This is a genomic window from Billgrantia endophytica, from assembly GCF_002879615.1.
Classification (GTDB): Bacteria; Pseudomonadota; Gammaproteobacteria; order Pseudomonadales; family Halomonadaceae; genus Halomonas; species Halomonas endophytica.
This window is the reverse complement of record NZ_PNRF01000007.1, coordinates 1-56,514: the sequence shown is the minus strand read 5'-3', so window position 1 is coordinate 56,514 and position 56,514 is coordinate 1. Positions and strand designations below refer to the sequence as shown.

General features: G+C 64.2%; 53 protein-coding genes, 1 pseudogene and 1 CRISPR repeat array (1 of these 55 only partly in view). Of the genes and pseudogenes, 20 read left to right on the top strand and 34 right to left on the bottom strand.

The features are described from left to right. On the top strand, positions 1-806 hold the 3' portion of the coding sequence (locus C1H69_RS02190; protein WP_102651781.1) for an ABC transporter ATP-binding protein. The gene continues 244 nt to the left of window position 1, outside the view; 806 of the gene's 1,050 nt are visible here — the last part of the coding sequence; the start codon falls outside the window, past its left edge; it ends in the stop codon at positions 804-806. Between the two features lie 18 nt (positions 807-824). Here C1H69_RS02190 and C1H69_RS02185 read toward each other — a convergent pair. The 3 genes and pseudogenes from C1H69_RS02185 to C1H69_RS02175 all read right to left on the bottom strand — a co-directional run. Further along, positions 825-1,580 (bottom strand): annotated as a pseudogene (locus tag C1H69_RS02185) (ATP-binding cassette domain-containing protein); the annotation flags it as partial. 25 nt (positions 1,581-1,605) lie between these two features. Continuing rightward, positions 1,606-2,670 carry a FecCD family ABC transporter permease gene (locus C1H69_RS02180; protein WP_205738390.1) on the bottom strand — a complete coding sequence of 355 codons (1,065 nt, stop codon included), beginning with the start codon at positions 2,668-2,670 and terminating at the stop codon, positions 1,606-1,608. After that, the gene (locus C1H69_RS02175; RefSeq protein ID WP_102651779.1) at positions 2,667-3,596 is read right to left on the bottom strand and encodes a heme/hemin ABC transporter substrate-binding protein; all 930 of its coding nucleotides are present in this window, start codon (positions 3,594-3,596) and stop codon (positions 2,667-2,669) included. The genes C1H69_RS02180 and C1H69_RS02175 overlap by 4 nt, the downstream gene beginning before the upstream one ends. 20 nt (positions 3,597-3,616) lie before the next feature. Here C1H69_RS02175 and C1H69_RS23235 point away from each other — a divergent pair, with 20 nt between their 5' ends. Beyond that, positions 3,617-3,844: a hypothetical protein gene (locus C1H69_RS23235; protein WP_133154949.1), complete on the top strand. Its 228-nt coding sequence runs from the start codon at positions 3,617-3,619 to the stop codon at positions 3,842-3,844. A 66-nt stretch (positions 3,845-3,910) separates the two neighbouring features. Here the strand turns inward: C1H69_RS23235 and C1H69_RS02170 are convergent, their stop codons facing one another. Together C1H69_RS02170 and C1H69_RS02165 are read right to left on the bottom strand one after the other, a co-directional pair. After that, on the bottom strand, positions 3,911-6,124 hold the full coding sequence (locus C1H69_RS02170) for a TonB-dependent receptor domain-containing protein (RefSeq protein WP_102651778.1): 2,214 nt from the start codon (positions 6,122-6,124) through the stop codon (positions 3,911-3,913). Between the two features lie 139 nt (positions 6,125-6,263). Further along, positions 6,264-7,217: a LysR family transcriptional regulator gene (locus C1H69_RS02165; RefSeq protein ID WP_102651777.1), complete on the bottom strand. Its 954-nt coding sequence runs from the start codon at positions 7,215-7,217 to the stop codon at positions 6,264-6,266. A gap of 199 nt (positions 7,218-7,416) precedes the next feature. On the opposite strand from C1H69_RS02165, the gene C1H69_RS02160 reads away from it, so the two are divergent. From C1H69_RS02160 to C1H69_RS02135, 6 genes are all read left to right on the top strand, one after another. Beyond that, positions 7,417-8,364, top strand: a complete 948-nt coding sequence (locus C1H69_RS02160) for an ABC transporter substrate-binding protein (protein WP_422666873.1) — start codon at positions 7,417-7,419, stop codon at positions 8,362-8,364. Next, positions 8,364-9,410: a FecCD family ABC transporter permease gene (locus C1H69_RS02155; RefSeq protein WP_240609780.1), complete on the top strand. Its 1,047-nt coding sequence runs from the start codon at positions 8,364-8,366 to the stop codon at positions 9,408-9,410. Before C1H69_RS02160 ends, C1H69_RS02155 begins: the two co-directional genes overlap by 1 nt. 43 nt (positions 9,411-9,453) lie before the next feature. Then, positions 9,454-10,563 (top strand): FecCD family ABC transporter permease, encoded by a 1,110-nt coding sequence (locus C1H69_RS02150; RefSeq protein WP_422666872.1) that lies wholly within the window; start codon positions 9,454-9,456, stop codon positions 10,561-10,563. Next, positions 10,560-11,372, top strand: coding sequence for an ABC transporter ATP-binding protein (locus C1H69_RS02145; RefSeq protein WP_205738389.1), 813 nt, complete (start codon positions 10,560-10,562; stop codon positions 11,370-11,372). Before C1H69_RS02150 ends, C1H69_RS02145 begins: the two co-directional genes overlap by 4 nt. Before the next feature lie 204 nt (positions 11,373-11,576). Further along, positions 11,577-12,902: a D-alanyl-D-alanine carboxypeptidase gene (locus C1H69_RS02140; protein WP_102651775.1), complete on the top strand. Its 1,326-nt coding sequence runs from the start codon at positions 11,577-11,579 to the stop codon at positions 12,900-12,902. Between the two features lie 135 nt (positions 12,903-13,037). Continuing rightward, positions 13,038-13,913 (top strand): DMT family transporter, encoded by an 876-nt coding sequence (locus tag C1H69_RS02135; RefSeq protein WP_102651774.1) that lies wholly within the window; start codon positions 13,038-13,040, stop codon positions 13,911-13,913. Here C1H69_RS02135 and thiE read toward each other — a convergent pair. The 5 genes from thiE to C1H69_RS02110 form a co-directional block, all read right to left on the bottom strand. Further along, positions 13,903-14,517 carry a thiamine phosphate synthase gene (thiE, locus tag C1H69_RS02130; RefSeq protein WP_102651773.1) on the bottom strand — a complete coding sequence of 205 codons (615 nt, stop codon included), beginning with the start codon at positions 14,515-14,517 and terminating at the stop codon, positions 13,903-13,905. The genes C1H69_RS02135 and thiE overlap by 11 nt on opposite strands. Before the next feature lie 88 nt (positions 14,518-14,605). Beyond that, positions 14,606-15,460 carry a glycosyltransferase family 32 protein gene (locus tag C1H69_RS02125; RefSeq protein ID WP_240609779.1) on the bottom strand — a complete coding sequence of 285 codons (855 nt, stop codon included), beginning with the start codon at positions 15,458-15,460 and terminating at the stop codon, positions 14,606-14,608. 88 nt (positions 15,461-15,548) lie between these two features. Then, the gene (locus C1H69_RS02120; protein WP_102651772.1) at positions 15,549-16,949 is read right to left on the bottom strand and encodes an ATP-binding protein; all 1,401 of its coding nucleotides are present in this window, start codon (positions 16,947-16,949) and stop codon (positions 15,549-15,551) included. Next, positions 16,946-17,614 carry a response regulator gene (locus C1H69_RS02115; RefSeq protein WP_102651771.1) on the bottom strand — a complete coding sequence of 223 codons (669 nt, stop codon included), beginning with the start codon at positions 17,612-17,614 and terminating at the stop codon, positions 16,946-16,948. The genes C1H69_RS02120 and C1H69_RS02115 overlap by 4 nt, the downstream gene beginning before the upstream one ends. Before the next feature lie 101 nt (positions 17,615-17,715). Further along, on the bottom strand, positions 17,716-18,216 hold the full coding sequence (locus tag C1H69_RS02110; protein ID WP_102651770.1) for a C40 family peptidase: 501 nt from the start codon (positions 18,214-18,216) through the stop codon (positions 17,716-17,718). A gap of 261 nt (positions 18,217-18,477) precedes the next feature. Here C1H69_RS02110 and gloA point away from each other — a divergent pair, with 261 nt between their 5' ends. Continuing rightward, a complete protein-coding gene (gloA, locus tag C1H69_RS02105; protein WP_102651769.1) occupies positions 18,478-19,026 on the top strand; it encodes a lactoylglutathione lyase in 549 nt (182 codons plus the stop codon). Positions 19,027-19,063: 37 nt separating this feature from the next. Here the strand turns inward: gloA and C1H69_RS02100 are convergent, their stop codons facing one another. The 7 genes from C1H69_RS02100 to C1H69_RS02070 form a co-directional block, all read right to left on the bottom strand. Beyond that, a complete protein-coding gene (locus tag C1H69_RS02100; RefSeq protein ID WP_102651768.1) occupies positions 19,064-19,801 on the bottom strand; it encodes a dioxygenase family protein in 738 nt (245 codons plus the stop codon). A 72-nt stretch (positions 19,802-19,873) separates the two neighbouring features. Then, positions 19,874-20,257, bottom strand: coding sequence for a DoxX family protein (locus tag C1H69_RS02095; protein WP_102651767.1), 384 nt, complete (start codon positions 20,255-20,257; stop codon positions 19,874-19,876). A 99-nt stretch (positions 20,258-20,356) separates the two neighbouring features. Then, positions 20,357-21,259 carry a LysR family transcriptional regulator gene (locus C1H69_RS02090; RefSeq protein WP_102651766.1) on the bottom strand — a complete coding sequence of 301 codons (903 nt, stop codon included), beginning with the start codon at positions 21,257-21,259 and terminating at the stop codon, positions 20,357-20,359. Positions 21,260-21,365: 106 nt separating this feature from the next. Continuing rightward, positions 21,366-22,529, bottom strand: coding sequence for a lipocalin-like domain-containing protein (locus tag C1H69_RS02085; protein WP_102651765.1), 1,164 nt, complete (start codon positions 22,527-22,529; stop codon positions 21,366-21,368). Further along, entirely contained in the window at positions 22,526-25,024 is a 2,499-nt protein-coding gene (locus C1H69_RS02080; RefSeq protein WP_240609778.1) for an ABC transporter permease, read from the bottom strand. The genes C1H69_RS02085 and C1H69_RS02080 overlap by 4 nt, the downstream gene beginning before the upstream one ends. A 52-nt stretch (positions 25,025-25,076) precedes the next feature. Next, a complete protein-coding gene (locus C1H69_RS02075; protein WP_102651763.1) occupies positions 25,077-25,754 on the bottom strand; it encodes an ABC transporter ATP-binding protein in 678 nt (225 codons plus the stop codon). Positions 25,755-25,972: 218 nt separating this feature from the next. After that, on the bottom strand, positions 25,973-26,275 hold the full coding sequence (locus C1H69_RS02070) for a nucleotidyltransferase domain-containing protein (protein WP_102651762.1): 303 nt from the start codon (positions 26,273-26,275) through the stop codon (positions 25,973-25,975). Positions 26,276-26,348: 73 nt separating this feature from the next. On the opposite strand from C1H69_RS02070, the gene C1H69_RS02065 reads away from it, so the two are divergent. Then, complete coding sequence (locus C1H69_RS02065) at positions 26,349-27,392, top strand: AraC family transcriptional regulator (RefSeq protein ID WP_102651761.1); 1,044 nt, start codon at positions 26,349-26,351, stop codon at positions 27,390-27,392. 53 nt (positions 27,393-27,445) lie between these two features. Here C1H69_RS02065 and bktB read toward each other — a convergent pair whose 3' ends face one another. The 14 genes from bktB to C1H69_RS01995 form a co-directional block, all read right to left on the bottom strand. Beyond that, complete coding sequence (gene bktB / locus C1H69_RS02060) at positions 27,446-28,633, bottom strand: beta-ketothiolase BktB (RefSeq protein WP_102651760.1); 1,188 nt, start codon at positions 28,631-28,633, stop codon at positions 27,446-27,448. Positions 28,634-28,717: 84 nt separating this feature from the next. Then, a complete protein-coding gene (locus C1H69_RS02055) occupies positions 28,718-29,878 on the bottom strand; it encodes an acyl-CoA dehydrogenase family protein (RefSeq protein WP_102651759.1) in 1,161 nt (386 codons plus the stop codon). Between the two features lie 2 nt (positions 29,879-29,880). After that, the gene (locus C1H69_RS02050) at positions 29,881-31,428 is read right to left on the bottom strand and encodes a fatty acyl-CoA synthetase (RefSeq protein ID WP_102651758.1); all 1,548 of its coding nucleotides are present in this window, start codon (positions 31,426-31,428) and stop codon (positions 29,881-29,883) included. 30 nt (positions 31,429-31,458) lie between these two features. Continuing rightward, a complete protein-coding gene (locus tag C1H69_RS02045; RefSeq protein WP_102651757.1) occupies positions 31,459-32,682 on the bottom strand; it encodes an ABC transporter substrate-binding protein in 1,224 nt (407 codons plus the stop codon). A gap of 585 nt (positions 32,683-33,267) precedes the next feature. Beyond that, on the bottom strand, positions 33,268-34,245 hold the full coding sequence (locus C1H69_RS02040; protein WP_102651756.1) for a metal ABC transporter solute-binding protein, Zn/Mn family: 978 nt from the start codon (positions 34,243-34,245) through the stop codon (positions 33,268-33,270). 38 nt (positions 34,246-34,283) lie between these two features. Beyond that, complete coding sequence (locus C1H69_RS02035; RefSeq protein ID WP_102651755.1) at positions 34,284-35,174, bottom strand: metal ABC transporter permease; 891 nt, start codon at positions 35,172-35,174, stop codon at positions 34,284-34,286. Then, positions 35,171-35,905 carry a metal ABC transporter ATP-binding protein gene (locus C1H69_RS02030; protein ID WP_102651754.1) on the bottom strand — a complete coding sequence of 245 codons (735 nt, stop codon included), beginning with the start codon at positions 35,903-35,905 and terminating at the stop codon, positions 35,171-35,173. The genes C1H69_RS02035 and C1H69_RS02030 overlap by 4 nt, the downstream gene beginning before the upstream one ends. A gap of 254 nt (positions 35,906-36,159) precedes the next feature. Next, entirely contained in the window at positions 36,160-36,828 is a 669-nt protein-coding gene (locus C1H69_RS02025) for a hypothetical protein (RefSeq protein WP_102651753.1), read from the bottom strand. A gap of 88 nt (positions 36,829-36,916) precedes the next feature. Further along, a complete protein-coding gene (locus tag C1H69_RS02020) occupies positions 36,917-38,134 on the bottom strand; it encodes a four-carbon acid sugar kinase family protein (protein WP_102651752.1) in 1,218 nt (405 codons plus the stop codon). 3 nt (positions 38,135-38,137) lie between these two features. Then, on the bottom strand, positions 38,138-39,385 hold the full coding sequence (locus C1H69_RS02015; RefSeq protein ID WP_102651751.1) for a RuBisCO large subunit C-terminal-like domain-containing protein: 1,248 nt from the start codon (positions 39,383-39,385) through the stop codon (positions 38,138-38,140). After that, complete coding sequence (locus C1H69_RS02010) at positions 39,382-39,927, bottom strand: VOC family protein (RefSeq protein WP_102651750.1); 546 nt, start codon at positions 39,925-39,927, stop codon at positions 39,382-39,384. The genes C1H69_RS02015 and C1H69_RS02010 overlap by 4 nt, the downstream gene beginning before the upstream one ends. 6 nt (positions 39,928-39,933) lie before the next feature. Next, a complete protein-coding gene (locus C1H69_RS02005) occupies positions 39,934-41,211 on the bottom strand; it encodes a TRAP transporter large permease (RefSeq protein ID WP_102651749.1) in 1,278 nt (425 codons plus the stop codon). Continuing rightward, positions 41,208-41,705, bottom strand: coding sequence for a TRAP transporter small permease (locus C1H69_RS02000; protein WP_102651748.1), 498 nt, complete (start codon positions 41,703-41,705; stop codon positions 41,208-41,210). The genes C1H69_RS02005 and C1H69_RS02000 overlap by 4 nt, the downstream gene beginning before the upstream one ends. A gap of 3 nt (positions 41,706-41,708) precedes the next feature. Beyond that, complete coding sequence (locus C1H69_RS01995; protein ID WP_102651747.1) at positions 41,709-42,713, bottom strand: TRAP transporter substrate-binding protein; 1,005 nt, start codon at positions 42,711-42,713, stop codon at positions 41,709-41,711. Between the two features lie 109 nt (positions 42,714-42,822). On the opposite strand from C1H69_RS01995, the gene C1H69_RS01990 reads away from it, so the two are divergent. From C1H69_RS01990 to C1H69_RS01980, 3 genes are all read left to right on the top strand, one after another. Beyond that, on the top strand, positions 42,823-43,857 hold the full coding sequence (locus C1H69_RS01990) for a LacI family DNA-binding transcriptional regulator (protein WP_165789400.1): 1,035 nt from the start codon (positions 42,823-42,825) through the stop codon (positions 43,855-43,857). 42 nt (positions 43,858-43,899) lie between these two features. Then, positions 43,900-44,493 carry a malonic semialdehyde reductase gene (locus C1H69_RS01985; protein ID WP_102651745.1) on the top strand — a complete coding sequence of 198 codons (594 nt, stop codon included), beginning with the start codon at positions 43,900-43,902 and terminating at the stop codon, positions 44,491-44,493. Positions 44,494-44,592: 99 nt separating this feature from the next. Then, complete coding sequence (locus tag C1H69_RS01980; RefSeq protein WP_338066158.1) at positions 44,593-45,138, top strand: cytochrome b; 546 nt, start codon at positions 44,593-44,595, stop codon at positions 45,136-45,138. Positions 45,139-45,145: 7 nt separating this feature from the next. Here C1H69_RS01980 and C1H69_RS01975 read toward each other — a convergent pair whose 3' ends face one another. The 3 genes from C1H69_RS01975 to C1H69_RS01965 all read right to left on the bottom strand — a co-directional run bounded on the left by C1H69_RS01975 (position 45,146) and on the right by C1H69_RS01965 (position 47,524). Next, positions 45,146-46,147, bottom strand: coding sequence for an aldo/keto reductase (locus C1H69_RS01975; protein WP_102651743.1), 1,002 nt, complete (start codon positions 46,145-46,147; stop codon positions 45,146-45,148). Between the two features lie 228 nt (positions 46,148-46,375). Further along, positions 46,376-47,032, bottom strand: coding sequence for an Abi family protein (locus C1H69_RS01970; RefSeq protein ID WP_205738388.1), 657 nt, complete (start codon positions 47,030-47,032; stop codon positions 46,376-46,378). A 60-nt stretch (positions 47,033-47,092) separates the two neighbouring features. Next, the gene (locus tag C1H69_RS01965; protein WP_102651742.1) at positions 47,093-47,524 is read right to left on the bottom strand and encodes a DUF29 domain-containing protein; all 432 of its coding nucleotides are present in this window, start codon (positions 47,522-47,524) and stop codon (positions 47,093-47,095) included. Between the two features lie 133 nt (positions 47,525-47,657). Here C1H69_RS01965 and C1H69_RS01960 point away from each other — a divergent pair, with 133 nt between their 5' ends. Genes C1H69_RS01960 through cas2 form a run of 7 tightly spaced genes read left to right on the top strand, consistent with a single transcriptional unit; the run spans position 47,658 to position 55,271 of the window. Beyond that, a complete protein-coding gene (locus C1H69_RS01960; protein WP_102651741.1) occupies positions 47,658-49,883 on the top strand; it encodes a CRISPR-associated helicase/endonuclease Cas3 in 2,226 nt (741 codons plus the stop codon). A 36-nt stretch (positions 49,884-49,919) separates the two neighbouring features. Beyond that, the gene (gene cas5c, locus C1H69_RS01955; RefSeq protein WP_102651740.1) at positions 49,920-50,594 is read left to right on the top strand and encodes a type I-C CRISPR-associated protein Cas5c; all 675 of its coding nucleotides are present in this window, start codon (positions 49,920-49,922) and stop codon (positions 50,592-50,594) included. Beyond that, positions 50,591-52,378, top strand: coding sequence for a type I-C CRISPR-associated protein Cas8c/Csd1 (cas8c, locus tag C1H69_RS01950; RefSeq protein WP_102651739.1), 1,788 nt, complete (start codon positions 50,591-50,593; stop codon positions 52,376-52,378). The genes cas5c and cas8c overlap by 4 nt, the downstream gene beginning before the upstream one ends. An 11-nt stretch (positions 52,379-52,389) precedes the next feature. Beyond that, on the top strand, positions 52,390-53,265 hold the full coding sequence (gene cas7c, locus C1H69_RS01945) for a type I-C CRISPR-associated protein Cas7/Csd2 (protein ID WP_102651738.1): 876 nt from the start codon (positions 52,390-52,392) through the stop codon (positions 53,263-53,265). 9 nt (positions 53,266-53,274) lie between these two features. Beyond that, positions 53,275-53,913 carry a CRISPR-associated protein Cas4 gene (gene cas4, locus C1H69_RS01940; RefSeq protein WP_205738387.1) on the top strand — a complete coding sequence of 213 codons (639 nt, stop codon included), beginning with the start codon at positions 53,275-53,277 and terminating at the stop codon, positions 53,911-53,913. A 5-nt stretch (positions 53,914-53,918) separates the two neighbouring features. Then, complete coding sequence (cas1c, locus tag C1H69_RS01935; protein ID WP_102651737.1) at positions 53,919-54,959, top strand: type I-C CRISPR-associated endonuclease Cas1c; 1,041 nt, start codon at positions 53,919-53,921, stop codon at positions 54,957-54,959. A gap of 21 nt (positions 54,960-54,980) precedes the next feature. After that, a complete protein-coding gene (cas2, locus tag C1H69_RS01930) occupies positions 54,981-55,271 on the top strand; it encodes a CRISPR-associated endonuclease Cas2 (protein WP_102651736.1) in 291 nt (96 codons plus the stop codon). 190 nt (positions 55,272-55,461) lie between these two features. Continuing rightward, a CRISPR array of direct repeats spans positions 55,462-56,513; the repeat unit is 33 nt; unit sequence GTCGCGGCCCGCACGGGTCGCGCGGATAGAAAC. Position 56,514 lies beyond the last annotated feature (1 nt).

Here is a 56,514-nt window from a genome sequence, read left to right as displayed (position 1 = left end):
TCGGTCTCTATGGCCTGACCCGTGGCACGTTGACCTTCGATGGCGAGGACATCAGCGACCTGGCTGGGCGTACCGGCCGCCAGGCCGCGGCGGTGCGCAAGCGCTTCCAGATGATCTTCCAGGACCCGTACGCCAGCCTCAATCCGCTGTGGCGAGTGGGTACCATCATCGGCGAGCCGCTGCGCTTCTTCCGCCCCGAGATGAGCGGTGCCGCCCGCCGTCAGCGGGTGGGCGAGCTGCTCGAGCAGGTGGGCATGTCGCCAATGGATGCCAACCGCTACCCCCATGAATTTTCCGGCGGGCAGCGTCAGCGCATCTCGATTGCCCGCGCGCTCGCCAATGAGCCGGAATTCATGATCTGCGACGAGCCCACCTCGGCGCTGGATGTCTCGGTCCAGGCCCAGATCCTCAATCTGATGCGCGACCTGCAGGATGAGTACGGCCTGACGTATCTGTTCATCAGCCATGACATGGCGGTGGTCAAGCACATGGCTGACCGTATCGCGGTGATGTACCTGGGGCGTATCGCCGAGATTGCTCCGGCCGATCAGCTCTTTGCCACACCGCATCATCCCTACTCGAAGATGCTGCTGGCCGCCGTGCCGTCGCTGGAAGGGGGCGGCAAGGAGCGCAGTGTGATCCAGGGGGAGGTGCCCAACCCGGTGCATCCGCCCCCGGGCTGCGCCTTCCATCCGCGCTGTCCTCATGCCAACGAGCGCTGCAAGGCCGAAGTGCCGGCCTTGATCGCCCGCGTTGACGGCAGTGAAGTGGCCTGCCATGGAGTGGAGGAAGGGCGCATCGAGTGAGAGGCGCCTGCCGAGATGTCAGGTGTCCGACCAGCAGGCGGCGTAGTGCGGGGTCACCGTCAGGGTGCCCTCCGACTCGTGCACCATCACCGGCAGGCCGTAGAGTTCGCTGAGCCTCTCGCGGGTCAATGTCTCGTGCGGCGTGCCGTCAGCCACCACGCGCCCCTGCTTGAGCAGCAGCAGCCTGTCGGCCACGCTCGCCGCCAGGCTGAGGTCGTGAAGGATGGCCAGCACGCCGACGCCCTCCAGGGCGGCCTGTCGGGCCGCCTTGAGCACCGTGATCTGATGGTGCAGATCGAGGCTTGCCGTCGGCTCATCGATCAGCAGATAGCGCCCGCCGCCCAGCAGTTGCCCGGCCCACAGCTGTGCCATGACGCGAGCCATCTGGGTGCGGTGCTGTTCACCGCCGGAAAGGCTTAGCACTGGCCGCCGGCGTAGTGTGCCGAGATCGAGCAGCTCGATGGCTCGTTCGCTGACCTCGTCGGTGGCCGAGGCGGTCAGTTCACGGGGCACTCCCAGTCGTACCAGGGCATCGACGCTGAATGGAGCGCTGACACGCGGCGCCTGCTCGAGTACCGCACGCTTGATGGCGAGCTCGGCGGCGCTGATCGTGGATGGACACCGATGATCCATCGTCACTTCACCGGTGCCTCTCTCGGCGCCGCTCAGGCAGTGCATCAGCGTGGATTTGCCGGCGCCGTTGGGGCCAAGCACGGCAATGAATTCCCCGCGACGTAGCGTCAGATTGACCTTGTCGAGCAGGCAACGGCCGCTTTTTATCAGCGTCAGGGCCTTGGCTTCAAGCACGGGCGATGCTCCCCATTCGGCGCGTCAGCAGCCAGAGGAAGAAGGGGCCGCCGATAAGGCTGGTGGCGATGCCGATGGGTGGTTCCTGTGGCGGAATGGCCAGGCGCACGGCGAGGTCGGCGGCCAGTACCAGGCTGACGCCCAGCAGCGCGGCGGCAGGGAGCATCCAGCGGTGCTCGTGTCCGATCAGCAGCCGCGCCAGGTGGGGAGCCACCAGTCCGATGAAGCCGATGGGGCCGGCGGCTGCCGTTACGGCTCCGACGCAGAGTGCCGCTGAAATCGCCAGACGGCGCTTGCTGTGTTCGACGTCCAGTCCGGCGTGAAAGGCCTGGCGCTCGCCGAGCTGAAACAGGTCGAGTCCGCGAGCCTGTGACCAGAAAACGGGAATCACCGCCAGTGTGACCCCCAGAGCAACCAGTACCACCGGCCAGCCGGCATGCCCCAGGCCGCCCATGCTCCAGAATGTGAGGTCGCGCAGCGCCTGGTCATCGGCGACATAGACCAGAACGCCGATCAGCGCACCGGCGATGGTGTTGATGGCGATGCCGATCAGGATCAGCATCGCCACCGAGGTTTCACCTCCCTGTCGGGCCAGGGTGAAGACGCATGCCATGGCAAGGGAACTGCCGAGGAAGGCTGCCAGTGGCAGCAGGAAGCTTTGCACCAGCGTCGGCAGTTCAGGCGTTATCAGGTCGCCAAGCACGATAGCGGTCACCGCGCCAATGGAGGCGCCTGCCGTGATGCCGATCAGCCCGGGGTCGGCCAGCGGGTTGCGCAGCACGCCCTGCAGAGCACTGCCCGACAGGGCAAGCGCCATGCCCACCGCCAGGCCCAGCACCAGCCGTGGCAGGCGAATCTGCCAGATGATGCTGGCATCCAGAGGCTCCCCTCGACCGCCCAGTACGGCCCACAGCTGAGCGCCGCCGATTGACACCGGCCCCAGCATCAGCCCCGATAGCATCAATATCGACGTCAGTACGGCTAGCGCCGCCAATGTCAGGTGTTGGCGTGAGAGCCCGCGCAGTGGAACGGTCTTCAACATCGCCGCCACTGTCATGGCCCCTCGTTCTCTGCCGTTGCCATGCTGGCGCGCAGCGCCTCATGCAGTTTGCCGATGGCGAAGGGGGTGCGCGGGCCATAGCCGAGCAGCAGCATGCCCTCCATGGCAACCAGGCGGCCCTGGCGTCCAGCGGGAGTCTCGCGGAGATCCGGCCTCTGCAGGACCGACTCTTTCGAACGGTTTTCCAGTTGCTCCGCCATCATCAGCACGATATCCGGCTGAAGGGCCATCACGGCCTCCAGGGACAGCGGCCGATAGCCGGTGACGCCGCCCGTCAGCGGTTCGCCACCTGCCATGCGGATCATCGCCTCGGCAACGGAGCCTTTTCCCCCGATGATCATCGGGCCGCTTTCCGCTGACAGAACGAACAGGACGCGTGGACCGTCCGTGTAGGCCGCCGTGTGTTCCCTTACCTCTGCCAGCTCGGCTTCGAAGGTCGAGACCAGCCGCTCGGCCGCCGCTTCCTGGCCCAATGCCTCACCGACGAAACGAATCTTGGCGGGCACGCTGTCCGCTGCCCCGCCCCGTGGAGCGGGTGCCTGCAGAACGCTGACGCCGGCGGCGCGAAGCCGGCTCAGCGTCGCTTCCGGGCCTGCGAAATGGCTGGCCAGCACCTGCTCGGGGCGCAGTGACAGCACGCCCTCGGGCGAAAGCGTGCGGACATAGCCGATGCTGGGCAGCTCACCGACGGTTGCCGGATAAGTGGAGGTGGTATCGACACCGACCACGCGCTGGCCCGCACCGAGCGCGAAGGCAATCTCGGTGAGGTCTCCGCCAGCGATGACGATCCGTTTTGCCGCGCTGGCAGGTACGACTGCCAGACACGACATGGCGATCACCAGAAGCCCCCGCAACAAGAAGCGCCGAAGAGAGGTGGCTCTGAAGGCCACGCGCTGTGACGGCCAAGGTCGACGGACGGGCATGATCACCTCCTCGATGCAAAATGATAAGAATTATCATTACTGTTTGTCATGTCAAGGCCAAACCCCAAGGGCGGGGCATTCTCAGCCTCGATCCCGCCATGCACGGCTTCATCCACCATGCTGACCTTGCCGCGCTGACGGCGGCAGTGCTCGAGGACCCCGCCACCCTGGGTGGCATCTATGCCGCCGTCGATCTCGATCAGGCGCGCTGCGTCAACCCCATCGAGCCGGTGGCGCTCGCCAACTGATTCCCAACGATGAAAAAACCCCGGCAGAAGCCGGGGCAAACGATCGAGAGCGCTGGTGGCTATCGCTTAGAACTCGTAGCTGGCCGAGAGCCAGAGGCTGCGGCGGTCGAGGTAAGTCCCGTTAGTAGACTGAGCGGTTTGAGAGTAATGATATGCTGCGTGAGTCTCTCCATTGAATTCGTAGGTGGTTGCCTTGCCGAAGTCCTTGTCGAACAGGTTCCAGATAGTACCGGTTAGGCGCACATTATCCGATAGCTGGTAAGATGAGCGCAGATGGAACAGCTCATAGCTGTCAAGTTTGTTGCCAACCTGTTGATATAGAGCATAGTTTTGCTGGTTGGTGGGGTTTCCGCCCGGTTGCGGAACTCCACCTGGGAAGCGCTCACGGGAAGAGTAATATTCACCATCCAGACTGGTGGTCCAACGATCGGTGATATCCCAAGACAGGCTGGCGGTAAATTTGTGCTTAGGCGCATTGCTCAATACCAGTCCTTGGCCATCTTCGGAAGTGATTTCGGTGTCGGTGTAGGTATAGCCCCCACGCACTTCCCAGTCGGGAGCGAAGCGGTAGCGAGTTTCCAGTTCGAGACCCTGGGTTTCCGCCTCACTGACATTGACTGCCTGGTTGTACGTGCCGTCCGGTATGGTGGGATGGCCTGATACAACGCGCTGGTCAGCGGTTACGATACGATCCTCGAAGTCAGTATGGAATAGTGTAATGCCTGCAGAGAAGCCCGCGAGATTGTCGTAAATGGCACCAATTTCGTAGTTGGTACTTTCTTCTGGTTGCAAGTCCGGGTTACCGATCTGTAGTGCCGCGCCTTGGCCGGTAATCTGGTTGATACCATCCCGCAACTGGTTGAGGGTCGGAGTCTTATAACCCTGGCTCACCCCACCCTTGAACGTCCAGGAGGCATCAGCGTTCCATACCAGATAGCCGCGTGGGGTGAAATGGCTGCCGAAGGCATCGTGGTCCTCGAAACGGCCGCCCAGGGTCAGCGCCAGGTCGTCACGCATCCACCATTCATTTTCGATGAACAGTGCCCATTGAGACTCGTCATAGCTGTCTGGCGCAATGCCATCGGTGAGCTCGGCATCCAGGTACTGGCCACCGATGGTAAGCATGTGATCGCCGACCGGGGCGGTGAACTTGGTATCGAATACCGTCTGGATGTTTTCCAGTACACGCTCCGAGCGGATGATCGGTGAGTGAGGCAGTTGCGGATGCGGTGTACCGGGAGGGCCAGGGTTACCTTCGGGGTTATTTGTACTGGGAGGGGTATCGGGGTGTGGAATCGTACGGCCCAGAGTCTCCGTCTCATGATACATCAAGCTGGAGTCCCAAGTGCCGAGATCAAAGCGGCTGGTATGACCAATCGCCACCTGGTCGCGATTGAAGCGCATCCATTCTTCGTAGCCGTAAGTTTGACCTGGGTTGTCTGGATTTGTGCCATCTACATTGCCTAGGCGGCCATCAGCATTGTCGTACCACTGACGGGCGCGCTCGGCATCCAGCCAGAATTCGTTGGTGTCGTCCGGGGTCAGGGTCAGGCGTCCGCCAATGGAGTAGATGCGCGCTTCGCCGGGACGCGGGTCGCGACCGGAGGCGCCTTCGATCAAGCGATCCGATGAGTCGCGATCGAACAGGCGGCCGCGCAGTTGCAGGCCCAGGGTGTCCTCGACCAAAGGGCCTGATGCATAGAGATTGAGGTTCTGCGAGTTGCTGGCGGTGCGATCTTCCTGGAAGGTGGTATCGACGGAGACGTTGCCGGCCCAGGTATCGCTGACCGGACGGGTGATGATATTGATGACCCCACCCATGGCATCGGAGCCATAGAGGGTCGACATCGGGCCGCGAATGACCTCGATACGCTCGATAGCCGATAGCGGTGGCATGAAGCTTGTGGAAGTCTCGCCGAAGCCATTGGGTGTCACATCGGACGCGGCATTCTGGCGACGGCCATCGATCAGAATCAGCGTATAGGCGCTGGGCATGCCGCGAATTTCGACATTGAGACCGCCGGTCTTGCCGACGCCGGAGCGCACATCGACGCCAGGTACATTGGCGATAGCCTCGGCGATATTGGAGAAACGCTGTTGTTCCAGCTCCTCGCGGGTCACCACCGAGATGCTGGCCGGTGCTTCTCTGAGTGCCTGCTCGAAGCCACCGGCGGTCACGACGATGCTGTCGAGGCGGGCGGCATCCTGGGCATGGGCGGCAAAAGTGGTCGTTGCAGCGGCAACCGCAAGGGCCAGGGCGGTACGGCGAGGGTAAAGCATGGGATCACCTGTGCAATGGTTACGTTGATAATGAGACGGATTATCAAATGCATGGTGATTCTATTCAGAAAAGTTCCCTCGAGTCAGGGTAATCGAGGGCAACATTGCGTTGCGTAATCGGCAACACCCTGGCGGCGACTCAAGCCGTTGCCATTTTCGGGTGTCGGAAAATGTCGCTCTGAAGCCGCGGTGGCTGGTTCCGCCACTCCCCAGGCAGGTTCTGACGTAAATGGCACAGCAGAGCCGTGACCTTGCGAGGCCGGTGGCCATAGGCATGAAGCAGCGTCACCGGCACCGGTGGTGCGCTCCACTCGGGCAGGCAGCGTTGCAGTGACCCGGGGTGGAAGGCTTCGCGCCTGGCAGCCAGCCAGTGGGGCATGATGCCCATGCCTTGTCCGTGGGCGATGGCATCGCCATGCAGGACATGCTGGTCGACCTGGAAACGGGAGTCGGGCGGCTGGAAGAAATATTCCCCTTCGTCGGGGTGGTGCAGCACCAGGCCATGCTCCGTGTCCCCGAGCAGATCGACCCAGGCATGCCGGGCCAATTCCTTGGGATGGGCGGGAGCGCCGCACCGTGCCAGGTGATCGGGGTGGGCGTAGAGGCCACGGCCGAGCCAGGCCAGGGTTTCCTGGCGCAGGACCGTCTTGGGTACCTCACCCAGCCACAGGAAGACGGCCTGGCTGTCGGTGTCGAGCGGTGGGTGCTGCCGGGTCTGCAATGTCAGGCGGATACCGGGGTGATCGGCCATGAAAACCATCAACTGATCGCACAGCCAGCTGCGGGCCAGGGCGTTGTGAGTGGCCACCACCAGCTCGCCACTGACCTCCTGGCGCAGTTCGTCCAGGGCGTGCTGGCCCTGCTCGGCGAGCTCGATGATCTGCTGGCAGTAGCCGTAGAAGAGCTGGCCTGCCTCGGTGGGCAGGAGGCGATTGGACTGGCGCCGCAGCAGCGGCTGGCCCAGCTGGTTTTCCAACTGGGCGATACGCCGGCTCAGCGTCGACTTGGCCAGACCGAGTTCCTGGGCGCTACGGGTCAGGCTGCCGGATTGCATGACGTGTACGAATGAGGTCAATTCGGCGAGATCGTACATGGCGAAAGCGGCCGTTGGTTCGAGTAGGAGAACTCAGTTTCCCATCTGGATCAATGAATGTAAATGATTCTCGTTGTGGCTGGTGTCAAGTCTTTGGCCGTTGCGTATTCGGCAACGGTATGTTGCGTGGTGTGACGCGATAACGATTGTGATAATCATTGTCGTTTGTTGTTTCGCAACGTGTAAGGAGCATGCCGACATGCCGCTCTACCTGGCACCGACCGTGTCCATTCTGCATCGATTGACGGCATTCATGGCGATAGCCATGATCCTCTGCCTCCCACTGGCTTCGGCCCAGGCTCGCACCCTCGAAACGGCCTTTGGCGAGGTAACCCTGAATGGCGAGGCCAGGCGGGTCGTGACCCTCTATGAAGGCGCGCTGGATACCGCACTGGCGGCGGGGGTGACACCCGTGGGGGCCGTGACCACGCGCGGTGGCGACGGCGTGGCGCGTTACCTGGACGATTACCTCGATGACATCGCCATTGTCGGTGTGGTGCGTGAGATCAATATCGAGGCGGTGTTGATGCAGCGCCCCGACTTGATCCTGGCAACGCCGCTGATCAGCAGTGAGCAGTATGCGCTGCTGTCGCGTATCGCACCCACCGTGGTGCCCGCGACGGATGGGTTCTCCCCCGATGCCTGGAAAGACGAGGCGCGGCTGTTTGCCCAGGCTCTCGATCGTGAGGAAGAGGTGGAGGCGGCGATTGCCGACGTCGAGGCCCGGGCAGCCGAACTGGCCAGTGCCCTGGCCGAGCACGAGGTGGACAATGATGTCGTCCTGGTGCGTTGGATGCCCCAGGGGCCGATGGTGATGTCGACGCAGATCTTCGCGTCAGGGCTGCTCGATGCCGCCGGCCTCGAGGTGAACGATAGTGGGCTGGTGCGCGAGGGAGCGGGGCACAGCGACCCGCTGAGCCTGGAGAACCTGTCGCAGGTGGATCGTGACTGGCTGTTTCTGGCCACGCTCAACGAAGAGGGCCGGGAAGCACTGGATGCCGCTCGTCGGTCACCGGCGTTCGATAGGCTGAACGTGGTGCAGAACGAGCGGGTGATTCCGGTGGATGGCCAGCTGTGGAGCAGTGCTTCCGGCCCCCTGGCGGCCCAGGCGATTCTCGACCAGCTCGAAGCCGCGCTGCTGCCCTGATGCGCATTGCCCTGATGCGTATAGCGGAGTGCCTGCCCGCGTGGCGTTGGCGTCGTCCGCAAGGCGTGGCGCGACCGTTCATCGTCTTGAGCCTGCTGGTATTGCTGGCAGGCTTGGCAAGTGTGCTGTTGGGGGCCGGCGAGGTCGGCCCTGGCCGGGCTATTGCGGTACTGCTTGGCGGCGGTGACGCCGAGGCGCGTTTCGTGGTCGGTTCGTTGCGTTTGCCGCGCACCCTGATCGGCATTGCGGTGGGGGTGGCACTGGGGGTGTCCGGCGCGCTACTGCAGGCGATGACACGCAATCCGCTGGCCGAACCGGGCTTGCTGGGTGTCAGCGCAGGCAGCGCCTTCGCCGTGGCGCTGGCGCTGCTGTTGGGCGCCAGTGCCGCCACGCTGCGGGTATCGGCGGCACAGCTGGGGGCATTGGTAGGCTGCCTGTGCGTTCTCAGTGTGGTGCGGATGCGGGGGGTGGGTAGCGATCCCATTCGGCTGGTGCTGGCCGGCGCGGCGTTTTCCGCCCTGTTGGCATCGTTTACCTCCCTGCTGTTGCTGTTCGACCAGCGTGCCGCCGACGAGATCCGCTTCTGGGTGATCGGCAGTCTGTCCGGGCGGCGTATCGACGACCTCATCGCGGTACTGCCCAGCTTGCTGGTGGCCGGCGTCATCGTGCTGGCCATCGCGCGTCCATTGGCGGCATTGGCACTGGGGGAGCGTGTCGCCTCCGGCTTGGGACATCGTCCCGCCCGTGTCCGCCTGCTGGTGATTCTGGCGGTGTCGTTGCTGGTCGGTGCGGCGACCGCCATTGCCGGGCCTATCGCCTTCGTGGGTTTGGTCGTGCCCTTCGCGGCCCGGGCACTGGCCGGGCCGGACATTCGCCGGGCGTTATGGCTGTGCGTGCCGCTGGGGCCGCTGATGGTCGTGTCGGCCGACGTTCTCTCACGCCTGCTGGTGGCGCCTTCCGAAATGCCGCTGGGCGTGCTGACCGCGATCTGCGGTGCGCCGGTTCTGGTCGCCGTGGTGCGCGCACGACGCATGCCGACGCTATGACATGTCCGACACCATGAGCCATCTCTCCTTCAGGAGTCGAACGTTGCACGACAGGACTCTCGATATACCCCAGCTCTCGGACGAGGTGCGTGTTCCGGCGCCGCCGGGGAGCTGGCGACTGGCGTGGCGCTGGCCGGTCGCCGAACCGCGCTGGGCCAGCGTGTTGGTCGAACGCCGTAGCGTGATCGCCAACCTGCTGCTGACGGTGGTTCTGCTGCTGTCCTCGCTGATGTATCTGGCGGTGGGCAGTGTGGTTCTCGGGCCGCTCGAACTGCTGGCGGTGCTGCGGGGGGAAGGCGATATGGTGGCCGCTTTCATGGTCCACGAGCTGCGCCTGCCACGCCTGACCGCGGCCTGGCTGACCGGTGCCGCGTTCGCCGTGGCCGGCTGCCTGATGCAGACCCTGGCCCGCAATCGTCTCGCCACACCCGGCATCATCGGGATCGACAACGGTGCCACGGCGTTCGCCGTGGCTTCCGTGGTCGGCATCAGCGTCTCCCTGGCGCCGCCGGCGATGGCGTTGATGGGGGCGGCGACCGCGGCGGCCATCACCTTCGGCCTCGCCGTGGGGGGCGGAACGCGTGGCTATCGCTTCATCGTCGCCGGCATCGGTGTCGGTGCGGTGTTCGGTGCGATCACCCAGTTGCTGCTGGCGCGGGTGGGCATCGATACCGCCAACGCCGCCTATCCATGGACCATCGGTACGCTCAATGCCCGGCCAGCGAATGCCATGGTGGTATTGGCGGTGGGGCTGGCCATCGGCCTGTTGCTCGCCATGTGGCTGTCGCGCTCGCTGTCGTTGATGCGTTTCAGCGATGCGGTCGCCCAGGGGCTGGGCATCGTCATTCAACGCCGCCGCTGGCAGGTGCTGACGGTGTCGGTGCTGCTGACCGGCCTGGCCGTGGCCGTGGCCGGGCCGGTTGGGATGGTGGGGCTGATCGGTCCGGAAATCGCGCGCTCGCTGTCGTCGCGGCGTGGCGTACCGATCATCGGCTCGGCGCTGGCGGGGGCACTGGTGATGGTGCTTTCCGACCTCGTCGGGAGGGTGCTGTTGGCACCGATCGAACTGCCGGTAGGCATCGTCACGGCCGTGGTGGGCGGACCATGGCTGCTGTGGATTCTGCTGCGTCCCGCCTCGAGGAATCTCGTATGAACCATTATGCCAACCTGGCCGAGCTGGAAGCGCGGGCACTGAGCCTGGCCTATGGCCGCACACCGGTGATCGATACGCTGGACATGACATTGCCGCCTGGCCGTGTCACGGCCATCGTCGGCCCCAACGGCTGCGGCAAGTCGACGCTGCTCGCGGGGCTGGCGCGCCTGCACGTGCCTGGCGCCGGCAGTGTGCTGCTCAATGGCGACGACATACAGCGACTGCCGGCGCGTACCCTGGCGCGGCAACTGGCGCTGCTGCCTCAGCAGGCGTCGGCGCCCGAAGGGCTGACGGTGATGGACCTGATCCGCTTCGGGCGTCAGCCGCACCAGGGCTGGTTGAGCCAATGGTCGGCGGACGATCGCCAAGCCGTGCATGACGCGCTGGCGGCGGCGGATCTCGAAGACCTGGCCGAGCGGCCGTTGGACGCCCTCTCCGGAGGGCAGCGGCAGCGGGCGTGGATTGCCATGACCATTGCACAGCAGACGCCATTGCTATTGCTCGATGAACCCACCTCCGCACTGGACCTGGGCCACCAGATCGAAGTCTTCGAGCTGGTTCGGCGCCTGGCCGGCGGCGGACGCACCGTGGTGATGGTGCTTCATGATCTCTCCAGTGCCTGCCGCTATGCCGACCATCTGCTGGCGCTGCAGGGTGGCAGGATCGTTGCCGCTGGCCCCCCGAACCAGGTGGTCACCACCGACCTGGTGCGTCATCTCTATGGAATCGACTGTACCCTGATCATCGACCCGGATACCGGCGCGCCCCTGCTGGGCAACATACGGCGGGCCCATCCTTCCTCGGCCTGAAGGCCCAGGCTTGCCGCGCATCCGGTCAGCAACGCCCAGCGGTGTATCGCGTTTCGACGAAGTGACGCGATTCAATATTGGTATACCACTAATAAACACCGTTATTTCGGCTGTAAAACGGGCGATTCATGTCCATACTGGGGCAAGGCCTGCCGTATAAGATGGGCCGCAGGGAATAATCAAGGGAACCTAGAGGTGTCCACCATGAGCTCCTCCTACCGACACTATTTCGGTGTGGCCGTCTTTGTGCTGCTTAGTTGTCTGTTACTGTTGATCGCCAAGAGCGCCCAGGCCAATCCCCGCTATGCGGCCATTGTGATCGACGTCGAGAGCGGTGATGTCTTGCATGCCGCCAACGCGGATGCCACCCGCTACCCGGCATCCTTGACCAAGATGATGACGCTTTACCTGCTGTTCGAGGCGATCGAGGATGGCAGCATGCGTCTGCATCAGCCGCTGTCCGTGTCGGCCCAGGCAGCGGCGATGCCGGCCTCCAAGCTATGGCTTCCCGCAGGCGGCAGCATCACCGTGGAAGACGCCATTCTGGCGCTGGTGGTGCGCTCCGCCAACGATGTGGCCGTTGTGGTGGCCGAAGCCCTGGGCGGTAGTGAACGCCAGTTCGCCGACATGATGACCCGCCGGGCCCGCGACCTGGGCATGCCGGCTACGGTGTTCCGCAACGCGTCTGGCCTGCCGAACAACGAGCAGGTCACCACGGCCCGGGACATGGCGACGCTCTCGGTTCGTTTGATGCAGGACTTTCCGCAGTACTACCATTATTTCTCGACCCAGAGTTTTACCCACCGTGGCACGACGCATACCAGCCACAATCGCTTGGTGCGCAATTATCCCGGTGCCGATGGTCTGAAGACCGGGTTCATTCGTGCCTCCGGCTTCAACGTGGCCACGTCGGCGATCCGCGATAACCGCCGCGTCGTTTCCGTCGTCATGGGGGGCTTCACCGCCGCGTCGCGTGACACCCATATGACCGACCTGCTCGATCGCGGCTATGCGCGGCTTTCCATGTTGCAGCGGGGCGACTGGATCGCCCAGGCCGACGTCTTCGGCGACAACATGGACCTGCCGGCTGCCCAGCCCACCTCGCCGGCTCCTGACATGCAGCTGGCTTCGGCGCCGCCAAGCGTGTCATCGAACGACGCCCTGCGGACGAGCGGGGCCGGCACCGGGCCGCGTGCCACCTTCCAGTCCGAGATGGGGGCCGAGATGGGCTCCGCGGACGATCCGATCCGCGACCTGATCGCACGGGCCGATTCGCCGCAGCCAAGTGGCACCTGGGCCGTGCAGGTCGGTGCGTTCAACGATGCCGACCAGGCCCGCAGTTTGGCGTCACGCGCCGCCGACCAGCTGGCGAGCCAGATGCGGGACGTGCGTGTCGCGGTCGCCGAGTCCCACGGTGAGCAGCGCGTGTTCCGCGCCAGGCTGGTCGACATGCAGGAAAACGACGCCCATACCGCCTGCCGGAGCCTGAAGGAGCGGGGCATGGACTGCATGGTGGTCGCGCACTACTGAGGCGCCCGCATCCGCTAGCACTTGCCGCCACCGCCACAAGCTATTAGGTTGGTAACCATCAGCCCCGTCGACCCTTCCCGGTCGGCGGGGTGGTTTTTTGGGGCCCGCCTGGGGCCACCAGAAGGAGAGGTCGCCATGTCGCCGTCGTTGAAGGGCATTCTGTTCATGTGTGCGGGTGTGCTGTGCCTGGCGCTTGGCGATGCCATCGCCAAGTGGCTCGGGGAGGTGCATTCTCCGCTGCAGATCATCTTCTTCCGCGCCCTGGTATCGCTGCCGTTGATCGCGCTGCTGGCGTATTTCGGTGGCGGCCTGCGCAAGCTGCGTACCCGCCGGCCGGTCGTGCATCTGGTGCGTGGCCTGATCTATACCGGAACCATGTTCTTCTTCGTGCTTGGGTTGACGCTGCTGCCGCTGGCCGAGGCCACGGCCATCGCTTTCGTGGCGCCGCTGTTCGTGACGCTGCTGTCGGTGCCGCTACTCGGCGAAAAGATCGACCGCCCGGTGATGGTGGCTTCCCTGCTGGGTTTCGCGGGGGTGCTGGTGGTGGTGCGGCCGGGGGGCGATGCCTTTCACCCGGGGGCGCTGGCGCTGTTGGCGGCGGCGGCCTTCTACGCGCTGATGATGATAACCGCGCGCCGCTACGGTGCCCGGGAGCACCTCTGGGCGATGGTGTTCTACATGACCCTGGTGCCGCTGGTCATCACCACGATAACCCTGCCATGGGTCTGGCAGACCCCCCACCCCTGGCACTGGCTGGGCTTTCTCGGCGCCGGGATCATCGGCGTGGGCGCGACGGCGTTCATCACCCTGGCGTTTCGTTTCGCACCGGCGGCCATTGCGGCCCCCTTCGACTACACCGCCATGCTGTGGGCGGTGCTGCTCGGCTGGTGGTTCTGGGGAGAAATGCCCGATCCGTGGGTCTTCGTGGGCAGCACGCTGATCATCGGCAGTGGATTGTTGATCGCCTATCACGACCGCCGCACGACCCTGAAGCGCCGGCCTACTTCCTGAAGAAGGCCCTGGCAGCCGCTTCGGGATCGGCCTGGCCGCAGATCGCCGATATCACCGCCGGGCCCTGCGCGCCGGCCGCACGCACCTGGTCCCCGTGTTCCGCCTGCAGGCCGCCGATGGCGACCGCGGGCAAGGGGCTTGCGGCCACCAGCGCGGCCAGACCGTCGAAGCCCAGCGGCCGGGCATGATTCCGTTTGGTCGTCGTGGCGAATACCGGCCCCAGCCCGAGATAGTCGAGCGGGCCCGGGTCCAGGCGCGCCATCTGTTCGTGATTCTGGACCGAGAGCCCGATGATGGCCCGTTCGCCCAGGGCCTGGCGAGCGGCTGCCGCATCGCCATCATCCTGCCCCACGTGCAGGCCATCGGCGTTGCTGGCCAGCGCCACGTTCAACCTGTCATTGATGATCAGCGGAACACCGCTTCCCGCGAGTGCCAGCCCGAGGCGCCGTGCCTGGTCGATCAATTCGTCGTCGCTGGCGTGCTTGTCACGCAGTTGGACCAGTGTGACGCCGCCGCGTACGGCGGCGACCACGGTTTCCACCAGCCCATGGCGGGCGCACAGCCCGGGGTCGGTCACCAGGTAGAGCGACAGGTCAATTCGCATCGTTTATCTCCAGCATGGGCACACTATCCACGCCGGCCTCGGCCATGTAAAGCTTGGCGGTCCTATCCCGTATCCCGGGTGCCTGTCGTCACTCGTGCACTGCCCGTGGGACCAAGGGGATCGCCCTTCCATGCATGGAGCCTTCCTTACCTGTCCGGGTGCTGTCCTTGCGGACCACATCGACGCGGTTCTGCTCGTGGGTCCACTTCCCCTGCGGCTTGTCGATGTACTGGAAGTACTCGTTGGTGAAGCTGCCCTGGGTACAGGCGTAGCGGTAGAGCACGCTGTCCACGCCGTGGACGCCCAGGACCCGGTTGAAGACGCCCGGGCCCGTCATGTCGAAGACGCCCTTGATCGTGTTCTCCTCGATATTGGTGTTCACCGCCTGGATCACTGCCGCCAGTTGGGGAGTGGCCGGCTGGCTGGCAATGAAGTAGTTGCTCAGATCGCCGCGTTTGGTCCGGATGAACAGCGAAGAGCGATTGCTGCCGAGCGTCAGGCCCAGGGGCCAGACAAGGTGGGCGTCGATGTCCAGGTAGACGCCGCCATGCCGCTGCAGTACGAGCACCCGCCAGAAGTCCGCCTGGGCGGCGCCGATCTGCAGTCGCGAATAACTCCGCTGGATCTCCTCGGGATAGTGGGCGGCGATGAAATCGGCCCTGGCTTCGGTGACCATGAAGCGATACTCGAAGGTGGGAGCTGCCAGACGGTTGAACAGATAGTTCAGGTAGACGGGCAAGGTCACCCGGTTGGTGAAGTTGGTTTGCCAGACGATGCGGGGGATGGCGGTCGTCCCGCGGGGGCGGATCAAGGGGGCTGCGTGCTCGGGCAGGGTGAAGCGCGTATCGGGGAAGACGAAGTGAAAGGCGTAGCACGACATCTTCATCAGGTTGCCCAGCAGCTTGATCAGGCGGCTGGCCAGTAGTTTATGCAGAGGCTTCACGGCGTGTCCTGTCGAGTCGGGGGTGAACAGGCAGCAGGCCAGGCACGCATGGCTGGCCTGCCGTTCCCTCCACGCTAGGCGAAGTCTCTTAAGAAACGCTTAAGGAAAGATGACGGTCTCGGGGCAGTGACACCCTGGCGCTCAAACCGCCTCCCGGGGCTTCCTCCAGCGCCAGGCGGCCGCCGTGGCGCTGCAGCAGCCGGTCGACGATCGAGAGCCCCAGCCCCGTGCCGGCGCCTGGACCGGCACGCTGGAAACGCTCGATCGCCTGCTCGCGCTGCGCTGTCGGGATGCCGGGCCCCTGGTCGTCGACCCGCAGGGTCAGCTGCTCTGCATCGGCGGCCAGGGTCACCCGGATCACCGTGCCCTCGGGGGAGTGCTGCAAGGCGTTGCCGACAAGGTTCTGGATCAGGGTATCGATGGCACCGGGCTCGGCCACCAGCCGCCAGTCGGTGGCGTCGTCGGCATCCAGTTGCAACTCCAGGTGGCGTCTGCTGGCCAGCGGCGAGAGCTCGGCAAGCGCCTCGCGCACCTCCTTGAGCAGATCGATCTCGCGTCGGGCCGCGCTGTTGTCATGCTCGGGATCCAGGCGGGCGAGCGTCAGCAACTGGGTGATCAGATGGGTCGACCGGGCGACGCCCACACGCAGCTGGTCCAGGGCCTCGCGGCGATCTGCCGGATCCTCGGCCGCCAGCGCGTTTTGCGCGTGCAGGTCGAGGACGGCCAGCGGGGTGCGCAACTCATGGGCGGCATCGGCGATGAAGCGCTTCTCGCGGATGCGCAGCGTGCGAATGCGTTCGAGCAGGCGGTTCAGGGCGCCGGAGATGGTTTCCAGCTCACGAGGCATCGGGTACAGGAGAAGCGGCTGCAGGTTGTGCGGGTCGCGGCTGCGGATCAGCTCGGCCATGCGCGACAGCGGCCGCAGCCCCCAGCCGATGGCCCACCACAGCAGCAGGGCCAATATCGGTAGCCCCAGCAGATCGGGTGTCAGGGTGCGCAGGGCGATGAGGTTCACCAGCTCGCCGCGAACATCCTCGCGCTCCCCGACCAGGACCCGGAGCGGCTCTCCCGGAGTGTTCAGGGCATAGACCCGCCAGTCGTGCCCCTCCATCTGGGCGTCAGTGTAGCCCTGTGACAGGAGCGTGAGCGGCATGTCGGGGGCACTGGCCGAGCGCAACAGCAGGGTATCGCCCTCCCAGATCTGGAAGGCCAGCTTGCTCTCGTAGCGATGCCCGGCGATGCGCTGGTCGGCCTGCTCGGCACGCTGCAGGGCGCTGTCGAGGCTGGAGAGCAGCGCGAGGCGCTCCTCGGCGGCCAGGGGCGCCTGCATCAAACCCTCGAGCACTCGAGCGTTCTGCGCCAGGCGCGCATCGAACAGTTCCTCGACCTCGCGGGCAGCGTCTCGGTAGCTGGTGATGCCCAGCAGCAGCATGCTCAGGCCGAAGACCAGCAGCACGACGCTCATGGTGCGGCGACGGATCGATATCACGGGGCACTGTCATCCATCACATAGCCGATGCCGCGCAGGGTGCGGATCAGCTCGGGAAAGAGCTTGCGGCGCAGGTGGTGCACATGCACCTCGATGGCGTTGCTCTCCACGTCCTCGTCCCAGCCGTAGACCAGCCGGGCCAGGGTATCGCGGGTGAAGACCCGCCCCGGGTGGCCGAGGAACTCCTGCAGTAGGGTGAATTCGCGTCGTGTGAGTGCCACGGGCTCGTTCCGGTAGCTGACGCTGCGGCCAACGGGGTCGAGGCGCACGCCGCGCACCTCGAGCACGCTGCTGGCCTGGCGAAGGCTGCGGCGCAACAGGGCACGCAGCCGCGCCTTGAGCTCGGCCACCTCGAAGGGCTTGATCAGATAGTCATCGGCGCCGGCGTCGAGCCCGGCGATGCGATCCTCGACGCCGTCCCGGGCGGTCAGCACCAGCACCGGTACCCGGTTGCCATGGCGTCGCGTCGCCTCCAGCACTCGCATGCCATCGAGTCCTGGCAGGCCCAGGTCGAGGATCACCGCACCCAACGGCTCGCCCCCCTTGAGGGCAGCGAGCGCCGTGGGGCCGTCGGTGAGCACGTCCACGGTGTAGTGCTCGGGTTTCAAGGCCAGGCGGATTCCCGCCGCCAGGCTGGGGTCGTCCTCCACCAGCAAGATGCGCATGGGCCAGGGACACTCCTTCGGTCGGATCAACGGGCAGTGTACCTCCTCGCGGAGCCCGTATCGCCCACCCGCTACCGGGGCCGCCATCCCATCGGTATGGTTCAGGGTGCGGGGCTGGCGGCGCCCAGGTAGCGATCCTGCCAGTAGGCCACGTGCAGTGGCACGCTGGTCACCTTGCGGCCGCTGCCCGGGGCATGGATCATCTGGCCATTGCCCCGATAGATACCGACATGGGTGGCCTTGCGGCGGTCGCCAAAGAAGAGGAGGTCGCCCGGGCGCGCCTGGCGGGCTTCGGGGAGCTCGCGGAACTGATCGTCGGCCGTGCGAGGCACCGGTATCCCGGCGGCGCGGTAGGAGAGCTCGACGAGCCCGGAGCAGTCGAGCCCTTCCGGGGTGTTGCCGCCGAAGCGGTAGGGGGTCCCCAGGGCCCCCTCGGCGGTTGCCAGGATCAGGGCTCTCTCGATGGAGAGACCTTCATCGGGCCCCGGGTCATGGGTCGCCAGGTCCCGGCTGGCACAGCCGGCCAGCAGTACCAGGGCCAGCAACAGGACGACCAGCCGCCCCTGGCCATGGAGCGACCTCGTGAATCCAGGTGCTGCCATTGGTTCGAACCACGCCGCTCGCCGCATCGTCCTGTTACTCTTCGAGAATCCTGTTTCCTACTTTAGCCCGAACCGGACGTGCTTGGCGAGAATCGGCGAACGCGTGCCGTGGGCCAGGCCATTCTCCTCGGCAGGTCATGGCATCTCGCTGGTTGCCCGTTCGGGCAGGGGGCGGGTGGTCGCTTACGCCGACAGGCTGGAAATATGGCGGGGGGGACATCATTATCTTCCCTACGACGACTCAGTGATGAAGGAGAGACCATGAGCTTCAAGGGAGAGCAGCATCCCGGGGTGCAGGCACCCACGGCGGATTCTCTGGGATTCCGGCTCAACCACACCATGTTGCGGGTGAAGGATCCTGAAAAGTCGCTGGCGTTCTATACCCGTGTCTTCGGCATGAGTGTGCTGCGCCGCCTCGATTTCGAGGAGCTGGGCTTCTCGCTCTACTTCCTCGCCAGGTTGGAAGAGGGGGAGCCGGTGCCGGAGGAGGCGGGCGAACGGACCGTCTGGACCTTCAGCCAGAAGGGTCTGCTGGAGCTGACCCATAACTGGGGCACCGAGGCCCAGGACGACTTTGCCTATCACGATGGCAATGCCGAGCCGCAGGGCTTCGGCCATATCTGCTTCTCGGTACCGCATCTCGATGCCGCCGAGGCCTGGTTCGATGCCAATGGTGTCGAGTTCATCAAGCGTTCGGATCAGGGCAAGATGAAGGACGTCGTCTTCGTCAAGGATGTGGATGGCTACTGGATCGAGGTGGTCCAGGCCGACCGGCTGGCCGGGCTGGGAGAGACACCGCTGGATAAATGAACGTCAACGCTCTTCGCAGTGCCTCACCCCGCGACACTCAGCCGAAGGCATAGACGTCCATGGCCAGCACTCCGTGCTCCACGCTGTGATGCAGCCGCCTGGCCGGCCCCCCGGCGCCCATGGCCACCAGCAGCGGCTGGAAGTGTTCCGGCGTGGGGTGGTTGCGCCTGGCCTGTGGCGCCTGCTCCCACTCTTGCAGGGCGTCGCGATCATTGGCCTCGAGGCGAAAGTGAACCCAGTCGGCGAATTCGATGACCCACTCTGGGGTCGGGGCCTGCCGGGCCTGAAGCTCGGCCAGGTTGTGCGTCAGGCTGCCCGAGCCGATGACCAGCACGCCCTCCCTGCGTAGCCCGGCCAGCTTCCCGCCCAGCTCGACCAGTTGATGGTTCGACCACTCGACCGGCAGCGACAGCGAGACGACCGGAATGTCGGCATCCGGGAACATCAGCGAGAGCGGTACCCAGGCGCCATGGTCGAGGCCGCGTTCCGTGGGTATGGCATTCAGCTTCCCGGCCAGCCGCTGGGCCAGCTCGGGGTCGCCGGGGGCGGGGTACTGGCAGTCGAACAGCGCCTGGGGAAAGCCGCCGAAGTCGTGAATGGTCTCGGGTCGGGCACTGGTGCTGACCGCCAGTTGGCGGGTGGTCCAGTGGGCCGAGACGACGACGATGGCATCGGGGCGGAACTCCCGCCCCAGCTCACGCAGGAAGTCATGGGCGGGCCCCGGCGTCAGGGCCAGCATCGGGGAGCCGTGGGAGATGAATAGACTGGGCTGCATGGCAGGTCTCCGTTGACGGTCGGCACCGGCCAGTCACCCGGTCGGCGCGCGATCAATGGGGGTGGCGATGTATCAGGCGAAGCGGCGGCTTAGCGTCAGGTTACCGCTTCCCAGGCCGGCCTGCACCAGCAGGACGATGGCCCAGAAGACCGGGAATTCCCAGCCGCCGCCCGGGTTGGAGAACACCCAGCCGTAGCCCAGGTGGACCCAGGCGGCGCCGAGCAGCACCGGCACCAGGGCCAGGCTCACCCAGCGCGTGTAGATGCCGAGGAGCAGTGCCAGGCCGCCACCGACTTCCGCCAGGATGGTCAGGTAGGCCAGAAAGCCGGGCAGGCCGAGGGATTCGAAGTAGCCGACGGTGCCGGGAATGGTGAAGACGAACACCTTGAGTAGTCCGTGGGCCAGGGTCATGAGGCCGAGGGAAAGGCGAAGCAGGGTGATGGCATAGGCTTGCATGGGATGTATCCGTAGGGTGTCAGTGGGTATGGGGCCACTCTACGTCGCCATGGGGGCGGGATAATCTGCTAACTGAAGACATCATTGTTGCGCAATTCGCTACAATCCCAGTTCGCGCTCCCAGACCGGTGGCTCCCCCCAGGCAGTGGCCAGGAAGTCGAGCAGTCGACTCACCTTGGCCGGCAGGTGGCGGCGGGCGGAATAGAGCCCGTGAATATCGAGGATTACCGGTGGTGTGTCGGTCAGCAGGGGAACCAGGCGCCCGCTACGGATGCTGTCGGTGACCAGGAAGCTGGGCTGGTGGGCGATGCCCAGGCCGGCTTCGGCGGCCTGGGTGATGACGTCGCCATTGTTGCTATCCAATGGACCCTGCACGCTGAGGCGGTTGCCGCCAAGCTGCCACGTGCTGCTGCCTCCGCCGATGCGGTAGCGCAGGCACCGGTGCCCGGCCAGGTCGGCAAGGCGCTGTGGCCTGCCGTGCTCGGCCAGGTAGCCGGGCGAGGCGCAGAGCAGCAGTCGGCAACGGGTCAGGCGACGGGCGACCAGGCTCGAGTCGGGCAGGGCGCCGATACGGATCGCCAGGTCATAGCCTTCCTCCAGCAGGTCGACGCGGCGGTCGTTGAGGTCGAGCCGCACCTGCAGCGCCGGATGTTCCGTCATGAAGCGGGTCATCAGCGGTGAGAGGTGGCGGGTGCCGAAGGACATGGGCCCGTTGACCCGCAGCCGGCCGCGCATCTCGGTGGCACCGGTCCCGACTTCGCTTTCGGCGTCTTCCAGCGCCTGCAGGATACCCTGGGCGCGGGCCAGGTAGCGCTCGCCAGCCTCGGTCAGATGGAGGCGGCGGGTAGTCCGCTGCAGCAGGCGCACCTGCAGATGCTCCTCCAGTTCCATGATCAGTCGCGACACCCGTGTGCGTGAGAGATCCAGCGTCTCGGCGGCCCGGGTGTAGCTGCCGAGTTCGGCGACCCGGACGAAGGCGGTCATGGCGTCCAGCAGGTTCATTCGTACTCCCGGGCATGTCGGAAAAATCGGCGAACCGACGTTGAGGCAAGGCGACGATCGGTAACGCAGTATGGCCGAGGGTCGTCGGTCATGGGCAATGCCAGGCTCAGTAGCCGGTCATCTCCAGGTACCCCTCGCCCAGCGCCTCGCCGCTGGCGGGATCGAAGGCGATGACTTCGCCTTCCCAGTAGGGCACCGAGGTGTCCATCCAGCGCTCGGCATGGGGTGCCTCGACGATCAGGTCGAGGTCGACCCGCGGCACTTCGAGGCGCCAGCGGATGGGGACCTCACGACCTGTCGCCTCGCGGGTATCGAGCGGCGTCATGCGAAGCTCATCGGGAGCCAGAGCCGTTGCGTCGCCCCGCGGGGTGATCCAGCTGCCGGAGCGGTAGTCGCCGCCGTCTTCACCGCCACCGCGCAGTTGGAAGGCCATCAGCTTGTGGCCGTCGGCCAGGTGCAGCGAGAACCAGTCCCAGCCGCGCTGCTCCGGGCCCAGCAACTGGCTGCTCCACTCCCGGTCGAGCCAGCCGCGGCCGCTCACCGCGCGGGTTTCACCGTCCAGGGTGACACTCCCTTCGATGTGCCAGAAGGGCTGGCTGTAGTACATCGAGCCCTGTCCGTCGGCGGATTTCTGGCTGAAGCCGTTCTCTCCATGCCGTACCAGCGGCCCGTCGGCCGCAAGCCTCAGGTCGTAGCCGAAGCCGCCCTGTTCATCGGCATGGTGCGAGGTGAGCGTCAGCCGTTCGAAGGTGTCCGCCTCGGGCGCCTCGACGCGGCTGGCTAGCTGCCAGTCGTCGATCCAGGCCTGGAACGGTTGCGCCTGCACCCCGGCCTGGCCGCCCCGATCGTTGCGCTCGTCGGCCGAGTGGCTCCTGGCGAAGCGCTCCGCCACCCGGTGGGTCTCCCCCCGGGACACCGCCATATGCGCCATCCACAGCTGGTCCGCAGCCCAGGGAGTGGGCTCGGGGCGCGCTTCCGGGGGCGTCACCGCCTGGCGAAACAGGGTCCATTGCACGCCAAGCGGTTCGCCCTGCTCGTCCTCCAGATTGGCGGTGAGATACCACCACTCGATGCGGTAGTCGGGGTGGGCGCCGTGGTCCTCGGGAAAGCGAAGCTCGATGCCGGCATGAGCCTGGGCGAAGTCGCCGGCCTCCTCACCCAACCCGGCAAAGCCGGCAGGTTCGCCGGGCCCCGAATCACTCCGCTCGCCTTCGCAGCCGGCCACCCACAGCAGTACCAGTATCGTCGCGACCCGCTTGGTGACGTTCATGAATTCGCCTCCTCGGCCAGCAGCGCCCGGGGTGGGGTGCGCCACAGCGTGATGGCAGGCAGGGCCGTCGCCAGCAGGGCGACCGCCACGGCGGTGGCCAGGGTAAGCAATATCTCTTCCGGGAACAGGAACAGCGGCAGGCGCCAGCCGAAGGCGGCGACGTTGATTACCTCCACCAGCCCCAGGGCGAGGACGATCCCCAGCGGTATCGCCAGGGCGCCGGTCACGAAGGCTGCACCGCCGAGCTGGCCCAATTGCACCCCGATCAGTTGGGCCCGGGGCACTCCCAGCGCCCACAGTGGCGCCAGCCGGCGACGCCGTTCCCGGGCCTGGGCGAGCAGGCTGGCCAGCAGCGCCAGGGCCGCCACCCCCAGGGTCAGGGCACTCAGCGCCCGGGTGATGGTGAAGGTGCGCTCGAAGATGCCGGTGGCGATGCGCTTCACCTCGCGCTGGTCCACCAGGCTGTCGCCGCCCAGGCCGAAGCGCCGGGTCAGTGCCTGGCCCAGGGCCGCGTCGTCGGTGCCTGCCGTCAGTACGATGCCGATGGAGCCCGGTGGCGCGCCGAAGCGGCTGGTCAGTTGCGGAGTGGCCAGCAGCACTTCCCCACGGGTATTGCCGTAGTCGGGATAGACCGCGGCCACTGTCACGCCTTCCCGCCCCTGGGGGGCACCCAGGATGAGCCGGTCGCCCGGGGCCAGTCCCTCGCTGATGGCCAACTGTTCGTTGATGAAGGCCTCGCCTTCGCGGAAGGCCTGCCAGGCGGCCTCGCGGCCCGCGAGGGTGGCCAGCAGCGGCCAGCTCGGCATCAGCGCCTTGCCGGGGGTGATGCCGTAAAGGCTGGTCGGCAGCGCCAGCTCCCTGGTGAGCCCCTCGCGTTCGACCTCGAGCAGGGTGGCCTCGGTGCGGCGGGTGGGCAGCCGTTCGGCTACCTCGGCTCGTTCGGCGAGCCAGGCATCGATCTCCTCGAACCGTTCCGCCGGTGGGCGCAGGTAGAGGTCTGCCACCAGGCGCTGGTCCAGCCAGTCGAGGAAGGTGAGGCGGAAGCCGCCGACCATGCTGCTCACCCCCAGGTTGGCGGAAAGCGCGATCAGCAGTGCCATCATGGCGAGCGAAAGCCGCGGCAACTGGAGCTGCAGGTCGGCCAGTGCCCACTGGGTCAGCGGCCGGCGGTGCGCCAGTTTTTCCAGCCCCGCGAGAAGGGCCGCCAGCAGCGGCGACAGCCACAGGGCGCTTGCCAGCAGCAGGGCCGCCATCAGCCCGAAACCGGCCAGTAGCCCTTCCCCCGGGGGCTGCCTCGCGAGCCAGGCCCAGAGCGCCAGCCCGGCCAGGGCCACCAGGGCGCCAGCCAGTCGCATGAACCGAAGCTGGCGCCGGAAGCCCGCCCGCCAGGCCTGGGACTGGCCAAGCCCCAGCACGCTGAGCCGGGCGGCGCGCCACAGTACCCCGGCCCCGGCCAGGAACAGCCCGCCCAGGGTGACGGCGACCCCGCCGACCCAGTAGTGCCAGGGAAGATTGAGCTCGGCGGTCACCCCGGCACCGTAGAGGCTGCCCAGGGTGGCGGCCACGTCCGGCAGCAGCAGTCGGGCCAGCCACACGCCGCTGACGATACCGGCCAGTGCACCGACGAGGCCCAGCAGCAACAGCTCCAGTGTCAGCAGCCCCACCAGGCTTCGCCCCGAGACGCCCAGCGCCCGCAGCGTGCGCAGCATGGCCAGGCGCTGCTCCAGTGCCAGGCCCAGTGCCGCCTGGACGATGAACAGCCCCACCACCAGCGCCAATAGCGCCATGGCGGTGAGATTGAGGTGGAAACTCTCGGTGAGCTGTCCCGGAGAGACCAGCGTTGCCGCCCGGGTCAGCACCAGCCCCTCCGGGGCTTCGGCCAGTGAGTCGGGGGCGGCGACCATTCTCGACAGCCTCTCGCCGCTGTCGAGCAGTACCGCCGCCGCGGCGATATCCATCACCAGGGTATCGGGAGGCAGTGAAGGCGCCAGCACCAGGGGCGGCAGCCGCCGGCCGTCGGCCAGGCGAGGCCCGGCCCCTCGGGCCCGGCGATCCATTACGCCCAGAGCCGTCAGCGTGTCCGGGGCCAGGCGGGTCTGCCAGGGTGGCGTGAGGAAGTCGGTCAGCTCGCCGGTGCTGCCGGCGGTCGCGAAGGGGCTGTCGCCGGGCAGCGTGAAGGGATCGATACCGATCACGGTCAGTCGGGTGCCGTCGGGGGCTTCCAGATGGCCTTCCAGCAGCGGCGAGACCGGCAGGCCCGCCCGGCGCAGCCGCAGGTAGTCGTTCAGGGTCAATGCCTGGCCGTCGCGGCGCTCCAGGCGGTCCAGTCCGGTGGTGAACAGCGCCTCGGCGCGGGCGTAGCTGTCGCGGGCCGAGGCGTTGATCGCCTGCACGCCGCTCCACAGGGCGCTGGCCACCCACAGGCCGAGAAGCAGCATGGCCAGCTGGCCGGGGTGGCGGCGGTAGTGGGAAAGCAGGGTGGCTAGGCCGTGCACGACAACTGCCTGCGTTCGGCAACACTTTTCATACGACATGGGGCGGTTCCCATCAGGCTTTCTCCCTCGTGTAGGCCGGCACCAGTTGGCCATGGGTCAGCCTGAGGCAGCGGTCCAGCGGTGCGGCCACCTGCGGGCTATGGGTCACCACCAGCAGGGCGCTGCCGGCTTCGCTCACCAGGGCCAGCAACAGGCTCAGCACTTCGCCGGCGCTGGTTTCGTCCAGGTTGCCGGTGGGTTCGTCGGCCAGCAGCAGGGCGGGGCGGGGCGCGAGTGCCCGGCCGATGGCGAGCCGCTGCTGCTGACCCCCGGAGAGCTGCTCCGGATAGCGCGTTTCCAGGCCGGCCAGGCCGAGCCGTTCAATGAGATGGCCCGCCCATTCGATGTCGTCTCGCCTGGCCAGCCTGGCCTGCAGGCGCAGGTTGTCCCGAACGTTCAGGCTGGGCACCAGGTGAAACTGTTGGAACACCAGGCCCAGGGTCTCGCGGCGCAGCCGGGCCCGGGCGGGATCGTTCAGGGACGAGATCACCTTGCCGGCGACTTCCACTTCGCCGGCATCCGGCCGGTCGAGGCCCGCAGCCAGGTGCAGCAGGGTCGACTTGCCGCTGCCCGACTCCCCCATCAGCGCCAGGCTCTCCCCGGCGCCAAGCCGCAGATCGATGCCACCCAGCACCGTCAACGGACCCTGGGGGGTGGCGTAGGTCTTGTGCACCTGGCGGAATTCGAGCATGACCGAGCCTTTCCTGAGGAAAGCGCTTATCGTCCCACAAGCGGGCTGCCTAGGCGAAGATGCGCTCGAACTCGTCTGAAAAGTCGGATGAAACCGGTTGAATCCCGATCAGGTCATGGCAGATGTCAAGCAGCCTACGTGCCGTCTGGAACAGCATGTCGCTGAACTCATGGAGCAGATTGAAATGCTCGGCGACTTCACTGTAGTCCGTGGCGTAGTCATGCAGCCTCTTCTAATGGGCAGCCCTGGATGAGGGCGATGGCCTGGAAAGGTGAAGGAGTTCTGTCCCGCGAGTAGGCCAGTAGATCCACAGGCAGGTAAAGTCTCTCTTCGAGCTTTCCCTTGATCTCGGCCAGGGCCAGGCGTGGCAGAGGGATTGGCGAGATGAGCAATAGGTCGAGATCGCCGCCCTTGCGGTTGTCATCCAGACGCGAGCCGAACAGCCGCACTTCGACGTTGCTCCCAACGATTCCGCGGACAGTCGTAAGAATGGTGTGGATTTGTTCATGCGTCAGGCGCATTGCGACATGCTCCATCAATGGCATGATGAGTCTAGCATTATTGTGCAATATAACGCTTGAAGGTGAACCAGCCTTGTCCGTTACGGTATCCATGCATTTCGTCAACGAGCTGTTCCACGGGCTGCCCGAGAGCGAGGCGGCCCGCGAGACCTATCTCGCCCGCGCCGGCATCTCGCCGTTCCTGCTCGATGCCCCCCATGGGCGGGTGACCGTGGAGCAGTTCGCCATGCTCTATAGGCTGCTGGTGAACGAATACGATGACGAGACGCCGGGATTCTTTGCACGGCCGCTGCGGGGCGGCACGCTCAAGCTGCTCTGTCTGAGCGTGCTGGAGGCGCCGACGCTGAAGGTGGCACTGCATCGCTACACGCTGTTCTTCCGCATCGTGCTGGATGACTTCGGCTATGAGTACACCATCGAGGGCGATCTGGCGCGGGTGGCGCTGGTGGAACATCGACCGCCGTCGGGCAGCCGCATCCTCGTGCACGAGCTGATGCTCAAGCTCTTCCATGGCATCAGTTCGTGGATGATCGCTCGCAAGATTCCACCGATCATGATGGAGTGCGCCTACTCCCAGCCGGCCCACAGCGCCGATTATCTCTATTTCTATCCCGGCAAGGTGCTCTTCGACCGCCCCGAGACCGCCATGTACATCGACCGAGCCCTGCTGGATCAGCCGATCCGCCAGACCAAGAAGCACCTGGGGGCGTTTCTGCGCCGGGCTCCCGCCGACTGGTTCTACGTCTCCTTCGAGGATCGCCTGGTCTCGCACCGGGTGCGCGAGCACCTGTCGCGCAATCTTTCCTCGTCGGGGTCGGTGAAAGACGTGGCCGCCGCGCTGCACATGTCGGTGAGAACCCTGTCCCGGCGGTTGGCCGCCGAAGGCACCCACTTTCAGGCGGTGAAGGATGAGTTTCGCCGCGACTTCGCCGTCCAGGCGCTGACCCGTACCGAGCGGCCACTGCTCGGTATTTCCGATGACCTGGGCTTCGAGGATCTGGCCTGTTTCAGCCGTGCCTTCAAGGCCTGGACCGGCAACTCGCCCGCCGCCTATCGGCGGGCGCTGTTGCTGCCGACCGACTGGATCGACCCGGGACGCGGGCGTGCAGCCCTCTGATCTTTCCCTGGTCGACGAACTTCCGAAGGAACGCCTGCAGTCATGGACACTGCTCAGCAGCGCTCGATCAACAGGGCGATACCCTGCCCGCCTCCGATGCACAGGGTGATCAGCCCGTAGCGACCGCCGGTGCGCTCCAGTTCGGCCAGAGCCTTGAGCACCAGGATGGCGCCGGTGGCGCCGACCGGATGGCCAAGGCCCACGGCGCCACCGTTGGGGTTCAGGCGCCCGGCGGGGAAGTCGAGCTCACGGGCCACCGCCATGGCCTGGGCGGCGAAGGCCTCGTTGGATTCGATCACGTCGATATCACCGATGGTGAGCCCGGCCTGGGCCAGGCAGCGTTTCACCGCGGGTATCGGCCCCAGCCCCATCAGCGACGGCTCGACCCCGGCGACCGTGCCGGCGACGATTCGCGCCCGGGGCGTCAGGTGGCACCGGCTGGCCTCGTCGGCCTGGGCCAGCACCAGGGAGGCGGCACCGTCGTTGAGGCCGGAGGCGTTGCCGGCGGTGACCAGCCCCTCCCTCTGGAACGCGGGTTTGAGCCTGGCCAGGTCGGCCAGGGTAACGCCGTCGCGAACATGCTCGTCCCGCGCGAAGAGACGTTCATCGCGGCCCTGCCTGACGGTGACCGGCACGATCTGGCCATCGAAGCGCCCCTCGTCGATGGCGCGGGCGGCCTTGCGGTGGCTCTCCAGGGCGAACTGGTCCACTTCCTCGCGGGTCAGGCCGAAGCGGCTGGCGATGTTCTCGGCGGTAACGCCCATGTGGCCGCTGCCGAAGGGGTCGCTGAGGATGCCCAGGGTGAGGTCGGTCACCTGGGCGTGACCCATGCGCAGGCCATGGCGGGCCTGGGGCGGCAGCAGGTAGGCGCCACGACTCATCGATTCCGCGCCCCCGGCCAGGGCGAAGCGGCTGTCGCCCAGGGCGATCTGCTGGGCGGCGGAGAGCAGCGCCTGCACGCCGGAGCCGCACAGGCGGTTGACGTTGAAGGCCGCTGCCCCATCAGGCACGCCGGCGTCCAGGGCGATATGGCGGGCCAGGTAGGCATCCTGGGGGCCGGTGGTGATGATGTGGCCGTACACCGAATGGTCGATCGCCTCGGCCTCGATGCCGGCACGCTGGATCGCCTCGCGGGCGGTGATGCCGCCCATCTCATGGGGAGCGAGGCCGGCCAGGCTGCCGCCGAAGCTGCCGATGGCGGTGCGGGCGCCGTCGAGAATGACGACTGAGTCGAACAGCATGTGGTGTCTCCTGAAATCCGGATTCGGGGCCGACCGCCTGGCCGGCGAGGTTCAACGTCGAAGGAGGAAGGTCAACGCCACGCATCAGGCCGGCGTGGCGCCCCTGCCGAGTAGCGAGCGCGCGATCACTTCCTTCATGATTTCCGAGGTGCCGGCGTAGATGGTCTGGATCCGGGCATCCATGTAGAAACGCGAGATCGGATACTCCCGGGTATACCCATAGCCGCCGAAGAGCTGCAGGCAGGCATCGATGGTGCGGCACTGCATCTCGCTGAGCTGGAGCTTGAGAATGGCGGCGTCGGTGCTGCTCATCTCGCCGCGGCGGTACTTCGCCACGCAGTGCTCGAAGTAGGCCCGGCCCATGTCGATCTGCGCGCGCACTTCGGCCAGAGTGAAGCGGGTGTTCTGGAAGTCGCCCACCGCCTGGCCGAAGGCGCGGCGTTCCTTGACGTAGTCCAGGGTCAGCGCCAGGGCCCCCTCCATGGCGCCCAGGGCCTGGGCGCCCACCCCGAGACGTTCACGGGGCAGCTCCTGCATCAGGTAGCGGAAGCCGGCGCCCTCGTCGCCAAGCAGAGCATCGGCGGGCAGCCGCAGCCGGTCGAAGAACAGCTCGGCGGTATCGCTGGCGTGCTGGCCGATCTTCTTGATCGGCTTGCCCCGGGTGAAGCCCGGCAGCGAGGTGTCCACCAGGAACAGCGACACCCCCTTGGCGCCGGCGCTCGAATCGGTCTTGGCGCAGACGATCGCCAGGTCCGCCACCTGGCCGTTGGTGATGAAGATCTTGGCGCCGTCGAGCTGCCAGCCGTCCTCGGTGCGGCTGGCACGTGTCGTCATCGCCGCCAGATCGCTGCCCGCATTGGGCTCGGTCATGGCGATGGCGCCTATCGCCTCACCCCTGGCCATGGCCGGCAGCCAGCGCTGCTGCTGCTCGGGCGAGGCGATGTGTAGCAGGTAGGGCATGACGATATTGGCGTGGATGTTGTAGGCGCTGGCCAGCCCGCCGAAGCCCTGCCGCGAGATCTCCTCCAGGGCGAACTGGGTGATGGCGAAGTCGGCTCCCGCGCCGCCTTGTTCTTGCGGCAGGTCGATGCCCAGCAGCCCGGCCTCGCCGAGCCGCTGCCACAGGGAACGCGGCATCTCGCCCAAGGCCTCCCATTCCTCGTAGTGGGGCGCGACTTCCTGCTCCAGGCAGCGGCGGATCATGTCATGGAACAGAGCTGTCACGTCGTCATCGGATGTGCTCATGGTCAGGCCTGCAACTCCTTTCTCAGATGGCGCTTGAGGATTTTCCCGGCGGTGCTCTTGGGCAGGCTGTCGGCGAAGAGGATCTGCTTGGGTACCTTGTAGGGTGCCATCAGCTTCCTGGAATGGGCGATCAGCTCTTCCTCGCTTGCCTCGCGTCCCTCCTTGAGCACCACCACGGCGGTGATCGCCTCGATCCACTTGTCGTCGGGCAGGCCCACCACGGCCACTTCGGAAACGGCGTCGTGCTTGAACAGCGCCTCCTCGACCTCGCGGCTGGCGACCACGATGCCCCCGGTGTTGATGACGTCCTTGATGCGGTCGACGATGTAGAGATAGCCCTCGTCATCGACATAGCCCACGTCGCCGGAGTGGAACCAGCCGCCGGCGAAGGCCTCTTCCGTCATGCCCGGCTTGTCCCAGTAGCCGGTGAGCAGCTGGGGCGAGCGGTGCACGATCTCGCCGTGCTCGCCGGGCGGCACGTCGTTCATCTCCAGGTCGACGATGCGGGTCTCCACCGTGAGGATGGGTCTCCCCGCCGAGGCCGGACGCTCGGCGTGCTCCTCGGGGCGCAGCACGGTGGCGAGCGGGGCGATTTCGCTCTGGCCATAGCAGTTGTAGAGGCCTACACCGGGAATGCGCTGCTGCAGTTCCTCCACCACCGGCACCGGCATGATCGAGGCACCGTAGTAGGCTTTCTTCAGTCGACCCAGGTCGTGCCTGCTGAAGTCCGGATGGCGCAGCAGGCCGATCCACACCGTGGGCGGGGCGAAGAAGGAAACGATGTCTTCACTGGCGAGCTGCGCCAGGCAGTCGTCGGGCAGTGGCGCTTCGCGCAGATGCACCGGGGCGCCGAGCAGCAGGGCCGGCATCAGGAACACGTGCATCTGCGCCGAGTGGTAGAGCGGCAGCGCCGCCAGCATCGGCTCGTCGCCCTTGATGTCGAGCTCCACCATGCAGGCCATGTACTCGGCCAGCAGTGCCTGGTGGGTCATCATGGCGGCCTTGGGTGCCGCCGTGGTGCCAGAGGTGTAGAGCAACTGGGCCAGGCTCGTGCCGTCGATGGCGACGTCCGGCTCGCGGGCATCGGCATCCGACAGGGCCGTCTGCAGCACGTCGAAGCCCTGCGCTTCGTCGGCGTACAGTGTGGCGGAGAGGGTCAGCTCCAGCCCCTGGGCCGCGGCGCTGACGTTATCGGCCAGGGCGCGGTCGCTGAGCAGGCCGGCGGCACCGGACTGTTCGAGGATGTAGCGCAGCTCGTCGCCGCTCAGGGCAAAGTTGATCGGTACATGGACCAGGCCGGCTCGGGTGGCGGCCAGCCAGGCGATCACGTAGGCGTCGGAGTTCTTGCCGTACACCGCCAGACGGTCGCCGGGCGCGAGGCCTTCTGCAAGGAGCCGGTTGGCGACGCGGCTCACCGCCAGGTTCAGTTCGGCATGGGTCCAGCGGCGGCTGCCGAAGGCCAGCGCGAGCTTGCCGCCGTGCTTGCGGGCACTCCGGCTCAGCGCGGTACCGATGGTGTTCTGCTGAATCTTGTGCTGTGAGTGGCTCATGTGAATTCCCTTGTCATTGTCTGAGCGCAGTCAGGCGCCGTTGTCGACCAGGTGGCACTGGCTTTCCGCAAGCGGACGGAAGGCTTCTTCGGCCGGAATGGTACGCACGATCTCGAAGAGGTCGTCTTCGTCCTGGGACGCTTCCGGCGTCTTGACCTCGACCAGGTACATGTCGTGGACCATGCGACCGTCCTCGCGGATGTAGCCGTTGGTGGCGAAGATATCGTTGACCGGGGTGTCTGCCATCTGCCGGCGCACTGCCTGGGCCTCGTCGGTGCCGATGGCCTCGATGGCCTGGAGGTAATGCAGCGTGCTGGAGTAGAGCCCGGCGTGCACCATGGTGGGCATGCTGCCGGTACGCTCGCGGAAGCGCTCGGCCCAGGCACGGGCCTCGTCGTTCATGTCGTAGTACCAGGCCTTGGTGAACTGCAGGCCCTGGGCGACCTCGAGGCCGATGCTGCGGATGTCGGTGCTGAACAGCACCATGCCGGCCAGGATCTGGCCCGCCTGGGTAATGCCGAACTCGCCGGCGGTGGTAATGGCGTTGATGGTGTCCGCACCGGCATTGTTGAGCGCGATCACGTCGGCGCCTGAAGCCTGGGCCTGCAGCATGAAGGAGGAGAAGTCGGTGCTGGGGAAGGGGTGGCGCGCCTTGCCGACAACGGTGCCGCCATTCTCGGCCACCACGCGCTCCACGTCGCCTTCCAGGGCATGCCCGAAGGAGTAGTCGGCGCTGAGCAGGTACCAGCTGTGGTTGCCCTCCTGGGTGATCGCCTTGGCGGTGCCGTTGGACATGGCCCAGGTGTCGTAGACCCAGTGGATATGGTTGGGCGAACAGCTCTCGTTGGTGACCCCGGAGGAGACCGCGCCATTGACCAGCCCCAGGCGGTTTTCCTCCTCTATCAGCTTGATCGCGGCCAGGGTGACCGATGAGGCCACCAGGCCGGTCACCATGTCCACGTTGCGCTCGTCGATCCATTCACGCACCACGCTGGAGCCGACATCGGCGCTGTTGCGGTCGTCGGCGCTGAATACCACGACCTCGGCACCGTGGACGCTGCCGCCCACTTCGTCGATGGCCATCTGGATGGCATCCAGGCCAAGCGGCCCGATAGGGTCGCGATAGACACCCGACATGTCGGCCAGATAGCCGATGCGGATCTCGTTGTCGGTGATCTCGGAAGCGCCGGCCTGGCCGGCGAGCATGACGGAGGCGGCGAGGGCGCCCATGGCGAAGCGGTGGCTAGCGTTCATACTATTGCCTTGTGTGTTGTTGTTGTCTCGGTCAGCTGTTGTTCGATAGCTGCTCTGTTTCTTCACGCCCGCTGCACCCGGTCATGCGTAAGTGGCAGGGCCTATGAGTGCTTGGCTTGTGGATAACTCAGTGAATAGCTTTGCGGACGGTTATGGGCAAGGAACCGGCTGGCCGCGAGTGGAGCTAGCCGTCGGCACCTGGCGCCAACTCATGGTAGGAGGAATCCCAGCGGGTGATTTTACGTATCGCGCCACAATTTTTGCATTTCGTGCCATTCTTTTTATATTGCATTGCAGTTAATACTTTAGTTTTAGCACTGATCGGGGGCGTTCATTCATGTGTTTCTAAGAAATTTACTGTTAAAACAGTTGATTGAGTGCTAATGCCAGGTTCGTTGCGAATGGGTGTCAGAGGGAGGGGTTACGGATCGTGCCAACGGTACATTCAGCTGTCTTGTATCGGCACGTGGCGGCTTGCCTTGTCGGCCAAGGCGAAAAGGTGGCGGGAAGCCAGAAAGAGCAGGGCCGCCCAAGGCGCCCCTGCTTGTTGATGAATCATACTTTGTGCTTGACCCATGTCGTCGATCAGTGGCTATGTCCATGATCATCGTGGCCATGGTCGCCATTGCCATGCTCGGCCAGGGCATCGTGCAGGGTTCGGGCGTTGTGACGCATCATGCCCAGATAGGTGCTCGCTTCGCCTTCCGCTGACAGGGCATCGGCGTAGAGCGTACCGGCGACGGGCAGGCCGGTCTCTTCCGACAGCTGATTGATGATCGCCGGGCTGGTCATGTTCTCGTGGAACAGGGCCTTGACGTTCTGTTCACGAATCACGTCGATCAACCGTGCCATATCCGCGGCGCTGGGCTCGGCTTCGGTGGAGAGCCCCACCGGCGACAGGAAGCGCACTCCATAGGCGTTGGCGAAGTAGCCGAAGGAATCATGGCCGGTGATCACGCTGGTGGAGGCGGGGATCTCGCCGATCAACTGGCGAATCTCGTCATCGGTGGCCTGTATCTCGTTGATGTAGCGCTCGGCATTCTCGCGGTAGGCGGCTTCGTTGTCCGGGTCGGCTTCGATCAGCCCTGCGAGGATATTGCCGACGTATACCTGGCCCATGGCCAGGTCCTGCCAGGCATGGGGGTCGTGCTCGCCATGGTCGTGGCCGTGATCGTCGTGGTCATGGCTGTGAGCCTGGTCATGCTCGTGGCCATGATGATCCAGCGTGTCGATGTCGTCGGTGGTGGTCACCAACGGGCCGGCATAGTCGCTGGAATCGATCAGACGCTCCATCCAGCCCTCGAACAGCAGCCCGTTGAATACCACCAGGTCCGCATCGGCCAGGGCACGCGCATCGCGGGGGCTGGGTGAGAAAACGTGAGCGTCACCATCGGGGCCGACCAGCGAGGTCACTTCGACGTGCTCGCCGCCGACGTTCTGCACCATATCGGCCAGAATGCTGAAGCTGGTGACGACCTGTACACGCTCGGCGGCGATGGCGGCCGGCAGGGCCAGCATGGCCGCGGCGCCAATCGCCAGGGCGGTGGGCTTGATGGTACGCATGCGACGATTCCTTGGTCTGTTGTCAGTGGTGTGCAGAGTCAGTGAGGTTCGGGGGCGCCCAGCGGTGCCGCATGGCGGCGCAGGCGAGCGAGCAGGCTGTGGTGGCGCCCGAACAGGGCGGACAACATGTAGCCCACGCCAGCCAGCAGGATGATGGCGGGGCCCGAGGGAATGCTGAGGTGGTACGACAGCAGCAGCCCGCCGGTGCTGGCGACCATGGCCAGCACGACGGCAATGCCGATCAGCCCTTCCAGGCGTTTGCTCCAGAAACGCGCGGTGGTGGCCGGCAGCATCATCAAACCAACCGCCATCAGCGTGCCCAGGGTCTGGAAACCGGCGGTCAGGTTGAGCACCACCAGGCCGAGGAAGATGCCGTGCACCAGGCCGCCATGCGTGCCTTGGCCGCGCAGGAACAGCGGGTCCAGGCACTCCACTACCAGAGCGCGGAAGATGAGCGCCAGGGTGATGACGATCACGCTGCTGATCGCCGCGATCAGGATCAGGGCGGTAGAGTTCACGGCCAGAATCGAGCCGAACAGCACATGGGTCAGGTCGACGCTGCTGCCGCCCAGCGAGACGAGCATGACCCCGGCAGCCAGCGAGATCAGGAAGAAACTGGCCATGGCGGAGTCTTCCCGGTGACCGGTCATCTGGGACACGCTGCCGGCCAGCATTGCCACCAGCAGCCCCGAGAGAATGCCGCCCAGGCTCATGGCCGGCAGCGAGAACCCGGCGAGCAGGAACCCCAGCGCCACGCCGGGCAGGATGGCATGGGCCATGGCATCGCCGATCAGGCTCATGCCACGCAGCATCAGGAACACGCCCATGGGCGGAGCCGCCAGTGACAGGGCAAGGCCACCCACCGCGGCCCGGCGCATGAAGCCATAATCGAAGGGTGCCACCAGCCACTCATGCAGCAGTTCGATCATGCGCTGACTCCGGGCATGCCAAGTGACAGGGTGGCGGCCGACGCCACGGAGATCTGGCCCTGGAGGATGGTCTGGGGCGAGGTCCAGTGCGCGTGGCCGTTGGCGAGAACCACGGCTTCGTCGGCAAGGCGTGACAGTTGTTCCATGTCATGCAGCACCACGATCAGCGTGACGCCGCTGGCGGCCATGTCGCGCAGCACCGTCATCAGGACATCGACGGTTTCCGTGTCCACGTTGGCGAAGGGCTCGTCGAGCAGCAGCAGCTCGGCCTCTTGCATCAGGGTGCGGCCGATCAGGGCGCGTTGGCGCTGTCCACCGGAGAGCTCGCCCAGCGGCCGGTGTGCCAGGTGTGAAATGCCCAGGCGGGCCATGACCTCACGGCCGCGACGGTAGTGATGCGCACAGTAGCCCTTGTGAGCACCATGGCTGGGCCAGCTGCCGGTCATCACCAGCTCTTCCACGCTCATGGGGAAGGTCAGGTCGAGCGCCAGCTGCTGGGGCAGCCAGGCGCGGCGTTCCCGGGGAACGGTGCATTCCACGCGGCCGGCGACTGGCTTGAGCATTCCCATGATCCCCTGGATCAGCGTGCTCTTGCCGGTGCCGTTGGCGCCGATCAGGGCGGTGGTGGCACCGTCGCGGAAACGGCCATCCACGTGCTCGAGTACGGTCCGGTTCGCCTGGGCAAGCTGCAGGTCGTGCAGCCGCAGGCGTGAGGGGGCCTCCTGTGACATCAGCCCCACCATCCCGTTGCCCAGGAAACGGCGAGCCAGAGTACTCCCAGCGGTACGGCGACGAGCGCCAGGCGGCGGGTGGCGGAGAGTGACATCAGCGAGAAGTGGCACGGCCCTTCCTGGCGGTGCCGATGCGAGTGTGAGCGGTGTGCCATGGAGTGGCCCTTTCGGTGCATAGAGTAAGATATAACATAACAAAAAAGAGGGCGAACGGGGAGAGGAATCATCGTTTTTCGTGACTCGGATCGCGGCATTCAGTAACGCAGCACAACCCCCACCTGGTTCGGGGTGACCATCAGGGCGTATTCGCCTTCCAGGTGCAGGTCGCCGATGGATACCCGGGCCGGCTGGAAGCGATTGACCGCCGCCGTGGCCTGGCGCGGTTGGGTTTGCAGCTGCAGTTCGCTGATCAGCATGCCGGTGGCGAAATTGATCGCCCCGTCGCGGCTGCGGCCGTCGCCCACCCCGATCAGCAGCCCCGAGGCCGTGTTCACCAGCAGCGAGCCGAGACGAGCCTCCAGGCTGCGGCGACGGCGTTCTTCCTCGGCAACCGACTGCATCAGCCTGCGGGCGCTGTCGATATTGCCATCGCCCTCGCGCAGCTCGCGGTAGGCCGCCGGATGCGGCTGGCGATCGAGCAGGGTACCGCCCAGCGCCAGGGCCGACTTCACCACGCCCACCCGGGCGTCGTAGCGGTCATCACGGCTGCTCGCCTCGCTGGCCTGGTAGGCGTTCACCGCCAGGGTAGTGGCATACACCCCCGCCCAGCCGTATTGCCAGTAGTTGGCGTGCTGCTCGCCCCGGGCCAGGGCGTCCTCGTAGGCCTGGAACTCCTGGCCGGGCTGCTGGGCGAGGGCGGGCGCGGCAAGGGCGATGCCCAGCAGCAGGGCGGGCAGGCAGGCGAAGAGTCGGTACCGAGGCATGATGGTCTCCATGGGTGGGCGAAACGAGCCTAGCACAGCCGGTTGGCGCTCACCTTTACCTTGGCAACAAGCCGGGCCGGTCGTCATATCATAGTGGGTCCTGCCGGACCATGGCTCTAACCTTGTCGAACAAGTCGACGTCACCCATCTGGCCGCCCTTGAGGATGATGGGTAACCGTTTGCCATCCGTGAAGTGTGCGCGACAGATGGCGACGCCCGGTGATAGCTGCCCCGTATAGTCGATGCTGCATGGGGCGAGGGTGTGGATGGCCAGGCTGGAGGTATCGCCGCCCGCAATCAGCACCGTGCCAGCCGTACGTTCGGCCATCAGGTGGGCCAGCAGATCGGCGGAGCGCTGTGCCATGCCTGCAGGCGCCAGGCCGTGGCCCAGGTCCCCGTCGAGCACCGCCAGCACATGATTGCCCGAGCTCAGGAGCTGGCGAATCTGTCGATAGGGTACGTCGGGTCGATGCGCGAGGGAGCCGGCGGGAATGGCGACTTTGGCAAACCCGGTGGCTGTCATGACCTGGGTGGCGGTCATGGGCGAGCGGCTACCGACAAATATCAGCAGGGGCCCGGGTAAGGTGTCCGGCAGCGGAGGCCGAGCAGCAACGGGAAAGCATGTCTCGGCCACGCTGCTGGGCCCAACCCAGAGTTGGGGAAACGGTGACTCCCTCAGCCGATCCTTGAGCGCTTGCTGGTCGCTTTCGTCCAATATGTCGCAGAGCACCGGGTTGCTGGGCAATGACAATGGCTCGCCGCTGCGCAGCGCCAGGAGATCAAGCAGCGCCAGGCTAGGCAGCCCCAAGGTGGCGAAATGGCGACGCAAGTCCGCTTCGTGCATTGGGGTGACGGGATGGTCCTGCATGACGGGGTGGCGGTCGATTCTATGGACATTGCCATCGGCTCCCCTGGCAAACAGGTTGCCGAACAGGCAGTAACGGCCAAGGCTTGGTTGCCCCCCCAGGATGACCGTGGTGGCAGGGTGCAGGCCTTCGGCCAACACGTTCATGGCAGTGGCAATGTTGCCAATGGCAGTGCTGCTGTCGAAGGTGGAACAGACCTTGAGATGAATGATTTCTGGCGCATGGGGTTTCAGGGCTTCAGCGATGTGACACATGGTGCCGGCCAGGGCAGTTCGTTCCATGCTGCGAGCCGCAGTAGCGATGCCGAAGGCGTCGAGGTCGCGTACCTCTTCCGGGGTGGGAGGGGCCAGATAGAGCCGGGTTCGCAAGCCCGCCCGGCTCAGGGTGGCGAGCGTATCGGACGCCCCGGTGAAGTCATCTGCAACGAATACGTAGCGCATGTCCTAGCATGCTCCGAAAAAGTCGAGTGCGGCAGCAAGTGCCGGGCGTCCGGGGGTTGCCAGCGGTTCGCCTGCCTGTATGGCTTCCCAGGCCTCGCGCAGGCTCCTGACCCCCGCGGCGGCTCCGTCGGGATGGGCCAGAATGCCGCCGCCGGCCAGGAACATGAAGTCGGCGCTGCCGGTTTCCAGCAGAGTCGACGGCAGAGTGCCCGCCCACTGCCCGGAAGAGAACACCGGCATCACTCGGTCGTCTGAATGCCCGAGTGGCTGCAGCGAAAGCTTCGCCGCATGGGCCACTTCCTCAGTCAGATCGGCAAACTTGCCGCCCATGCCGTGGACATGCATATGGTCGATTCCCGCCAGCCGATACAGGACCTGATAGGCGGGAAAGCCGATTCCCAGTGCCGGATGGCGGGCGAAGGCACCAAACCCGTTGCGATGACCGTGAATTGCCAGCGGTGTCGAAGCACGCAGGCTCTGCATCGCCGAGAGGCCGCACCAGTTGAGACTGGCCATCACACAGTTGCCGCCCTCCGCTTCGACGTGCTCGGCGTGGCCTCGCATGGCATCCACTTCATCGGTAATGTTGAAAGCCACCATCACGTCGCGCCCGCTGTGCTGCCGCCAGCGTCGCACCCGGGCCATTACCGCACTGATTCGCTCGCGTACGGGAGCGTGGGGATGATTGCCGGCGATTTCATCGTCCTTGATGAAATCGACTCCCGCTGCGCACAATCGCTCGACCAGATCGGCAGTCTCCTCAGGGGAAAGACCGATATTGGGCTTGAGAATGGTGCCGAACAGCGGCCTGTCCTGAACGCCCAGCGCCGTGCGTGTGCCGGCCACGCCCAGCCGTGGCAGCGGGTAACGGTCTCGGTACTCGGGGCGCAGGGTGAGCCCGGTGAGCCGCAGCCCCGTCACCTCGCCCAGATCGAAGAGATTGCCGGCCACCGTTGCCGCCAGGTTGGGCAAGTTGAGGCCCACGTTTTCTTCGGGGTAGTCGATGTCCACCGCAACGCGGCGCCATGGACCCGAAACGCGCTTACGCTCCAGGTAAGCGCTGCGCAGGCTGGGTTGGTCGCGTTCGTCGAGCACCTCAACCTTGGCGACATGCGCGCCGAACCGGGCCCGTAGCGCTTCTGTCTCACCCTCGACGCGCACGAAGGTCCCCGAACTCTGCTCCCCCGCCATCATTTCCGCTACCACCTGAGGGTCCAGCGGGGTTTCCACCAGATAGGAGGCACGAATCATGGTCTTTCCCTATCGAGCGAAGGGAAGGGGCGGACCGGGTCGCTGCCATCCCAGCCCTGCGAGGCTTCACGGATCAGGCGGAACATGTCGCCCTTGGGGCCACGCACCTCGGAGAGTTCAATCACCGTGCCAGGATGGTGTTCACGATCGAAATAGGCGAAACGTCCGTTCTCGCCGACCTCACCGCTCATCTTGACTCGGAAGCCCTGGGCTTCCATGGCGGCCAGATCGGTGTCGTAGTCTTCTGTCCAGAAGGCCACATGCTGGAGCCCGGTGCGCCCTGCCTGGAGGAAGTCGCGATACATCGAAGGCGTATCGTTACGGGTCTGGATGAGTTCGACCTGGATGAATCCCGAGTTGGCCAGGGCGACCGAATTGTGAACGTCGTACCGTTGACCTTCGTAGGTGTAGTTCTCTATCGGCACGCGGGGATTGTAGAAGAACGGGCCGACGCCCATGACCCGAGACCAATGGTCCATCGCTTCTTCGATATCCGTTACCACATACCCCAGTTGGCGGATTGCGCCGAGATATCTACTCATGGAATCTCACTTCATGACAAGGTTGGGCAGCCAGGTGGAAAGGCCGGGAATCAGCGTCACCAGCGCAAGAGCTGCGAAAAGGGAAAGGTAGAAGGGGGCAACACCGCGAATCACCGATTGAAGAGGCAACTTGGAGATGATCGACACCATATAGAGGCTCATTCCCACCGGGGGCGTCAGCAGTCCGAGCATCAAGTTGAGCACGAAGACCACGCCCAGTTGCTCAGGCGGAACGCCGGCCTGCAATAGCGCAGGGGCGACGATGGGAGCAATGATCAGGATGGCCACAATGGCTTCCAGGAACATACCGACCACCAGCAACAGCAAGTTCAGAATCAGTAGCAGGACCAGCGGATTTTCCGACACCTCCAGCAGCCATGCCCCGGCCCGCGCCGGCACCCGGTCCATCGTCAACACCCAGGCGAAGAGCGCCGCTGCCGCTACGACGAACAGCACGTTGGCCGTGGCCAGTACCGTTTCACGCGAGCAGTCGATGAATGCTTCCAGGCTGAGCGAACGATAGACCAGCAGCCCGATCAGCACGGCATAGGCGACCGTTACCCCTGCCGCTTCGGTGGGGCCGAAGAAGCCGCTTATCATGCCGCCTACCAGCAGCACGGGGGCGAGTAGCGCGGGTAAGGAGATCCAGGCCTTGCGCCGTATGGCGGGTAGGGAGGGCCGCATGTCGTCGCGTGGCAGGTCATAGCGGCGAGCCATCAGCGCGATCTGGATCATCAGTGCCATTGCCACCACGATGGCGGGCACCACTCCCGCCAGCAGGGCACGAATGGTGGATACCTCGGCGGCCGTGGCAAAGATGATCAGTGGAATGGAGGGTGGAAAAATGGGACCGATAGTGGCCGCCGCAATGGTGATGCCTGAGGCGAAGCGACGGCTGTAGCCCTGGTATTCCATCTGGCGTATCTGGATGCCGCCGAGCGCGCCGATATCCGCCAGCGCTGCACCCGACATGCCGGAGAATATCAGGCTGACCAGTACGTTGACGTGAGCCATGCCGCCACGAATTCGTCCCACGAGCATCCGCAGCAAGTCGAAGAGATGGGTCGTGACCCCCGTCGCACCCAACAACATGGCGGCCAGAATGAAGAGCGGTACCGCCAGAAGAGGCGAGCTGTCGAGCGTGTTCACGGCACGCTGGGCGAGTACCGTCACTGGCAAGTCATGTATCAGGATGACTAGCCCGGCCGACAAGCCAAGGCTGACGGCTACCGGCGCTCCGATGAGCAGGCCCAGGGCGAACAGTACGAGAAGGGTAGCGGTCATTCATTGACCTCCCTGCCTGTTGCCAAAACACCGAGGCGGTAGGCGGCCACCACGGCAAGAATGGCCAGCCCCACCAGCGCTGGCATGTAGAACCACAGGTTCGGCATGCCCATTGCCGGTGTGACGAAGCGGCCCGCACGCAGGAGAAAGCGGTAGAAGCCGTACAACGTCAGGATGCAGAACCCTAGCGTCGCCAGTTCGGCCACCACCAGGCACAGCCGGCGCCCAAGCCGGGGCAGTAGCTCTACCAGTAGAGTGACCGCCACGTGCTGGCCGCGTAGCAGCAGAAACGGGGCGGTGAAATACACCATGGCGATACCGGCGAAACGGGCGGCCTCGTCGACCCTGGGCAGTCCTGTGCTGAACAGATTGCGCGCCACGACCTGGGTCACGATCAGTACGGCAATGAGGACCAGCAGTACGATTGCAATCCCAAGACACGCTTGGGTCAGCCAGGTGACCGCTCGCCCGATAATGGCCTTGTGCTCGTTCATGGCTCAGTTAACGGCCGCGATCTGCTCGTACAACTCGCCGTACTGCGCGGTGAACTCCTCGGCAATACGATCGCGCACGCGGGTGCGGAACGCCTCGAGTTCCAGGCCTTCCTCGGGGCCGACAATGTTCATTCCCGCTGCGCGCAGGGAGGCAAAATCCTCGGCTTCCGCTTCCAGCATGGCGGCAGTGGCTCGTTCGCGAACTTCGGCGGCGGCTTCGGTAATCGCGTTCCGGTGCTCCGGCGACAGCGACTGCCAGGTATCGTCGTTCATGACGATGACCTGGGCGGCGCTGATATGGCCGGTCAGCATCATGTGGCTCTGCACTTCGTTGAGCTTGGAGGTAACGACGACGTTGACCGGGTTTTCCTGGCCTTCGACCACGCCGGTAGCCAGCGCCGTGGGGACTTCTGCCCAGTCCACGGGAACGGGGACCGCGCCCATTCCTTCGACGGTGGCCATGTAGATCGGGAAGGGAATGGAACGAATCTTGATTCCCTCGAGATCGTCCGGTGCCTTTACCTCACGGTCGGTCGTCAGGTGGCGTGTGCCGAAATAGAAGGCATAGAGCAACCTCACCCCGGAAGCATCCACCAGCCCCTCGTTAAGCTCCTGCATCACGGGTGAGTCCACGTCCATCACCGCCATCAAGTGGTCGATGTCGCGATATAGGTAGGGCGTATCGAACGCCGCAAAGGGAGAGTAGAGCGAGCCGATGGCACCGGCCGTGTTATGGGAGATGGCGATCGACCCGGTCGATACCGCCTCGGCCAACTCCTGGAGCCTGCCGAGCTGTGAGTTGGGGAAAATATCCACCGCGACTTCGCCGTTGGTCTTTTCGGCGATTGCCTCGGCCAGCCACTCGGCCTGCATGCCGGCGATCGAGTTCGGCGTATGCATGTGGCCATAGCGCAGGGTGACTTCCTGGGCAGCGACCGTACCGGCGCTCATGAGCAGCACACCCGCCACGGCCGTCAGCCGGCCGAGCTTGTAGATCTTGTTGAGCATGACGTTCTCCAAATGATGTTTTTTTATTTATTTGTAGGTAATGATGTTCGTGTCCTACGATTCTCAAGGCTAGGGCAGGAGCCTCCAATGGAGCAATGAGGACTTTTTGATGGTTTTTGATGGAAGGCGACCGCTGATACCGGATATTGCCACCATGGCAGGAGTATCGACGGCGACGGTGGATCGGGTTCTGAACCGTCGCTCGGGCGTGCGGGAGGCCACGCTGCGCCGGGTACTCGAAGCGGCAGTGCACATCGGTTACATGGACAAAGAGGAGTTGAGCAAACGACTGGGCCCGCGCTTTGCCAAGGTCGTCTTTCTACTGCCCAGGGGAACGAACCCCTACCTCACGGGGCTCAATACACGCGTGCGCGAACTGGCGGATCTCTCGCCGGGGCCGGTCAAGGTCAGGAGCCACTTCATCGAGAGCTTCAATCCCGATGCATTGGCGCAGGCGTTGCGACGCTACGGCAAGAGTGCGGACACGGTCGTGTTCATGGCCATCGATCATCCGCAGGTGAGGCAAGCCATCGACGAACTCGTGATGGCAGGAAAGCGCATCATCACCATCATTTCCGATTTGCCAAGCTCGAACCGGCATCTTTATCTCGGTATCGACAACTTCGCCGCGGGGCGTACCGCCGCCCAGATCATGGGACGATTCTGTCATGTTACCTCGGGCAAGCTGGCGCTCATTGCGGCGAGCCGGGCCTACCGTGCCCACATGGAGCGCGAGATGGGGTTTCTGGCCTTGACGGAGGCGAGCTTCCCTTACCTGAGCGTGATCGGCCCGCACGAAGGCCATGACAACCGAGACGAAAACTACCAGAACACCTGCCGCCTTCTGCAAGCGCATCCCGATATCGTGGGCATCTACAACGTTGGCGGTGCGTCGGATGGCATCGGGCGGGCACTGCGCGAATCGCGGCGTGATGCCGATATCTGCTTCATAGGTCATGGACTGACGCCCGATACTCGTAGCATGCTGCTCGATGGAACGATGGATGCCGTCATCACCCAGAGTCCCGATCTGATCTATTCGCGAGCCATTGCCGCGGCGACAGGTGAGCAGACCGACGTGGCCCCAGTGGCCATGGAAATCTACTTTTCCGAAAATCTGCCCGCGGCGCATCATGTCATGTAATACACGTCGCCCACTTGCGGACACGGCCAACCAGGAGACCCCATGCGACCGCCCCTCGACGACACCGCGCTCGACACCGTTTTCCGCGAAGCGCACACCCACTACGGCTTTCGGCCGGAGCCCGTCGACGAGGCCACCCTGCGCCGGCTCTACGATCTGTTGAAGTGGGGCCCCACTTCGATGAACTGCCAGCCGGCACGCTATGTCTTCGTGATGAGCGAAGAGGGCAAGTCGCGCCTGCTGCCGGCGCTCTCGGAGGCCAACCGCGACAAGGCCCACGACGCCCCGGTCACCGTGATCGTGGCCGTGGATACGCGCTTCTACGAACACATGCCCAAGGTGTTTCCCAGTTCGCCCAATGCCCGGGAGCGCTTCGCCAACAGCCCCGACAAGGCCAGCGACACCGCCTGGCGCAACGCCACCCTGCAGGGCGGGTATCTGATCGTGGCCGCCCGCATGCTCGGTCTGGACGTTGGCCCCATGAGCGGCTTCGACAACGCCCTGGTGGACAAGGAGTTCTTCCCCGACGGCCGCTACAAGAGCAACTTCCTGGCCAACCTCGGCGTGGGAGATCCGGCTAGTTTGCGCCCAAGAGGGGCGAGGCTGGCGTTCGAGGAGGTCGCCGAAGTGGTGTGAGGAAGTGTTCGAGGGCATGACTTTCCACACTTTCATAATTAGTGCGTTATTTAGTTGCTAGCATCGTAGGGCAACCTTTACCGGAGACCTTCGATGAGCATGGCAACATCACATTACGGTCGCTTCAGCCGCTACCTGCACTGGGGCATGGCGGCCCTTCTTGCCTGGCAGTTCGCCACTACCGGGGCGCGGGTATTGGCCGCCGATTCGGCGCTGGATGAATTCCTGTGGTCGACTCACAGGTCGATGGGGGCGCTACTGCTACTACTGGTCGTGATACGGGTGCTCTGGGCCCTGGTCGACCGCGCCAACCGCCCGCCAGCAGTGAGCAGGGCCGCCACGCTGGGCCACCTGGCACTCTACGCGCTGATGGTTATCGTGCCCTCGTTGGCACTGCTGCGGCAGTTCGGTTCCGGCCGTGCCTTCTCGCCATTCGGTATTCCGCTAATGTCGGGCTTCGAGGGCGAGTCGATCGAATGGATGACCGCTGCCGGGAGCCTGTTCCACGGCGTACTCGGCTGGACCCTGCTGGCGCTGATCGTCGGCCATATCGGCATGGTGCTGTGGCATCGCCGTGCCGGCGACCAGGACGTGCTGGGGAGGATGGTGGTGCGCCGGCCAGTTGGCGGCAGCCCTTCTGGATGAGCTGGGGTTAGCCAAACTCTTCGGTGTCGATGTCCGCCTGTTGAGCCGCGCTGTAGCGGGCGCCCATCACCTGGTCCGGCGTCATCATGCCGCCAAGCCGGGTGATGGTGTCTGTTCCCAGGCTTAGCGTTTCGGCCGCCAGGTTCTCTCGCATGTGATCAGAGGAGCGGGAGCCGGGAATCGGAATGACATCCTCCCCCTGTGCCTTGAGCCAGGCCAATGCGAGCTGACCGGGCGTCATGTCCAGCTCGCCTGCCAGGTCCATGAAGTCCTCCAGCAGGCTCAGGTTCCTGGGGTAGTTCTCGGCGCTGAAACGCGGCATGTTTCGTCGCATGTCGCTTTCCTCGAGGCTGGCAGGCTCCTTGATGGAGCCCGCCAGGAAACCTCTCCCCAGGGGACTGAAGGCCACCAGCGCCGTGCCCACCTCCCGGCAAGCCTCGATCAGTGCGATCTCGGGGTTGCGGGTCCACAGGGAGTATTCGGATTGCACGGCAGCGATGGAGTGCTCGGTCGTGGCGCGGTGCAGGGTGGCTGCGGAAACCTCTGAGAGCCCGATTCCCCGTATCTTGCCTTCCGACACCAGCCGCCCCAGTGCACCGACGCTCTCCTCGATGGGCACCTGACGATCCAGCCGGTGGAGATAATAGAGATCCAGATGATCGGTTCGCAGGCGCTGAAGACTCGCCTCGCACTGCTGGCGTAACGTCTCGGGGCGTCCGTCGATCACACGCTTGCCGAGCTCGGGATCGATGGCCATGCCGCACTTGCTGGCCAGCAGAACCTGGTCACGCTTGCCCTGGAGAGCCAGACCCAGCAGCCGCTCGTTGGCCGTCGCCCCGTAGAGGGTTGCGGTATCGAAGTGGCGGTAACCCATGTCGAATGCCGCATCAAGGGCTCGTCGCGCCTCGGACTCGGGAACGGGGTTCCCGTATCCATGAGAGAGGTTCATGCAGCCCAGGCCGATGGTGGGCGAGGCAACTTCCTTGAGGCGATGAAAGAGAGTCGACATGGGAATCCATTCAAGACGGTGGGCAAGACATGCATCGTCAGGGACGGTGACGGGATCATGACATCATGCCGGGGTGGGTCATGTCATCGCAAGGTGGGGGGAGTCGGTCCCTTCAGGGTTGTTGCGCGACTCGGGTCAATGCCCTACCATTGGTCCTAACACGGCCCCCGCCTCTTGGCTCTCACGAGCTTACGCGGGGGTTCTTATTTGTCGGTTGTCCCCTCCCTTTCAAGCTGACCACCATCGCTCCCAGCCGGGCGGAGCGCCCATATCGTCTAGAGAGAGCTGGCGCTGGGTATGCGGTGCCGGGAAATTCGTCAGGTGTGCCTGTAGGCGCTGGTGCCAGCCGGTATCCGGGCAGACTACCTTTGTCATGTGCCGCGCAATGCTCAGCAGCAGGAAGGTCCGGGCGATGAGCTGCGGCTGATCGTGAAAATCGTCGCACCACGGCAGGGTGCCGAAGTCCCAGGTTTCGACGGCGACCCAGATCGGCAGGCGCGGGCCGTGCTTCTGCCGATAGTGGTTGACGAAGTCCTCCTTGGAGCGCCTTTCCATTCCCTCGCAACGTTCCTGCCACTTTTCGAAGTTATCGCGAGGGTCACGCCCGAACTTTCGACGGGCGAAGGAGGGATGGAAGGTGTCGCGGTGCAGATGTGCGAAGGCATCGCGTTCACCCAACAGGTGGGCGATATCGACCCGCAGGGCGATCTCGATTCGCTCCAGCGCATCGGTCAGGCGAAGCCGCAGCTCCTTGTCGAACAGGTAGAGCCGCACTGCATCGACGAACTGGGTGTTGGGAACGAACTGGTCGGTGGCCTGGGGTAGTAGCCGACGCGCTCCAGGTATTCCAGGGCGGCTGCCTCGTCGGCAACCTCCATGCCTCACGATTGCAGAAGCGACAGTTGCTCCTCGAAGGATTTCCATGGCCTGTTATAGGTCATCCGCTTAGTGCTCGAGGGGGGCTAAGACCATGGCGTCATCGAAGCGGTACAGGCACTTCTGAGGGAAGGTGTTCGGCTCCATATTCGTCTCGATGGCGGCAGCCCGGCGTGCATCTTCATAGGCGATTGCCATCAGTTCGGGTCTGGACGTCTTGAGACTGGGGTTGTCCTCCAGCAGTCGCGCCACCTTGGCCTGGGCATCTTCAATGGATAGACGCCAGTTGCGCGAGCGGCGCTCTGGCTGGTGATCCCACTTGAGCAAGTGCATGAGAAGTCGGGTCATCTGGCTGATCAGTGCTCGCCGTTCGCCCCTGCCCATATTCTCGATCTCGTCGGCAACATGTTCGATATCTATCTGGTCTAGCTTGCCGGCACGCAGCAGCGCTGCCTGCTCGAGTGCCCAGGCGTAGGCATCCTGATCATAATGCGTCGGCATGTAATGACCCCCTGTCTGTCGCTATGCATGACACATATCAAAGGAAATTATCCAATTTCACTACTTCAGTAGCGGAAAGGTTACAAGAGTGCTTAGCTAGAAGCATAAAAATTAATGAAATTGCAGGGGCTGAATGTATTACGCGCACTCAACACCTTCAATAAATAAGACTGATTGGCAAACGCTTGAGGGGCATCTGAAGACGGTTGGCCAGCTTGCGGCGGAGCGCGCCGATCGCTTCGGTGCAGGTCCATGGGGTGAGGCCGCGGGCCTGCTACACGACCTTGGCAAGTACACCGCACCCTTCCAGCGCCGTCTGGAAGGCTTGCCAGAACGTGTCGACCATTCAACGGCTGGCGCTCATGTCGCCATTGAGAAATACTCCCAGCTTGGCCACCTACTCGCCTACTTGATTGCCGGCCACCATGCAGGGCTGGCCAATGGACGAGATATTGGTGAGCGTACGCCACTGCAGAATCGTCTGGAAGCAGACTTGCCCCCGCTCGATCCGGCGTGGCAGCAAGAGATAGCGCTTCCGCGCAATCTGTTGCCCCCGGCACACTTTCAGCAGCGCCGCGACAGGGCCTTCTTCCAGTATGCCTTTCTGGCGAGGATGCTGTTTTCCTGCTTGGTCGATGCCGACTTTGTCGATACCGAAGCCTTTTATGCCACGCATGAGAAAGGCGTGCCCCACGCCCGTGGTGGTGGTCCGCCGTTGGGCATATTGCGTGATGCCCTAGACCAGCGCTTGGCCACCTTCAAGGCAGACAGTGACGTCAATCGCCTGCGTGGTGAGATCCTCTTCCATGTTCGCGCTCAAGCCGAACTGCCGCCCGGCCGGTTCTCGCTGACAGTACCGACTGGTGGGGGCAAGACGCTGGCTTCGCTGGCCTTCGCTCTCGATCATGCCATCGCTCACGGCATGGATCGGGTGATCTACGTGATTCCCTTCACTAGCATCGTTGAGCAGAACGCCGCGGTGTTTCGCGATGCCCTGGGGGAGTATGGCGCCGCGGCGGTTCTGGAGCACCACAGCGCCTTCGATGCCGACAATCAGCGCGACCGCCATAGCATCGACAAGCTGCGCCGCGACAGCGAGAACTGGGATGCGCCGATCATCGTCACCACAGCGGTACAGTTCTTCGAAAGCCTGTTTGCCGCCAAGACATCACGTTGCCGCAAACTGCACAACATCGCGGGCAGCGTGGTGATTCTCGACGAGGCGCAGACCATGCCCTTGCCGTTGCTGCGGCCCAGCGTGGCGGCACTGGACGAACTGGCGCTGAACTATCGCACCAGTGTCGTGCTTTGCACGGCCACCCAGCCAGCCCTTGCCGAAACTGACGACCCCAAGCGTAGCTTTATCGGTGGCTTGCGCAACCTCAAGGAACTTGCCCCCGATCCTCAGCACCTTTATCGCCAGTTGGAACGCGTCACGGTACGCCATATCCGCACGCTGGATGATGATGAGCTACACGATGAACTGCTCAAGACCGAGCAGGTACTGTGTATCGTCAATAACCGTCGTCATGCTCGGGCGCTGTTCGAGTCGATAGTGGATCAGTCTGGCGCCTACCATCTCACCACGTCAATGTGTGCCGTACACCGACGGCAGGTGCTCGCTGAGATACGCGCGGTTCTCGAAAGTGGCGCGCCTTGTCGGGTAGTTTCGACTTCTCTAATTGAGGCGGGCGTGGATGTAGACTTCCCACGTGTTCTACGTGCCGAAGCGGGACTGGACTCCATCGCCCAGGCCGCCGGGCGCTGCAACAGGGAAGGCAAGCGTAGGGCGGCAGACAGTGAGGTCGCGATCTTTGCCACCGCCAACGAAGACTGGGCGCCGCCGCCGGAACTCAAGCAGTTCGCCCAGGTGACTCGTGAAGTGCTTCGGCAGCATGGCGACGATCCCCTGTCACTGGAGGCGATCGATGCTTACTTCCGCCAGCTCTACTGGCAGCAGGGGTCAAAACAACTGGATCGGCATGATCTGTTGAAGTTAGTCGAGGATGGTCGTCTTGACGGCCTGCCCTTCGAGACCCTCGAGCAAAAATTTCGCATGATCGAAAATACCCAGCGTGCCGTGATCATTCCCTTCGACGATACGGCCCGTAACGCTCTCAGGAAACTGGCGCATGCCGAGGGCGTGGGTGGCATCGCCCGCGAGCTACAGCCCTATACCGTACAGGTGCCGCGTCAAGGCTTCGCCGCGCTGGAGCGGGTCGGCGCCATAGCAGCAGTCGAGCCCGATAAGTTCGGCGACCAATTCATGAAGTTGGTCAACGAGGATCTCTATGACGACTGGCTAGGGTTGAACTGGAGCGACCCAACATTTCGCTCAGGTGAATCTAATATTTGGTGAAGCCAACACTCAACATCAGGGAATAAGGAGCAGCAGATGGCATATGGGGTTCGTCTGCATATCTGGGGGGAGCGGGCCTGCTTTACGCGGCCCGAGATGAAGGCCGAGCGCGTCTCTTACGATGTAATCACGCCATCTGCTGCACGAGGCATTCTGGAGGCGATCCACTGGAAACCTGCAATTCGCTGGTGCGTGGATCGCATCCATGTGCTGAAACCAATCCGTTTCGAGTCGCTGCGCCGTAATGAGGTGGCGGGCAAGCTGTCCGAAAGAACAATATCGACAGCCATGAAAGCGGGGCGTGTCGATAAAGTTCGGTATTACGTGGATGACAGCAAAAATCGACAGCAGCGTGCCGCTACGATTCTGCGTGACGTCGGTTATGTCATCGAGGCTCACTTCGAGTTCACCTCGCGTGCCGACGAGAGCGATACGCCCGGCAAGCATCTGGATATCTTCAACCGCCGAGCCCGGCACGGGCAGTGCTTCCATATGCCGTGTCTGGGTACACGGGAGTTTCCTGCGAGCTTTACCTTGATCGAAGGCGATGACGCTATGCCAGCCGTGGATGACCGCTTGAGCGGTGAGCGTGACCTTGGCTTCATGCTTCACGATATCGACTTCGCCAACGGCAAGACGCCGCGTTTCTTTCGTTCCAGCATGCAGGATGGCGTGATTGAGGTGCCACCTTTCGAGGAGGCACTAGCATGATTCTCTCTGCCCTCAACGATTACTATCAGCGGCTGGCTGCGGAAGACAAGGTGCCGGTACCGGGTTTCAGCAGCGAGAAAATCAGTCATGCCCTTGTGTTCTCTAGGCAAGGGATGCCGCTGCAGATTGATGACCTGCGTGATACCACTGGCAAGAAACCACGACCAATTACCTGCCAGGTTCCTGTCGACAAACGGCGTACCTCGGGTATTTACGCCTATCCGTTGTGGGATAAGACTGCCTATTCCCTTGGTGTCTCTGCCGGTGAAGGCAAGCGTATGGCCGATGAGCATGCGGCATTCAAGGTCTATCAGTTCTCGCTGTTTGGTGAAAGCGAAGATCCCGACCTGAGGGCTTTCCTGAGACTGCTCGATCAATGGCGACCGGATCGGCTCGCCGAAATCTCCGGATACAGCGAAGATGTATTGGATACCAACATTGTATTTCGGCTCGATGGCCAGCGGCAGTATCTGCATGAAAACCAGGAAGCACGACGGCTATGGGGCGCTGCGCTGGAAAGTGGCGAAGAGGAGTTGGGGCAGTGCCTGATCACCGGTGAGATAACCTCGCTGGGCACTGATCACCCTGCAATTCGAGGCGTCAGGGACGCACAGTCGGCTGGTGCATCGCTCGTTTCGTTTAACAGCGATGCCTATGAATCCTACGGCTACAGCAAGAATCAAAACGCCTCGATCTCCAAGGCGGCCATCTTTGGTTACTCAACGGCGTTGAACTACTTGCTGAGAGGAGATGCCGATAACCGTCAGCGACTCCAGATTGGCGATGCCACAGTGGTTTTCTGGGCCAAGGCCAGGGATACGGCGCATGCCGAGGCCGCCGAGGGCTTCTTTGCCATGCTCAATGAGCCGCCCAGCGACGAGCAAGAGGCTGCCAAGTTAGGGACCTTGCTGACCGACGTTTCTCAAGGGCGTCCTTTGCAAAAGCTGGATCCGATGCTGGAGCTGGATACCCAGTTCTTCGTGCTTGGGCTTGCCCCTAACGCTGCGCGTTTGTCGGTGCGCTTTTGGTGTGCCGATACGCTGGACCGACTGGCTCGGCACTACGCACAGCACCATCGGGATTTGGCGCTGGAGCCAACGCCCTGGAAAGGCATCGCGCCGGGTAGCTGGTGGCTGGCATTACAGACTGCACCGATGCACGGCGGCCAGAAGCCCAAGGCGGACGATGTGTCACCGCAGCTCGCCGGTGAACTGATGCGCTCGATTCTCACCGGCAGTCGTTATCCGCGGTCGCTGCTGTCCAATCTCGTCATGCGGTTTCGCAATGACGGTCACATCACCGGGGCGCGTATCGCGCTCTGCAAGGCCGTACTCGCGCGGGCGGCGCGACTTGCGGCGCATTCCAATTCCCATACTCAGGAGGTGCCCGTGAGTCTCGATCCTCATTCTACCCATCCCGGCTATCTGCTCGGGCGGCTGTTCGCCGAGCTGGAAAGCGCTCAGCGCGGCGCCCTTGGCGGCCAGGTCAACGCCACCATTCGTGATCGCTATTACGGTGCCGCCTCGGCAACGCCGGCCAGTGTCTTCCCGATGCTGCTGCGCAATGCGCAGAATCACCTATCGAACATGCGCAAGAAGGATAAAGGTGGGCTGGCGCATACCATAGAGCGTGAGATCGGCGCCATCGTCAACGGCCTCGGCGATACCTTTCCCAAACATCTGAAGATCGAAGACCAGGGACGCTTCGCCATCGGTTATTACCACCAGTCGCAGGCGCGTTTCGTCAAGCGCGACAGTGCAACGACACCAGAAGAATCCACGTAGGGAGAAGACGCATGACCGCCATCGCCAACCGTTATGAATTCGTGCTGCTGTTCGACGTTACCAACGGCAATCCCAACGGTGATCCCGATGCCGGCAACCTGCCGCGCCTCGACCCGGAAACCAGCCAGGGACTGGTCACTGATGTCTGCTTAAAGCGCAAGATTCGCAACTACGTTGCGCTGGAAAAGGAGGAAGACGCCGGTTACGCCATCTACATGCAGGAAAAGTCAGTTCTCAACAATCAGCATAGAAAAGCTTACGAAGCACTAAACATTGAACCCGATACCAAAGGCAAGCGACTTCCAAGGGATGCCGATAAAGCTCAGAAACTGACCGCCTGGATGTGCCAGAACTTCTTCGATGTGCGCACCTTCGGCGCGGTGATGACCACCGAAGTCAACTCCGGCCAGGTACGCGGCCCGGTTCAGATGGCCTTTGCCAGCTCGGTCGACCCCGTCGTACCCATGGAAGTCTCGATCACGCGGATGGCGGTCACCAACGAAAAAGACCTCGAAAAAGAGCGCACCATGGGCCGTAAGCACATCATTCCCTATGGCCTTTATCGTGCCCATGGCTACATATCTGCCAAGCTCGCCGAGCGTACCGGCTTCTCGGACGATGATCTCGAGCTGCTGTGGCGTGCGCTGATCAATATGTTCGAGCATGACCGCTCCGCTGCCCGTGGCGAAATGTCGGCGCGCAAGCTGATCGTCTTCAAGCATGATAACCCGATGGGTAATGGCCCGGCGCATCTGCTGTTCGACAGCATAAAAGTCGAGCGTGTCGAAGGTGAGGAGAGTACGCCAGCCCGACACTACAGCGACTATCGCGTCTCTGTCGATGCGGAGGCCTTGCCGGCCGGTGTCAGCGTCGACGAGAAGCTGTAGGCGAATGGGATGGGGGATGACGTTCGCCTGATCCCGCTCTCGGCACTGCAGCACATGCTGTTTTGCCCACGCCAGTGCGCGCTGATCCATCTCGAACAGCAGTGGGCGGAAAACCGCTATACGGCAGAAGGGCGCATCCTCCATGAGCGTGCCGACCACCTGGGCCATGAGCGTCGACGGGGCATCCATACTGCCATGGCACTTCCGCTGGCCAGTGAGGCGCTGGGATTGACCGGGATTGCCGATGTTGTCGAGTTCGATGAGTCTCAGCACCCCGCGGTGGTTCGGCCCATTGAGTACAAGCGTGGTCGGCCCAAGGCCCATCGCGCCGATGAGGTGCAGTTGTGCGCTCAGGCTCTGTGTCTGGAAGAGATGCTGGATGTCTCGATTGAGCAGGGCGCGCTCTACTATGGCAAGACGCGGCGGCGCAAGGCCGTCGCGTTCGACGACGAGCTGCGGGCACTGACCCTGCGAGTCATCGCCGATACGCGTGCTCTCTTCGATAGCAACCATACGCCATCCGCTACCTATGAGCCCAAGCGTTGCGACCACTGCTCGCTGATCGACGCCTGCCAACCGCAAGTCATGGGAAAGCAGCGCTCGGCAGGCCGCTGGCTGGAGCGTCAAATTCAATCTCTGGATGAGTGAATCGCATGCGCCGTCAGCTCAATACGCTCTACATCACTACCGAAGGTGCCTGGCTCAGAAAAGATGGGACCAATGTGGTCATGAATGTCGAGGGCAAGGAGCGGGCACGGCTACCGATCCATATGCTCGAGTCGCTGGTATGTTTCGGTAGGGTGCTGGTATCGCCCCCTCTGATGGGGTTCTGTGCCGAGCAGGGGGTTACCATCACGCACTTGACGCCCAATGGTAAATTCCTTGCGCGTATCGAGGGGCCGGTATCGGGCAATGTGTTGCTGAGGCGCACCCAGTACCGCACCAGCGATGACGAAGTCGGGTGTGCTGCCATCGTCCGTGGCGTGTTGATCGGCAAGGTGCACAATCAGCGAGCAGTAATCTCCAGGGGGCTGCGTGACTATGGCAGCAAGCTGGCCCCGGCCGAGCGCGAAGGGTTGGAAAGGGCGCGCACTCGCCTGAGCAGAATCGCACGCGACTTGCTGCGAGAACCACTGACCAATGGATTGCGAGGCCTTGAGGGGGAGGCGGCGCAGGTCTATTTCAGCGTCTTCGATAGTCTCGTCCGTAATGACGGTGAAGCCTTTCGCTTCACTGGCCGGAACCGCCGCCCACCACGTGATCGCCTCAATGCGCTGCTGTCCTTTCTCTATACCCTGTTGACTCACGACTGCCGTTCGGCGCTGGAAAGTGTAGGGCTGGACCCAGCGGTAGGATTCCTGCATCGGGACCGGCCCGGGCGGCCCAGCTTGGCACTCGACCTGGCCGAGGAGTTCAGGCCGCTACTGGGGGACCGATTGGCGCTGTCTCTGGTCAATCGTCGGCAACTGCGGGAGAAGGATTTCACGGTTGCTGAAAGTAGCGGCGTGGTACTGACTGACGATGCGCGCAAGACGGTGCTGACTGCCTACCAGGAGCGGAAGCGTGAAGAGCTCAACCATGCCTTTATCGGCGAGAAGGCGCCAATAGGCATGCTGCCGATTCTGCAGGCGCAATTGCTGGCGCGTCACCTGCGCGGCGATCTGGATGCCTACCCGCCCTTCTTGTGGAAGTAATCTGATAAGGAGAGTACAGCGATGATGGTTTTGGTCAGCTACGATGTCAGTACTTCTTCCGATGGTGGTGAGAGACGACTGCGCCGGGTCGCCAAGGCATGCCGTGATGTCGGACAGCGAGTGCAATTCTCGGTGTTCGAGATCGAGGTCGACCCCGATCAATGGGTGCGTCTGCGACAGCGCTTGATCGACCTGATTGACGATGAGGTCGACAGCCTGCGCTTCTACTTCCTGGGCCGGAACTGGAAGAACCGTATCGAGCATATTGGCGCGAAGCCCGCCTTGGATATGAACGGTCCCCTCGTTTTCTAGTTTTTTTGTTGCTCTGCGAACCACAAGTGTCCTGCACTTCCCCGGCAGGTTCGCAGCTCTTTAACAATATGATTTCTTTACTCTTCTTAAGCCTGGTCTTGGGAAACAGTGAATTTTCACTTCCTAAATGATCTAATTCGCTGAGCTGTGGATATTTCCCTTTACTCATCAAAGCGTTATAAGGGGAACAGTCGCGGCCCGCACGGGTCGCGCGGATAGAAACGTCCATCGCAACAACCAAGCCGTTGTCCCGCTCGGGTCGCGGCCCGCACGGGTCGCGCGGATAGAAACAGTTCATCTCGGGTAGGAGCGATCATACCCTGGTGTCGCGGCCCGCACGGGTCGCGCGGATAGAAACCAATCCCAGACGCGCTCCCCAGGGTTGGCCAGCGGGTCGCGGCCCGCACGGGTCGCGCGGATAGAAACTCGCCAGGCGCTATCGTTGAGGCCGTCGAGCTCGAGTCGCGGCCCGCACGGGTCGCGCGGATAGAAACGTCATCGACGCCGGCGAGCCGTTCATCGTGCCTAGTCGCGGCCCGCACGGGTCGCGCGGATAGAAACGCCCCGAGATGCTGCAGGGGATAAGCCAGCCAGCAGGTCGCGGCCCGCACGGGTCGCGCGGATAGAAACACCGAAGGATTTCCGCCGCAACGGAGACTTGATCGTCGCGGCCCGCACGGGTCGCGCGGATAGAAACGCCGCCGAGTACATGGTCGTGCGCGGCATCAACGAGTCGCGGCCCGCACGGGTCGCGCGGATAGAAACTGATGATAACCACAGCCCGGCCAATCGCCGGGCTTCGTCGCGGCCCGCACGGGTCGCGCGGATAGAAACAGCGCGACAGCCATGTACCGGGTGCGGATCTACGGCGTCGCGGCCCGCACGGGTCGCGCGGATAGAAACGCTTGCCGGCCTCCTCCCATGCGCGGGCCATCTCGTCGCGGCCCGCACGGGTCGCGCGGATAGAAACCATTCGTGCGCCGCGATTCGGCGGGGCCTGGGACAGTCGCGGCCCGCACGGGTCGCGCGGATAGAAACTGGACTTTCCTGCGACTGAACGCCAGCGGGGCCAGGTCGCGGCCCGCACGGGTCGCGCGGATAGAAACGGCCAGTTAACCAACGCCTGGCGCGCAGGCGCCCGGTCGCGGCCCGCACGGGTCGCGCGGATAGAAACTCTATCACCCTGTCATTTGCCAAGCGCACGGACAAGTCGCGGCCCGCACGGGTCGCGCGGATAGAAACT

Coding starts and splice junctions, on each gene's coding strand:
- C1H69_RS02180 (WP_205738390.1), bottom strand. CDS start 2,670: ATGACAGTGGCGGCGATGTTGAAGACCGTTCCACTGCGCGGGCTCTCA.
- C1H69_RS02175 (WP_102651779.1), bottom strand. CDS start 3,596: ATGCCCGTCCGTCGACCTTGGCCGTCACAGCGCGTGGCCTTCAGAGCC.
- C1H69_RS23235 (WP_133154949.1), top strand. CDS start 3,617: ATGATAAGAATTATCATTACTGTTTGTCATGTCAAGGCCAAACCCCAA.
- C1H69_RS02170 (WP_102651778.1), bottom strand. CDS start 6,124: ATGCTTTACCCTCGCCGTACCGCCCTGGCCCTTGCGGTTGCCGCTGCA.
- C1H69_RS02165 (WP_102651777.1), bottom strand. CDS start 7,217: ATGTACGATCTCGCCGAATTGACCTCATTCGTACACGTCATGCAATCC.
- C1H69_RS02160 (WP_422666873.1), top strand. CDS start 7,417: ATGCCGCTCTACCTGGCACCGACCGTGTCCATTCTGCATCGATTGACG.
- C1H69_RS02155 (WP_240609780.1), top strand. CDS start 8,364: ATGCGCATTGCCCTGATGCGTATAGCGGAGTGCCTGCCCGCGTGGCGT.
- C1H69_RS02145 (WP_205738389.1), top strand. CDS start 10,560: ATGAACCATTATGCCAACCTGGCCGAGCTGGAAGCGCGGGCACTGAGC.
- C1H69_RS02140 (WP_102651775.1), top strand. CDS start 11,577: ATGAGCTCCTCCTACCGACACTATTTCGGTGTGGCCGTCTTTGTGCTG.
- C1H69_RS02135 (WP_102651774.1), top strand. CDS start 13,038: ATGTCGCCGTCGTTGAAGGGCATTCTGTTCATGTGTGCGGGTGTGCTG.
- thiE (WP_102651773.1), bottom strand. CDS start 14,517: ATGCGAATTGACCTGTCGCTCTACCTGGTGACCGACCCCGGGCTGTGC.
- C1H69_RS02115 (WP_102651771.1), bottom strand. CDS start 17,614: ATGCGCATCTTGCTGGTGGAGGACGACCCCAGCCTGGCGGCGGGAATC.
- C1H69_RS02110 (WP_102651770.1), bottom strand. CDS start 18,216: ATGGCAGCACCTGGATTCACGAGGTCGCTCCATGGCCAGGGGCGGCTG.
- gloA (WP_102651769.1), top strand. CDS start 18,478: ATGAGCTTCAAGGGAGAGCAGCATCCCGGGGTGCAGGCACCCACGGCG.
- C1H69_RS02100 (WP_102651768.1), bottom strand. CDS start 19,801: ATGCAGCCCAGTCTATTCATCTCCCACGGCTCCCCGATGCTGGCCCTG.
- C1H69_RS02095 (WP_102651767.1), bottom strand. CDS start 20,257: ATGCAAGCCTATGCCATCACCCTGCTTCGCCTTTCCCTCGGCCTCATG.
- C1H69_RS02090 (WP_102651766.1), bottom strand. CDS start 21,259: ATGAACCTGCTGGACGCCATGACCGCCTTCGTCCGGGTCGCCGAACTC.
- C1H69_RS02085 (WP_102651765.1), bottom strand. CDS start 22,529: ATGAACGTCACCAAGCGGGTCGCGACGATACTGGTACTGCTGTGGGTG.
- C1H69_RS02075 (WP_102651763.1), bottom strand. CDS start 25,754: ATGCTCGAATTCCGCCAGGTGCACAAGACCTACGCCACCCCCCAGGGT.
- C1H69_RS02070 (WP_102651762.1), bottom strand. CDS start 26,275: ATGCGCCTGACGCATGAACAAATCCACACCATTCTTACGACTGTCCGC.
- bktB (WP_102651760.1), bottom strand. CDS start 28,633: ATGCTGTTCGACTCAGTCGTCATTCTCGACGGCGCCCGCACCGCCATC.
- C1H69_RS02055 (WP_102651759.1), bottom strand. CDS start 29,878: ATGAGCACATCCGATGACGACGTGACAGCTCTGTTCCATGACATGATC.
- C1H69_RS02050 (WP_102651758.1), bottom strand. CDS start 31,428: ATGAGCCACTCACAGCACAAGATTCAGCAGAACACCATCGGTACCGCG.
- C1H69_RS02045 (WP_102651757.1), bottom strand. CDS start 32,682: ATGAACGCTAGCCACCGCTTCGCCATGGGCGCCCTCGCCGCCTCCGTC.
- C1H69_RS02040 (WP_102651756.1), bottom strand. CDS start 34,245: ATGCGTACCATCAAGCCCACCGCCCTGGCGATTGGCGCCGCGGCCATG.
- C1H69_RS02035 (WP_102651755.1), bottom strand. CDS start 35,174: ATGATCGAACTGCTGCATGAGTGGCTGGTGGCACCCTTCGATTATGGC.
- C1H69_RS02030 (WP_102651754.1), bottom strand. CDS start 35,905: ATGTCACAGGAGGCCCCCTCACGCCTGCGGCTGCACGACCTGCAGCTT.
- C1H69_RS02025 (WP_102651753.1), bottom strand. CDS start 36,828: ATGCCTCGGTACCGACTCTTCGCCTGCCTGCCCGCCCTGCTGCTGGGC.
- C1H69_RS02020 (WP_102651752.1), bottom strand. CDS start 38,134: ATGCGCTACGTATTCGTTGCAGATGACTTCACCGGGGCGTCCGATACG.
- C1H69_RS02015 (WP_102651751.1), bottom strand. CDS start 39,385: ATGATTCGTGCCTCCTATCTGGTGGAAACCCCGCTGGACCCTCAGGTG.
- C1H69_RS02010 (WP_102651750.1), bottom strand. CDS start 39,927: ATGAGTAGATATCTCGGCGCAATCCGCCAACTGGGGTATGTGGTAACG.
- C1H69_RS02005 (WP_102651749.1), bottom strand. CDS start 41,211: ATGACCGCTACCCTTCTCGTACTGTTCGCCCTGGGCCTGCTCATCGGA.
- C1H69_RS02000 (WP_102651748.1), bottom strand. CDS start 41,705: ATGAACGAGCACAAGGCCATTATCGGGCGAGCGGTCACCTGGCTGACC.
- C1H69_RS01995 (WP_102651747.1), bottom strand. CDS start 42,713: ATGCTCAACAAGATCTACAAGCTCGGCCGGCTGACGGCCGTGGCGGGT.
- C1H69_RS01990 (WP_165789400.1), top strand. CDS start 42,823: ATGGTTTTTGATGGAAGGCGACCGCTGATACCGGATATTGCCACCATG.
- C1H69_RS01985 (WP_102651745.1), top strand. CDS start 43,900: ATGCGACCGCCCCTCGACGACACCGCGCTCGACACCGTTTTCCGCGAA.
- C1H69_RS01980 (WP_338066158.1), top strand. CDS start 44,593: ATGGCAACATCACATTACGGTCGCTTCAGCCGCTACCTGCACTGGGGC.
- C1H69_RS01975 (WP_102651743.1), bottom strand. CDS start 46,147: ATGTCGACTCTCTTTCATCGCCTCAAGGAAGTTGCCTCGCCCACCATC.
- C1H69_RS01965 (WP_102651742.1), bottom strand. CDS start 47,524: ATGCCGACGCATTATGATCAGGATGCCTACGCCTGGGCACTCGAGCAG.
- C1H69_RS01960 (WP_102651741.1), top strand. CDS start 47,658: ATGTATTACGCGCACTCAACACCTTCAATAAATAAGACTGATTGGCAA.
- cas5c (WP_102651740.1), top strand. CDS start 49,920: ATGGCATATGGGGTTCGTCTGCATATCTGGGGGGAGCGGGCCTGCTTT.
- cas8c (WP_102651739.1), top strand. CDS start 50,591: ATGATTCTCTCTGCCCTCAACGATTACTATCAGCGGCTGGCTGCGGAA.
- cas7c (WP_102651738.1), top strand. CDS start 52,390: ATGACCGCCATCGCCAACCGTTATGAATTCGTGCTGCTGTTCGACGTT.
- cas4 (WP_205738387.1), top strand. CDS start 53,275: ATGGGGGATGACGTTCGCCTGATCCCGCTCTCGGCACTGCAGCACATG.
- cas1c (WP_102651737.1), top strand. CDS start 53,919: ATGCGCCGTCAGCTCAATACGCTCTACATCACTACCGAAGGTGCCTGG.
- cas2 (WP_102651736.1), top strand. CDS start 54,981: ATGATGGTTTTGGTCAGCTACGATGTCAGTACTTCTTCCGATGGTGGT.